General features: G+C 42.2%; 37 protein-coding genes and 2 pseudogenes. 18 read left to right on the forward strand and 21 right to left on the reverse strand.

Annotation, left to right across the window (positions count from 1 at the left end; translation table 11 throughout):
* Positions 1-336: 336 nt before the first annotated feature.
* From V7K30_RS11465 to V7K30_RS11510, 10 genes are all read right to left on the reverse strand, one after another.
* Positions 337-1,278: an extracellular catalytic domain type 1 short-chain-length polyhydroxyalkanoate depolymerase gene (locus tag V7K30_RS11465; RefSeq protein ID WP_334999157.1), complete on the reverse strand. Its 942-nt coding sequence runs from the start codon at positions 1,276-1,278 to the stop codon at positions 337-339.
* A gap of 124 nt (positions 1,279-1,402) precedes the next feature.
* Positions 1,403-1,645 carry a hypothetical protein gene (locus V7K30_RS11470; RefSeq protein WP_334999158.1) on the reverse strand — a complete coding sequence of 81 codons (243 nt, stop codon included), beginning with the start codon at positions 1,643-1,645 and terminating at the stop codon, positions 1,403-1,405.
* A 286-nt stretch (positions 1,646-1,931) separates the two neighbouring features.
* Entirely contained in the window at positions 1,932-2,204 is a 273-nt protein-coding gene (locus V7K30_RS11475; protein ID WP_334999219.1) for a hypothetical protein, read from the reverse strand.
* Positions 2,205-3,121: 917 nt separating this feature from the next.
* On the reverse strand, positions 3,122-3,580 hold the full coding sequence (locus tag V7K30_RS11480; protein ID WP_334999159.1) for a cupin domain-containing protein: 459 nt from the start codon (positions 3,578-3,580) through the stop codon (positions 3,122-3,124).
* 115 nt (positions 3,581-3,695) lie between these two features.
* Positions 3,696-4,298: a DUF4232 domain-containing protein gene (locus V7K30_RS11485; protein ID WP_334999160.1), complete on the reverse strand. Its 603-nt coding sequence runs from the start codon at positions 4,296-4,298 to the stop codon at positions 3,696-3,698.
* A gap of 103 nt (positions 4,299-4,401) precedes the next feature.
* Positions 4,402-4,584 carry a hypothetical protein gene (locus tag V7K30_RS11490; protein WP_334999161.1) on the reverse strand — a complete coding sequence of 61 codons (183 nt, stop codon included), beginning with the start codon at positions 4,582-4,584 and terminating at the stop codon, positions 4,402-4,404.
* Between the two features lie 78 nt (positions 4,585-4,662).
* Positions 4,663-6,798, reverse strand: coding sequence for a glycoside hydrolase family 15 protein (locus V7K30_RS11495; RefSeq protein WP_334999162.1), 2,136 nt, complete (start codon positions 6,796-6,798; stop codon positions 4,663-4,665).
* Positions 6,799-6,967: 169 nt separating this feature from the next.
* Positions 6,968-7,906: a cation diffusion facilitator family transporter gene (locus V7K30_RS11500; protein ID WP_334999163.1), complete on the reverse strand. Its 939-nt coding sequence runs from the start codon at positions 7,904-7,906 to the stop codon at positions 6,968-6,970.
* A 15-nt stretch (positions 7,907-7,921) separates the two neighbouring features.
* Positions 7,922-10,042 carry an amylo-alpha-1,6-glucosidase gene (locus V7K30_RS11505; protein WP_334999164.1) on the reverse strand — a complete coding sequence of 707 codons (2,121 nt, stop codon included), beginning with the start codon at positions 10,040-10,042 and terminating at the stop codon, positions 7,922-7,924.
* 203 nt (positions 10,043-10,245) lie between these two features.
* Positions 10,246-11,058, reverse strand: a complete 813-nt coding sequence (locus tag V7K30_RS11510; protein ID WP_334999165.1) for an SDR family oxidoreductase — start codon at positions 11,056-11,058, stop codon at positions 10,246-10,248.
* Positions 11,059-11,836: 778 nt separating this feature from the next.
* Between V7K30_RS11510 and V7K30_RS11515 the strand changes: the two genes are divergently transcribed.
* The 8 genes from V7K30_RS11515 (at position 11,837) to V7K30_RS11550 (ending at position 19,204) form a co-directional block, all read left to right on the forward strand.
* On the forward strand, positions 11,837-12,331 hold the full coding sequence (locus tag V7K30_RS11515; RefSeq protein ID WP_334999166.1) for a DUF2231 domain-containing protein: 495 nt from the start codon (positions 11,837-11,839) through the stop codon (positions 12,329-12,331).
* On the forward strand, positions 12,328-12,933 hold the full coding sequence (locus tag V7K30_RS11520; protein ID WP_334999168.1) for a DUF2231 domain-containing protein: 606 nt from the start codon (positions 12,328-12,330) through the stop codon (positions 12,931-12,933). Before V7K30_RS11515 ends, V7K30_RS11520 begins: the two co-directional genes overlap by 4 nt.
* Positions 12,934-12,965: 32 nt before the next feature.
* Positions 12,966-13,889 (forward strand): cytochrome c oxidase subunit II, encoded by a 924-nt coding sequence (locus tag V7K30_RS11525; protein ID WP_334999170.1) that lies wholly within the window; start codon positions 12,966-12,968, stop codon positions 13,887-13,889.
* A complete protein-coding gene (locus tag V7K30_RS11530; protein WP_334999172.1) occupies positions 13,879-15,534 on the forward strand; it encodes a cytochrome c oxidase subunit I in 1,656 nt (551 codons plus the stop codon). The genes V7K30_RS11525 and V7K30_RS11530 overlap by 11 nt, the downstream gene beginning before the upstream one ends.
* 174 nt (positions 15,535-15,708) lie before the next feature.
* Entirely contained in the window at positions 15,709-16,374 is a 666-nt protein-coding gene (locus tag V7K30_RS11535; protein ID WP_334999174.1) for a cytochrome c oxidase subunit 3, read from the forward strand.
* A gap of 39 nt (positions 16,375-16,413) precedes the next feature.
* The gene (locus V7K30_RS11540; RefSeq protein ID WP_334999176.1) at positions 16,414-16,659 is read left to right on the forward strand and encodes a hypothetical protein; all 246 of its coding nucleotides are present in this window, start codon (positions 16,414-16,416) and stop codon (positions 16,657-16,659) included.
* Between the two features lie 53 nt (positions 16,660-16,712).
* A complete protein-coding gene (locus tag V7K30_RS11545; protein ID WP_334999178.1) occupies positions 16,713-18,080 on the forward strand; it encodes an NAD(P)/FAD-dependent oxidoreductase in 1,368 nt (455 codons plus the stop codon).
* Between the two features lie 137 nt (positions 18,081-18,217).
* A complete protein-coding gene (locus tag V7K30_RS11550; protein WP_334999180.1) occupies positions 18,218-19,204 on the forward strand; it encodes a VOC family protein in 987 nt (328 codons plus the stop codon).
* A 43-nt stretch (positions 19,205-19,247) separates the two neighbouring features.
* Here V7K30_RS11550 and V7K30_RS11555 read toward each other — a convergent pair whose 3' ends face one another.
* On the reverse strand, positions 19,248-19,643 hold the full coding sequence (locus V7K30_RS11555; protein ID WP_334999181.1) for a hypothetical protein: 396 nt from the start codon (positions 19,641-19,643) through the stop codon (positions 19,248-19,250).
* A 1,043-nt stretch (positions 19,644-20,686) separates the two neighbouring features.
* On the opposite strand from V7K30_RS11555, the gene V7K30_RS11560 reads away from it, so the two are divergent.
* Complete coding sequence (locus tag V7K30_RS11560) at positions 20,687-21,085, forward strand: peptidoglycan-binding domain-containing protein (RefSeq protein WP_334999183.1); 399 nt, start codon at positions 20,687-20,689, stop codon at positions 21,083-21,085.
* 481 nt (positions 21,086-21,566) lie between these two features.
* Here V7K30_RS11560 and V7K30_RS11565 read toward each other — a convergent pair whose 3' ends face one another.
* The 3 genes from V7K30_RS11565 to V7K30_RS11575 form a co-directional block, all read right to left on the reverse strand.
* The gene (locus V7K30_RS11565; protein ID WP_334999185.1) at positions 21,567-23,852 is read right to left on the reverse strand and encodes an FUSC family protein; all 2,286 of its coding nucleotides are present in this window, start codon (positions 23,850-23,852) and stop codon (positions 21,567-21,569) included.
* Positions 23,853-23,972: 120 nt separating this feature from the next.
* The gene (locus tag V7K30_RS11570; protein WP_334999187.1) at positions 23,973-24,515 is read right to left on the reverse strand and encodes a DoxX family protein; all 543 of its coding nucleotides are present in this window, start codon (positions 24,513-24,515) and stop codon (positions 23,973-23,975) included.
* Positions 24,512-25,417, reverse strand: coding sequence for an SMP-30/gluconolactonase/LRE family protein (locus tag V7K30_RS11575; protein ID WP_334999189.1), 906 nt, complete (start codon positions 25,415-25,417; stop codon positions 24,512-24,514). The genes V7K30_RS11570 and V7K30_RS11575 overlap by 4 nt, the downstream gene beginning before the upstream one ends.
* Before the next feature lie 483 nt (positions 25,418-25,900).
* On the opposite strand from V7K30_RS11575, the gene V7K30_RS11580 reads away from it, so the two are divergent.
* From V7K30_RS11580 to V7K30_RS11600, 5 genes are all read left to right on the forward strand, one after another.
* Positions 25,901-26,698 (forward strand): SDR family NAD(P)-dependent oxidoreductase, encoded by a 798-nt coding sequence (locus tag V7K30_RS11580; protein WP_334999191.1) that lies wholly within the window; start codon positions 25,901-25,903, stop codon positions 26,696-26,698.
* A gap of 194 nt (positions 26,699-26,892) precedes the next feature.
* A complete protein-coding gene (locus tag V7K30_RS11585) occupies positions 26,893-28,512 on the forward strand; it encodes an FAD-dependent oxidoreductase (protein ID WP_334999193.1) in 1,620 nt (539 codons plus the stop codon).
* A gap of 36 nt (positions 28,513-28,548) precedes the next feature.
* Complete coding sequence (locus V7K30_RS11590) at positions 28,549-30,123, forward strand: GMC family oxidoreductase (protein ID WP_334999195.1); 1,575 nt, start codon at positions 28,549-28,551, stop codon at positions 30,121-30,123.
* Between the two features lie 50 nt (positions 30,124-30,173).
* The gene (locus tag V7K30_RS11595) at positions 30,174-30,560 is read left to right on the forward strand and encodes a hypothetical protein (protein WP_334999197.1); all 387 of its coding nucleotides are present in this window, start codon (positions 30,174-30,176) and stop codon (positions 30,558-30,560) included.
* A gap of 1,065 nt (positions 30,561-31,625) precedes the next feature.
* Positions 31,626-32,672: a methyltransferase gene (locus V7K30_RS11600; RefSeq protein WP_334999199.1), complete on the forward strand. Its 1,047-nt coding sequence runs from the start codon at positions 31,626-31,628 to the stop codon at positions 32,670-32,672.
* Between the two features lie 125 nt (positions 32,673-32,797).
* Here V7K30_RS11600 and V7K30_RS11605 read toward each other — a convergent pair whose 3' ends face one another.
* From V7K30_RS11605 to V7K30_RS11620, 4 genes and pseudogenes are all read right to left on the reverse strand, one after another.
* Positions 32,798-36,223, reverse strand: coding sequence for an amino acid adenylation domain-containing protein (locus V7K30_RS11605; protein ID WP_334999201.1), 3,426 nt, complete (start codon positions 36,221-36,223; stop codon positions 32,798-32,800).
* A 53-nt stretch (positions 36,224-36,276) separates the two neighbouring features.
* On the reverse strand, positions 36,277-37,374 hold the full coding sequence (locus tag V7K30_RS11610) for a TauD/TfdA family dioxygenase (RefSeq protein ID WP_334999203.1): 1,098 nt from the start codon (positions 37,372-37,374) through the stop codon (positions 36,277-36,279).
* Between the two features lie 83 nt (positions 37,375-37,457).
* Positions 37,458-38,447, reverse strand: a complete 990-nt coding sequence (locus V7K30_RS11615) for a DMT family transporter (protein WP_334999205.1) — start codon at positions 38,445-38,447, stop codon at positions 37,458-37,460.
* Positions 38,448-38,699: 252 nt separating this feature from the next.
* Positions 38,700-38,879: pseudogene (locus tag V7K30_RS11620) on the reverse strand (3-dehydroquinate synthase); the annotation flags it as partial.
* A 1,855-nt stretch (positions 38,880-40,734) separates the two neighbouring features.
* On the opposite strand from V7K30_RS11620, the gene V7K30_RS11625 reads away from it, so the two are divergent.
* The gene (locus V7K30_RS11625) at positions 40,735-40,908 is read left to right on the forward strand and encodes a hypothetical protein (protein WP_334999207.1); all 174 of its coding nucleotides are present in this window, start codon (positions 40,735-40,737) and stop codon (positions 40,906-40,908) included.
* Positions 40,909-40,961: 53 nt separating this feature from the next.
* Here V7K30_RS11625 and V7K30_RS11630 read toward each other — a convergent pair.
* Positions 40,962-43,319 (reverse strand): annotated as a pseudogene (locus V7K30_RS11630) (ATP-binding protein); the annotation flags it as partial.
* 48 nt (positions 43,320-43,367) lie between these two features.
* The gene (locus V7K30_RS11635; RefSeq protein WP_334999209.1) at positions 43,368-43,601 is read right to left on the reverse strand and encodes a helix-turn-helix domain-containing protein; all 234 of its coding nucleotides are present in this window, start codon (positions 43,599-43,601) and stop codon (positions 43,368-43,370) included.
* 176 nt (positions 43,602-43,777) lie between these two features.
* Here V7K30_RS11635 and V7K30_RS11640 point away from each other — a divergent pair, with 176 nt between their 5' ends.
* Positions 43,778-44,062 carry a hypothetical protein gene (locus tag V7K30_RS11640; protein WP_334999211.1) on the forward strand — a complete coding sequence of 95 codons (285 nt, stop codon included), beginning with the start codon at positions 43,778-43,780 and terminating at the stop codon, positions 44,060-44,062.
* 191 nt (positions 44,063-44,253) lie between these two features.
* Complete coding sequence (locus tag V7K30_RS11645; protein WP_334999213.1) at positions 44,254-46,452, forward strand: CHASE2 domain-containing protein; 2,199 nt, start codon at positions 44,254-44,256, stop codon at positions 46,450-46,452.
* Here V7K30_RS11645 and V7K30_RS11650 read toward each other — a convergent pair.
* Entirely contained in the window at positions 46,397-46,681 is a 285-nt protein-coding gene (locus V7K30_RS11650; RefSeq protein WP_334999215.1) for a hypothetical protein, read from the reverse strand. The genes V7K30_RS11645 and V7K30_RS11650 overlap by 56 nt on opposite strands.
* 192 nt (positions 46,682-46,873) lie before the next feature.
* Here V7K30_RS11650 and V7K30_RS11655 point away from each other — a divergent pair.
* Positions 46,874-48,517, forward strand: a 1,644-nt coding sequence (locus tag V7K30_RS11655) for a tetratricopeptide repeat protein (protein ID WP_334999217.1), incomplete at its 3' end; no start/stop codon positions are given.

The following is a 48,517-nucleotide window of genomic DNA, read 5'->3' on the forward strand; positions in this document are numbered from 1 at the left end:
ACTCTACTTCCCCTCAAAACTATACCTATCAACCGTTTCGCTTTAATTTTAAGTATTTTATCTGTTTGTTAAGAAAGATCCGGGTAATGGATAGCGAAGAGCGGGGAGGGGTTAGGGGTGGGGTTCTTTTATTATGGGTAATTTGGCTGAGATGATATGAGAGTTGCTAGCTGGTTTGACTTGAGCGCAGAATCCTCGATACTGGTACAAACTGCAAGTCCCGTTACTCACAGTATTTCAGCTAGGGCTTGCCTGTTGCAGGTGTAAAGTCCTATTTCTTCAGGCAGCGGGGACAGGTTTTATGAGCGCGATCGCCTTCGTTGAAAATTTTTCGGTCTACTGACTGTGACGTTGAAAAAAGTTCCAAATTGTTTCACTGGCATTCAGCCCCAGTTTAGCATTGAATTTATTTAGGCTCTCGTCAGTTGAAGAACCACCAGGCCAGAAATGTCCGCCGTTTACTACCGCTAGCTGCCAGACTTCTGAGTTGCCACTACAAGCTGTGTAGAGAGAGGTTTTCACTTGAGCTTTAGAAAACTGCAAAGATTCCTTCGATGAGGTACATTGATCGTGCGATCGCCAAAAATCTACCATGTCTGAGATAGAAACCAGCGCTCGGAGTTGAGTGTGCTCATCACCTTCATAAAGTACATCGCGATCGTTTGTACCGTTGATCATTAACATCGATATGGGAGTTTGAGGCTGGCAATTAGGTTTGAGTCTAACTGGCAGCGAACCAGCTACTGATGCAAAACCAGCAATTTTATCAGGTAACTTACAAGCCAGTGCTTGGGTAAGTATTGCACCTCTAGAAAAACCGGTGGCATAAACTTTATGACTATCAATATTGATTTGTTCTTGAAGATGATCAATCAAAGCACTGACAAACAAAACATCATCTACCTTTCCTTGGGCGTTACCTCTAAGGCTCCATTTTTGGTCAATTCCATTTGGATAAACTACAATAAATCCTTTTTGCTCTGCTAATTCATTGAAGCGAGTTACATTACTTATAGACTTACCACTACCATCATCCCCATGAAACACTAAAAGTAAGGGCATTGGGCGGTCGGGATTATAAGATTTTGGAGTGTAAAAATAGTAAGTACGTAACTTTCCTTGGTCATCTAGCTCTCCATAATTATCACCACTCACGATTTTTTCTTTAGCTGTATTTCTTTCTTCAGCCTGAATGGAATTGCAGGCTGTTACTAAAGTAATTGTCAGGAGAAATATAATAAGTTTTTTAAATAATTGATGATTTAGATATATATTCATGTTATTTAAATTGATTCGCTTAAGATACTTTCATTCACTTTATAAATCTTATTTATTTTCCAGCCAAGTTTTACTTAATAGAGACTAACAACTCAAGTAGGGTTGTTAGTCTCTATTAGAGATATTAAACTCTTACTTTTACAAAATGAGCAGGAACTCGAACCTTAACCAACCTGCCATGACGTCGTACTGTTTCCCAATGGGCAGGAATTAACTTCTGGTGATATCGGGCAATAAGAGGTTTACGCACAACAGCAACTTCATGGCCGTTGGGTCTGACAATGATTTCTGCTGCCGATGCCTGTGATGGTAAGGAAGAAATTGCAAATGGGAGAGCAAGTAATGTACCTAAAAGAAGACGTTTCATGTTCAAATCTCTATCAATTAATTTGCTTGATTTTTATACAGCATTTCTCAATAATTTGTGAACATATCTTCTTACCTAACCTTTAGGATTATAATAAGCTTTAGTTGTTACACGACTTGATTGATTTGCTGTATTGTTCTAAGTTTAAAACATTAAATAAGAAGACACAGTGGAATAAAGTCATAATTCCAGTATGACTTTAGTCATATTTTGAACTTTGGACAAAAAAGAGGTGTTCGCCAACATCTATTGTATTTTGTATTATTTGTTACTGACTTTTCTGTAATTACTGAATTTTTGAGGCGATAATACCAATAAATACGGCAAGACCTAGCGCTCTCCGAAAATAATTAACGCCTTGAAATAATTCCAGCCACGCCCAAGTAAACAAGGAGCCATTTGCCAGTATGTCTAACACTATATTGATTTTACCGCTTGTAAAAATAAGAGATAGTAAACTAGCCACTACCCAAAAAATGAGCGGTAGGTTTGGCATCTGAGCTAAAACAATTTTGCCATTGCTATCACGGAAGGTTTTATCAACTAATGTATTTTCCATCATTTGAAATTGCCACTGGGCTAAAATTTATTAACTTACAAAAATTATCGAGTAACCTATTGAGAATAGGCTGAGATTTAATTGCAAATTATTTAATAACATTAAAACATTCAGGCAAATCTATTTTCAAGCATCTAATTGCTGAGATAAGAGCGGTAAAGCATATTCATATATGACTATATTGATAGGCATAGTCACACGAAATCCGCCAATATATCTGTCATCGGATGAATGCAATTTGGAGCGATTGTGAGCATATTTCATCACTGTATTAACCCAAGTTGCTAGTTACTCATCTTAGAGTTTGAAAAGTGTTTAGCTGTGATTTTAGGCACTTATAGATCCCCCCTAACCCCCCTTTTTAAGGGGGGAACTGGAATCAAAGTCCCTCTTTTGAAGGGGAGCCACTGCGGTCTTCTCCCTACAGCCCTTCGGGCATCCTACGGCGGGCGCTAGCCTCTCCCTTTGGGCTACGGTATACACACAAGTCGAAAAAAGCTCGATTTCTCATTTCTCCTTGTTCTCTCGTTCCCATGCAAAGCTAGGAATGGTTGATTAGAGGCTGCTGCCTCCAGTCAGATATTGAGTCAGAGACTCAATGAATGCATTCCTCATGCAGAGCATGGGAACGAGTCAAGCCTAATCAAGCTAGGTTTTTAGGACTTGTGTGTACACCGTAGCCCTTTGGGAGAAGGAGAGACGCTAAAAGCGGTAGCGAGTCAGACGCTCCTACGTCGCTAACGCAATGCTTACGAGCGTCTGGGGTCTCCCCAAGTGAAGCAAGTGGCGTGGATTTAGAGGGATCTAGAACGTTTTGATACCGACAAGGGGACTTTTAAAACATCCTCTTAAGTGGTAATAGATATGCTATCTGGCATTTGGACAGTAGAATAAACCCTGGTCGTTTTGAGCAAACCTTACTTAAAGCGACAGGATTGCTCTATAGTCGGAGTCTCTTCAAGTTGCACCATTATCAAAACAGCTGGCGCATCGCCTACTGTTCCAGATAAGTGACCTTTATTACCTTGCGCGTCCGCTTTTGTACCTTGGTCTTCTCCAAATGAAATTTCGCCAGGGCCCATCTCGACTCGCTGGCCGTCCATAGTCTCCACAAACCAGCGTCCCGACAGAGGGATGACCCACTGGGGCTTCGGGTTCTCATGCCAGTTGCCAACCCATCCCACGGGTAGCACAGTAAAGGTGATTGTGGCACCAGACTGCTTCAAATTAGAAAGCCACTGCGGCGAGGTATCTGGGGCTATGCCTTTTTCGATGAAATCCTCAATTTGGCAACGGGACTGGTGACTTATACCGTCGTGGTCAGTCCAGACGTGCCAGTAGTCAATTGTCGGCTTGGGTGAGGAATTATTCTGCATAAAAATGGCTCTCCTTAATTGTGCGGTTATCTTACAAAAATCTCCAATAAGTCAATCGAAACAGAGTCATGGTGCATGAGTTTCTCTGTGTCGGAGGCGATCGCAGCGATCGCTACTATTGGATAATGCCTGCTTGTACTGGCGTAACTCTGACTTGACCTGTGCAAGCGTTAATTTTTTCAGGGAGGGTGAAGTGGTGGTAGGCATTTGGGGGCGTAATTTGAACCTTCACAGATGTCGGGCACGACTGACCAACATCTCTGGTGTGGTTGTAAGCAATCTCAAATGAGGCTTGCCCACCTGGGGCTAGAGTCACCTTTTGTGGAGACTGCTTAGTTAAGAAGTATGTGCCTTGAGAACGGATGACCCTAACCCCCTTTAGAGGCTGATTTTTGGAGTTTAGCAACGCGAATCCAGGATATCCATAAAGATTACAGGGCGATGAGCCGTTATTAGTGAAAGCATAAATAATTGCGACATTTCCCACACCTGCATCTCCAGACACCTTACGTACTGATAATTGTTCAGTTTGGCAACGTGCAGGATTAGAGGCGACATTGGTTTGTGGGCTAGAACGCTCTCTAGTTGCTGGATTTGGTTGTTGCTGTCTCGTGGCTAAAGAGGAATTTGCACAGCCAATGGTCAGTGCGATGAGAATCAGGAATGTACTGGCACTACAAGTAGCTAATAATCTGTGAACTTTGGAGAAAGATTTCATTTTATGCCTCAAAAATTAGATCGCTCGTTTCATGTTATTAACTACCGGATAAACTGTACCAATTCCTAATTGTCTTTAATGAAAAGATGAAAGCTAATTACTGCTACTCAACTACAACCGTATAATTGCGCTGTTCCCATTTACTACTTTCAATCCAGAAAAAAGTAAAGCTGATTGGCTGTTGCTGGTGATCAGAAACAGAGATATCTACAAAATTGACTCCTAACTTGGTGGAAGTAGAAGGCGTATCTTCTCCGGTTTGCCAATTATCATCTGACCAGTGCAACTGAAAAGATGCTAAAGCGTGAATTCGCAGTGTATAACCTTTTTTAACTTTGTCTACTTGCCGGTTAAACTTCCAAATTTACAATGATTTACATTCTTGTCTTTCGCCTAGATATCGATTCGCCACCTCTGGAATCAAATCAAATACCTGATCGTCATGATTTGACCGTAGCAGCTTAATATATTCCGAGTGGGCCCACATTAAAGGCATCGCAGAACCTGTTGGTTTTCCTAAACACATATGGATATCCGGTCTATCTGCTTCATCCCAAACCTGTTCTGGTAGCAAACAAGTGTTTGAAGCAAATTCTTCCATTGCCTTAATATATGTTTTGACATCACCGCCAACAGCTAATTCATAATGTCCTCGTTCTCCTGTTAAGAGAGGCCAAACCCGTCCTTTACCCCAAGCCGTGTACGCATTGCCATCTTCTTGCTGACCGTAGCCGTCATGGTTGTAACGATGCCAACAAGGCCCAACGGGTGTATCTACTTTCAAGACTGCATCAATTACTTTGACAGAATCAACAATAATCGGGTCATCAGCTTTACGAATTCCATAGCGCACCAATTGCAGAAACCCGCCATCGACAATTTCTTTGGCTGGAAATTCTGCCGGTTCACCAGGAGGTTGGCTGCTGATCAAAAGAGTTCCTTGGTTAGGATTTTCGTTAGGTTGAGGATTATTAATATCTGAAGGAGTAATTCGGATATAATGCCGTTTGATGCCAGGAACTAAAGTTCCTTCAGTAGTAACAGTCCAAGCTTCGATGTGAGATTCTAAAAAATCCGCGTATTCTTCTATAAAGTTTGCTGTTGCTTCATCCCCACGTTCACGAGCAAATTGAGCAGCACAGATTAAGGCGGCAATATTGGATGCTAGTGTTGATGGTGAATAACCGCTATTTTCTTCCCAGCGTTCTTGTTGGGTAGCCGGGCCGCGACGAATTAAATAACCCGCCGCCCGCAGAACCATCGGATAGATATCGAAGTTTAAGCAAGTATTCTGCTGGTGCAGTAGCCATGCTAACAGTATAGGAAATGCCACCTCATCAAGCTGGATACCTTTCCAGTAAGGTTTACCATCAACCCAGAAATTTTGGGCAAAACCGCCATCTTCCTGCTGACTAGTGGCGAGATAAATGAGCGATCGCACTGCTGTTTGAGTTTCACCAGCAGCCACCAAACCTGCTACACTGCTAACCATATCCCGCGTCCAGACTAGATGATATCCTCCTTGCTCTTGGTCGTCTTTAGCTTCACCCCAAGGGATGGCAAGGGAGGCGATTAAAGCACCTGGATAAGCTTTGTCTTCATGTGCTAAAAGCAAACTAATGCTGCTGTGATACAACTTACCTTCGTCATAAGAAACATCTTCTAGGGGTCGGATATTGCGGCGCGATCGCTTCCACTGTTCGTTGTATTGTTGCTTCTGCTGTTCAAAAGGAATATTCAGCGACTGAAATAGTGTAGAAACCGCATTGTGCAGATTGCTGCCAAATGCCAGTCCTAAAGTAAACTCGTCACCACCATCCAAATTTATTTCTCCTGTCAGACTAATATTGCCATTCACAGCCTGACCAAATTCCCAATCCATCTGGAAATTATCAGCTAAATCTGTCCAGCCATCACTTTCACCGACGTAGCCACAGGAAAGACGGCTAAAAGGAACTGTTGCACCCAGCGCTAGCCATGTTCCATCTTTCTCGGCCGTTAGAATGTGATGCCCAGCAACTTCTATAACGTAACCATTGTTACCTCTACCTCCAACTTCCAGATGCGGCGCACATAAAGCATATAGCTGGAGTTGAGAGATAAAATCGCGCTTTCCTGTGATTTTTGTGTGCTGTAAGATACAGGAGAAATGCGGGTCAGCAATAACTTCCTTGATGATTGTATAGCGCCCTTCGGGATCGGAATTAGTAATGCGGTATCCCAAACCGTAAGTCCACATCGGTTCAATTTTTGATTCGAGATGGCGTTTCTCTTCGTGAAAAAAGCTTTTTCCATCAGAAATTAGATACTGTAAATCCCGAACTTGGGGTTTATCTACTGTAGGATGGTAGATTTCAGTGACAATACCGCTCCAGATAGTAAACCAAATCTTACTGGAGGTAGAGTAAGCTGTTCCAACTCCATCTTTATTGGCATGAGTCCATCGAGGTTCGATACCTGGTGAGCCAAAAGCTTGTCCTTGAGCAATAATCTCTACCATAATTTATTGTGCTGATCAGCTTTAAGTACTATTTGAAAATGCTGTAGTTGATATTTCAGGACTTACGCAAATAATAGCCGAAAAGAAATATTTTCTTCTTAGGGCAATTCTTGAATTGCCCCTACAGCGTGTGGTTTTGCGTAAGTCCTATATTTATCTGATTAAAAAATTATTGCGAAGCTTGAGAAGATTTGCGAGCGGCAGTTAAGGATTTCGCTTCAATAAAAATTTGTTTTATTTCAGGATGTTTTTGGCTAATTTTTACTTCTAAGCTTTCTACAGTTAAAGCTATTTCCTCACCTGTAAGATTTTGAGAAAATTGAATTTCTAAGTTGAGTAATACTTCCTGTGGAGCAAGCTGCATTGTTAGCACACGGATAACTTCTTTGACTCCTGGTTCTGTTTTTGATAAATAACGGATATTAGCTATAGTTTGAGGGTTAGCACTTTCACCAAGTAATAATCCTTTACTTTCTCTTGCTAATATCACTGCTACTATAGCCAAGATAATGCCAATAATAATCGAGGCAATGCCATCAAAATAAACATTATTAAATAAATGTCCTAAGAAGATTCCTATTAAGGCAACAAGTAAACCTAAAATTGCAGCAGAATCTTCACATAATATTGTAAATACTGTGGGATCTTTACTGTTTTTAATTGCTTGCCAGAAATTTTGTTTACCCTTGGTCGGCAAAAACTCTCTTAAAGCTACAGTCCAAGAAAAACCCTCCAATAATATTGCCATACCTAACACAATATAATTCCATTTTGGATCTTCTAAAGGGCTGGGATTAATTAAATGAGTGATTCCTTCATAAATTGACATACCGCCACCAATGGCAAAGATGAGGATAGCAACGATGAAAGTCCAGAAATAAAGTTCTTGACCGTAACCAAAAGGATGGCTATCATCTGCTGGCTTTTGACTCCGGCGAATTCCCAGCAAAAGTACCAGTTGATCGCCAGTATCTACCACCGAATGAATACCTTCAGATATCATGGCGGAACTGCCAGTAATGGAGGCGGCGATAAATTTAGTAATAGCGATCGCTAAGTTAGCCCCCATCGCCGCAAATATAGTTTTATTAGATGAATCAGATGCCATAAGAGTAAATAACAATTATCCAGAAACTTCTAATTCACCATCCAGATGGGTAACTTCCCATTGGGTTTGTTCGCGATCGCGCCAAAAGCGTAATCCAACCGTAGCGTCTCCCACGGACAAATTTGTGAGTTCTAAATCTGGCAAGCAATCTGGGAGTGAGGGCTGTACTTTTAACTGTTGTTTTGAGGCATCGGCTTTAAGTCCTAAAATGGTACGAATAAGTAAGAAAATTGAACCAGCAGCCCAAGCTTGGGGTATATTAGCGTCTGGGTAGGGGACTGGAAAGTTATCATTTTGACGTTCAATTCCGGCAAACAATTCTGGCATTCGTCCAGATTGAAAATAATTAGCAGCAGCAAAAATACCCTCAGCGATGCGGTTTGCTTCTTCGTGGTAGCCGTAACGCTTTAAGCCAGCGGCAATAATAGAATTGTCGTGCGGCCAAACACTTCCCCGTTGATAACTAATCGGGTTATAAGCTGGATTTTGGGCTGAAAGAGTCCGCACACCCCAACCACACCACATATCTGGTTGAAAAAGTCGCTTAACCAGCTTTTTCGCTCGTTCTTTAGGGACGATACCAGACCATAATAGATGCCCAGGATTTGAGGTAATCGATTGGATTTGCTGTTTGTTGTTATCTAAACCAAGACAGTAAAAGCCTTCTGATTCCATCCAGAATTGTTCATTGAATCGTTGATAAAGTGACTCTGCTTTTTCACGTAGCTTTTGCGATCGCTCTTTTTCTCCCCAGACTTCGTAAATTAAAGCTGCTTTTAGCCAAGCATCGTAGACGTAGCCTTGTACCTCACATAGGGCAATTGGCGGCTCAACTAACTGGCCATTTGGATAAACCATTGAGTCACCTGAATCTTTCCAAGCTTGATTGCGTAAACCTTTTGACGAATGAGTTAAGTACTCAACAAACCCATCCCCATCAAAATCGCCGTATTCATCAATCCACTTTAGTGCCTTATCTAATGGCGATCGACACTCATCCAACATAGTGAGGTCAGCGTTCCAAGAATAGGTTTCAGCTAAAGTAATAATCCAGAGAATAGTGGTATCTACTGTGCCGTAGTAGGGATTGTATGGAAGTTGCTTGATTTTAGTTAACTCGTCATCACGCAATTCATGCAGCATTTTGCCTGGTTGAGCATCATGCCAGTCATCTAACTCAGTTGCCTGTAGTTGAGCCAATCTTATAAGCGTACCACGGGCAAAATCGTGGTAAACTGCCATCGTTTGCAAGCTGGCAATAATTGAGTCCCGGCCAAAGACAGCCATAAACCAGGGAATACCAGCAGCAGGCATCCAAAACTGATGCCCGTTATCATCTACCTCAATCCGCAACGCTCCCATATCAACGATCGCTTGCTGATAAAATCCTTGAATCTCAGCATTAGACGATCGCAACTTTGTGGCATTAGTCAGAAATTCATCGCTGATCTTTCCAGCTTTTGTATTGTGAGACAGAGTACAAGTTTGTTGAGGTTTGAGGATATTTTCGTTGGCTCTGGCTGTAAAATTGATACAGGTATGCCATGTTTCACCAGGAGCGATCGCTACATCAAACATCAAACGACCGTTTGCATATCTTGCTGTTGAACTTGCACAAACTGTCTCAGTTACAATGCCTCGGACAAAAGAACCGTTACGGTACTCGGTAGAAAGTATTCCATCTTTCCATATTGTTGCTGTCTCTCCCCGTGCCAGAATATTCTTTGCTTTCACCTCAAAGATATCCGCAAAATCCGAACGAATCGCCAGCATTAATTGAAATTCAACTGCTTCTAAGTGATGGTTGGTGATATCGATATCTTCGTGCATCCCTCCTACAATGTCGCGCCTGATGGTTACAAGCAAACTACCATCAGGTAAAATGCCCTTGACTGTACGAAGTTGCGGGTTTGTAAATTGGTAAAGCGCACTATGATGCGTGATGTTACTAGAAGCTAGTAATAAAAGTTGATAACGATTCAGAGAAATTTCGTAATAAGAAATTAAGCGTGTATCACGAACAAAAAAACCTTGGGCTTGATTATCGTCGATGGAACCATCGCTAGCTGTGACTAAAAAGGAGGAACCATCGTTAATTGTGATCAGATTAGGATTGACAATAACTTTTGTGAGCATAGAAGTCATACTAATTCGTAATTCGTAATTAATACACACTTTGAAAAGCTTATCAAAGAGTGTTTTTAAGATTTTCCTTTTTCCTCAAACAATAGTGCCTTTGCCAATTTTGTGTCATACTAATTTTCCGAAATGAGACTACAAATATAAATCTAAAAACCCAGACTAAATGTGACTTTATTAATTACGAATTACGAATTATTTTAACCATTACCCTCAAACCCTGGATATAAGGTCATACCACCATCTACAAACAGTGTTGTACCGTTGACATAATCAGAGTCATCAGAAGCTAGCCAAACCGCTGCTTTGGCTATATCTTCAACATCACCCACCCGCTTTGCCGGAATTAGTTTTAGTAATTTTGCTTCTGCTTCTGGTGTGTCCCAAGCTGATTTATTGATTGGGGTTTTGATAGCACCGGGGGCAATACTATTGACGCGAATTTTGTGGGGAGCAAGTTCTTGAGCAATACTTTGCATCATCATATTAATACCACCTTTACTAGTAGCATAATTAACATGACCTGCCCAAGGTATGACTTGATGCACGGAACTCATGCAAATAATCTTACCTGCCGCAGATGAAATATCAGGCTTCACACCTCGACGCAGGAACTCCTTTGCAGCTTCTCGCGCACACAAGAATTGCCCTGTCAGGTTTATTCCAATGACCATGTTCCAATGGTCGAGGGTCATATCTATAAATGCTGAGTCTTTTTGAATGCCCGCATTACTTACTAAAATATCAATAGTGCCAAATTCTTGGAGCGTTTTGCTGAACATTGTCTTTACTTGGTCTTCTTTGCTGACATCGGCTTGAATGGCAAATGCTTCACCGTTAGTCGCCTTGATATCATCGACAACTTTTTGGGCTTCTTCAGCTTCAGAATGATAGTTGACAGCTACTGCTGCGCCTGATAAAGCTAAATAGCGAGCGATCGCTTCACCAATGCCAGAACTAGCACCCGTCACAAGTGCTTTTTGACCTTTGAGCAGGTTAGGGGAATAGCTCATAATGGTTTCGATACTTTTAAAACTTGCATTTGTTGCAAGAATCTGAAGACTTGCATGATATTTTTGCTTTCTGGGCGTAGTATTACTTGATAATTTAGATTGTCAAATCGGTAAATTTTCAATTAAAAAAGCAAAACTTTTTCTTATTTTAAGAACTCTCTAGTCTTTTCCTAATCTATCCAGAGAAAGATAAACAGTATATTTTTTTACTGACTAATATTTCAATTATTTGTCATTTATGTGACAACAGCATGTCTTTATTTTTAAGATTTGTAAAGTTGTAATTTTAAAGCTCATATCAATTTCAAGAAAGATTTATGGTATATTCAGAGCAACTTGGGTTATTAGTTAAAGTAAAATTCTTAGTTAAATCAATCTAAATGACCTAAAGAAGAGAACCATGTAAAGGTTAAGGCATTTTTAGCCGCCTCGAAAGTATCTGATTAAATTGGCTATTGTCAAATAGCCAATTTAATCAACAATAACCGACTATTTTGTACAAATGTAAATTTGAATATAATATAAATTAAAATTGTGGTTAGTTTAGCAAGTTTTGATATAGCGAAAAAATAGTTACTAAAAACTTGTATGTAAATGAAAAAGTTTTTTATTTGAAAAGTTACTTTCAAAATTTAAGTCCATCGCAAATTTTCAATGTTTTTTAAGAGGTTTAGCTGTGGCGTTATTAGCAGTATTCTTGACAATATGAATGGTGCATTAGGTGAATGGCAATTCCATACAACGCATCTACATACTTAGACCCATGAAGGAGAAAGCGATGCCTGGTCTATCTCTGAATAACCAAAATTTACCATACCCTGACCCTCTACACCCGATCATTGTCCACTTCGTAATCGCGATGGTGCTTTTTTCTTTCGTGTGCGATGTCCTGGGCTATTTCACCCGCAACGTGCGTTTGTTTGAGGTGAGTTTTTGGAATATGTTTGTTGCCTCAGCAGCCATCTTTTTAGCGGTGATTTTTGGTCAGTTTGAAGCAGGTCTGGCGAACATCTACCCAGCAGTTCAACCAACACTGAATTTTCATACGGTTATGGGTTGGTCACTGGCGGCTATTGTCGTCGCCATTACAGCTTGGCGTTTCGTGATTCGCGATCGCAGTCCCCGAAAAATACCGCCTGTTTACCTGGGTGCTGCAACCTTTTTAGTCTGCTTAGTGTGCTTGCAAGTCTATCTAGGGAGTAAGCTAGTTTGGGTGTACGGGTTACACATCGAGCCAGTTGTGCAAGCGATGAAGCAGGGAGTTTCGCCATGAACTGGCAACTAATTGACCAGTTGAGATTGAGGCTAAGTGCTAACGGATTACCTTACGAGATTCCGATACATCCGCAACTAGTGCATCTAACATTGGGTTTGTTCATTCTTGCGATCATTTTTGATATTGCAGGAGCGCTTTTTGCTTTAGAAAAACCAATCTTCAAATTTTTAGGTCTGCCTGCCCTCCGTTCTGGTTTTTTTGATGTCGGCTGGTACAATCTCATAGGAGCAGCTTTTATCACCTTTTTCACAGTTGCAGCTGGTTTTTTTGAGCTACTGCTAGCAAATCCACCAGTTGATCAAAAGAGCGTTTGGGGGTTAACTGCTGGTTGGACGATGCTTTTGCATGGTTTGGGTGGCGTTTTGCTATTGGGGGCGATCGCAGCCATGACTGTATGGAGAGGTTTGCAACGCTATCGCTGGCGCAAGGATGCTTCCAGGCAGGTGCAGTGGAGTTACTTGTTAGCAGGCATGGCGATACTGGCAATATTATTCGTTCACGGAACTTTGGGGGCGCAATTGGGAGAGGAGTTTGGAATTCACGTTACTGCTGCGAAGTTACTCCAAGAAGGTAAAAATCCAAATTTACTACTCAAATAATCAAGCGGGAAGTACTCTTACATGAGATTGTGATGTTTAGTGTTTTTGAATATGTACTAATAGCGGTTTATGTAGCAGTGCTGCTTATTGTCAGTCGGTGGATTGGGCAGCAGGCGTTTTCTTGGATGCCTCCCCAGGCTACAGCAGAAGCACAACGAGTAGATGATTTATTTAGCTTTTTAGTCTCAATTGGAGCATTCATCTTGCTTGGGCTGGTTGGCGTTATCGTGTATGCCATAGTATTCCATCGCGCCCGCCCGGAAGACTACAGCGAGGGACACCCTTCTAGAGGTGATGGGAGGCTAGAAATATTGTGGACAGCCACCCCGACTCTGCTAGTAGTATGGATTGCCTTTCAAAGCTTCAATATTTATCAGCAATTAAATATTCTCGGTCTAAACCAAATTGTGCATTTGCACACACCCCTAGAATCTGCACCCGCCTACGCCGCGATCGTCAGCGATGTTCCCAAACCTGCGTCTGAAACAATTGATGTTTTCGTTAAGCAGTGGGATTGGTCTTTCCGCTATCCAAATAATGTTACCAGTAAGGAATTACACTTGCCGATCAATCGCAGCACTCGTTTAAAGATGCAAGCCCAGGATGTAATCCACGGTTTCTACGTTCCTGAGTTTCGCTTAAAGCAAGATATTATTCCAGGGCGCAAGATTGACATTGTACTAACACCTATTCGCCCAGGTAAATATCGACTGAAAGATTCTCAATTCAGTGGTACTTACTTTGCCTTGATGGAGGCAGATGTATACGTTGAATCCCTTGATAAGTATAATCAGTGGCTGACGCAAACAGTCTCTAGCGAAACTGAAATCCCTAAAAATCAGGCAGTTGCCGAATATATCCAACCACCAAAGACATTATTCAAAAGCGGCTGGTACACTGTTGCACCTGCTCAACCTGCTGTAGCGAATCAAAGGAAGATAAATAATGACACATGATTTAAGTGAAGCTACAGCCAAAGATAGAGAACCTCAGAATAATTGGCGGGAATATTTCAGCTTCAGCACTGACCATAAGGTGATCGGTGTTCAGTACATGGTGATGACCTTTATTTTCTTTCTTCTCGGCGGGCTGTTGGCGATGATCATCCGGGCTGAGTTGCTCACCCCGGAATCAAATTTAGTTGACCGCCCCCTCTACAATGGTTTGTTCACCATGCACGGGACAATTATGATTTTCCTGTGGATTATTCCCTTCAATGCAGGTCTTTCTAACTACCTAGTGCCACTGATGATTGGAGCGCGGGACATGGCTTTTCCCCTGCTCAACGCCATCTCTTTTTGGATTCTGCCACCAGCCGGTCTTCTACTACTGTCTAGCTTCTTACTACCTAACGGGACTGCACAAGCTGGCTGGTGGTCTTATCCACCAGTTAGTCTGCAAGTTCCAGGCGATCAGTTCATTAACGGTGAATTCATTTGGATAATTAGCCTAGTCCTAATAGGTATCTCTTCAATTATGGGGGCTGTCAACTTTGTCACCACTATCTTTTGGATGCGGGCACCAGGGATGACATTTTTCCGAATGCCCGTCTTTGTGTGGTCAGTTTTTAGCGCCCAGTTGTTGCAGCTGATTAATTTGCCTTCCTTGACGGCTGCATTGATCCTGCTATTGCTTGACCTCTCCTTCGGGACACAATTTTTTAAACCTGAGGGAAATGGTGATCCGATCATTTACCAGCATTTATTCTGGTTTTACTCTCACCCCGCAGTTTATATCATGGCACTACCAGCCTTCGGTATTATTGCGGAGGTTTTGCCCGCCTTTTCTCGCAATCCCCTATTTGGCTATCGGTCAGTTGCGATCGCCTCTTTCGGTATTGCTGTAGTCAGCATTTTCGTCTGGGTGCATCACATGTTCACCAGTGCTACCCCCGGCTGGATGCGGATGACCTTCATGGCCACCTCAATGTTAGTTGCCATACCCACTGGTGTTAAAGCATTCGCTTGGACTGCCACAATCTGGAGGAGCAAGTTGCACCTAGAGACACCAATGCTATTTGCGATGGGAGGTGCAGCGATGTTTATTTTTGGCGGTGTCACTGGTGTGATGCTTGCTGCCACGCCATTTGATATCCACGTCAATAATACTTACTTTGTAGTGGGTCACTTCCATTACATCGTTTTTAATACCATCACGATGGCAATCTTTGCAGCTATTTACTTCTGGTTTCCCAAGATAACTGGAAGGATGTACGCCGAAGGTTGGGGTAAGCTGCATTTCTGGTTGACCTTTATTCCTGCCAATATCACCTTCTTCTCCATGCACCCATTAGGTTTACAAGGGATGCTACGCCGAATTTCCTCCTACGATCCCCAGTATCAGGGTTGGAACGTCATCGCTAGCCTTGGGTCATTCTTGCTGGGAGCATCCACCCTGCCATTTATTGCTAATATTGTCGGTTCCTGGCTATATGGAGCGAGGGCAGTTGATAATCCCTGGCACGCGACAGGATTGGAATGGACAACTTCTTCACCACCTCCGCGAGATAACTTTGAAGAGATTCCTGTTGTCAACAGACCTCCTTACGACTATGGCGATCCAAAATACTCATTCGTGGAAAATTCTGATAATGATGAGTAATGAGTTAAACCAATTTAAATTAAGTAAGTTTGTAGGTTGGGTTGAGGCTTTGCGAAACCCAACAAAACCAGGGATTCTTGGTGTTGGGTTTCGTTCCTCAACCCAACCTACACCTAATATGGTTCTATGCAACCTCACAGATAATCGGTATTAGACGAATTTTAATTACGAATTATGCAACGTCGCATCATCCATATAGATGAAAGTCCGATCCGTTTTGAGGGGTGGCGGCGACGCTTACCAAATTGGTTACAGCGTTTCTTGCCAAGTGGTGGCGGGAGTCATGAAGATCATCATGGCAAAGGAATGTTCGGGTTTACTGTGTTCCTGTTGTCGGAAAGCATCATTTTTTTGAGTTTTATCTTTACTTATGTTGCTCTGCGACTGAATACTAGCAACTGGCTACCACCCGGTATTTCTGGGCCAGAATTGTCTAAACTTGTGATTATTAATACAGTAGTATTGCTTTCTAGCAGCTTTGTTATTCAACCAGCAGAAAATGCTCTCAAGCGGAATCAACTCAGGAAATTTCGCTGGCTATGGCTGATAACGATCGCAATGGGAACCTACTTTTTAATTGGTCTATTAATTGAGTGGAAAAATCTGGATTTCAAGCTCACTACAGGATTAGTTGGTTCCACATTCTACTTGCTGACAGGTTTCCACGGTTTACACGTTTTGGCTGGTGTTGTGCTTCAGATAATTATGCTGATTCGCTCATTCATTCCAGGCAATTATAATAAGACTCACTTCGGTACAAGTGCGACTACTCTATTTTGGCACTTTGTTGATGTAGTTTGGGTCTTCCTTTTCTCGCTTATCTACCTTTGGCGGGCATAAAAATGTTTAGAAATTCCAAGTGTTTTAAGGAGTAATTTTATGAATTTATTCTTGCAAGAAATACCAGCTTCAGAACGCGCCCCAAAAACAGTTCAAGAAACTCCAGCACCAGGTAAAGACCCACTAATTGCACATGGTTTACAAAAAGAGCAATACATTGGCATTGTTGGGCTAGCGATTGCCCTAATTGCTGCGGTGGGATTTTTTAGTCGCAGAGTCGAATATGCTATTGGGTTCGCTTTTTTCCTCAGCGTTATTTTGATTGCTTTCTTTTTATTCATCTAGGAAAGCCCTAATTAATTGAACATCCTGATTTCAGAAGATTTGGAAGAGATTATATGAACAGCCCAGTTGATCAAACTGTGATTGTCGGCGGTGGTTTTACAGGACTATTTACAGCCTTACACCTAGCTCATAAACATTATCCTCGCTCTGTTATCTTGATTGATAAAAACGAGCGCTTTTGCTTTAAGCCATTACTGTATGAGTATTTCGATGGTGAGATGGATACCTTTCAAGTAGTCCCGCGCTTTTCGGAACTACTTAAAGGTAGTGGTGTCATCTTTGTTCAAGATGCAGTGCAATCGATAGACTTGCATCAACGGGAAGTCAAATTAGCTTCAGGAAACTCCTACAATTACAGCAACTTAGTATTAGCTTTGGGTAGCGTTACTACTTATCATCAAGTTGAGGGTGCTAAAGAAAATGCCTTTCCTTTCTGGACGCAAGCAGATGCGATCGCTCTGGAACGTCATTTACGCGACTGTTTTCAACGAGCAGTGCAAACAGAAGATTCAGAAGAACGCCGGAAACTGCTCACAGTAGGAGTGGTTGGTGGTGGTTCTAGTGGTGTAGAAATGGCAGCAACTTTAGCTGATTTTCTGCCACATTGGTATGAGGTTTTGGGAGGTAATTCTGGTGAAATCCGGATAGTATTGCTCAATCATGGCAAAGAAATCCTGAATGACGATATTAACAATCCGCTGCGCCCAATTGCTGAGAAAGAATTACAAAAACGCCGGATACCAATTGAAATACTCACGGGAGCAAAAGTCACTACTATTCATCCTAACGCTATTGAATATAAGCACAATGAGCAAATTAAGACATTAGCAACACATACCGCAATCTGGACAGCTGGTACTTCTGTCCATCCACTGATTAAGGATTTAGCAATTTCCCAAGAGCATCGGGATCATCAAGGTCGCCCACTAGTCACTTCCACCATGCAACTGCTGGACTTTCCAGAAGTTTTTGCAGGCGGTGATTGTGCAGGACTTCCGGATAATTCCCTACCGCCTACCGCCCAAGTAGCTTATCAGCAAGGAGCTAATATTGCCCATAATTTGAAAGCGATCGCTCTAGGGGAAGAACTTAAACCTGTTAAAGTTAATATCCGTGGAACCCTTTTGAAATTAGGGGTAAATCATGCTGCTGCTAACCTTCTCAATGTTTTTGAAGTTGCAGGCGAACCCGCACATTTAATCCGTCAAGCCACTTATTTAACGCTATTGCCAACACCAATTCATGATTTTAAAGCTACAACCGAATGGGTAGATGAAGAGATTTTTCATCACCACATCGACGCTCAAAATGTAGGGAAAAAAGTGGTGCAAGCAGTGGAAATACTCGGTGCAGGAGTTGTGGGTATTCTAGCTGCGAGAAAATTACTGAAAATGTTGGGAGATGAGGATAAAAGCGATTAGGGGGAGCAAGAATTTTAGATTTTAGATTTTGGATTTTAGATTGAAATTTAATCCAAAATTTAAAATCCAAAATTGAAGTGCCCAATTACCAATACCCTTTAACAGAAAGTTTATTGTAAGTAGAGAGGCTGTAGAATATGCCTAGTCAAACCAATGTACAGGTACAACGAATTCGAGCTATTGGATTAACGGTGACAAACTGCGATCGCTCTTTAAATTTCTATAAAGAAGCGCTTGGTTTTGAACTCATTGGCGACATCACTGTTGAAGGACAGGATTACAGCGACCTGGAAGGCGTAACTGAGGCAAAAATTCGCATTGTCACCTTGCAACTAGGTGATGAACTTATCGAGTTGATGGAGTATCTCAATATTCAGGGTAAACCCATCCCAAAAGATTCTCAAAGTAATGATTTATGGTTTCAACATCTGGCGATTGTGGTGAGTGATATGGATCGCGCTTATGCTCACTTGCGTTCATTTCCTATTGAACCCATTTCAGTTGCACCGCAGACAATCCTACCTGATAATGAAACATCTAGTGGTGTCCGCGCCTTCAAGTTTAAAGACCCTGACGGTCATGATTTAGAGCTAATTTGGTTTCCTGCCGAGAAAGGACAAGATAAATGGCATCAGAAAAGCGTAGACGCGCAGCAGCTTGTCGTTAGACATCGTTTGTTTTTGGGAATTGATCATAGTGCCATCGCTATTTCTAACACTGAGCAGAGTCTACACTTTTACCGCGACCTCCTGGGAATGCAAGTTGATAGCCGCAGTCTCAACTGGCGTGCAACCCAAACTCGCTTGGATAACTTGCCTGGAGCCGAAGTCAGAATTACATCATTGCGACCTGCTCAAGGCGGCTTAGGGATTGAATTGCTAGACTACCTTGTGCCTGGAAAAGGTCGTCCTATACCCAGTGACTGGAAAAGTTGCGATATTGCACACATGCAAATTGAGCTTGTTGTCAATGACATTGAGCAGGCAGTAGAGATACTACGGCAAAATGGGATTCAATTTGTATCGTCGCGGCTTGTGCAGTTTACTGATAGTGCAAGTCCTTACAGCCAGGGTTGTTTAGTTAAAGACCCTGATGGACATGCAATATTGCTAATTGCAGAATAATGGCTAAATTCCTCGGCTAAGATAATCACAAAAGCACATTAGATTAAGAATTTTCAATGCTGTACCTTTCAATTTTTAAAATTACTTGATCGATTTCATTAATCTTTTCATCAACAGCATTTTTTTGCTGCTCTAACGGTGCAAGCTGTTGTGCCAAAGCACGGCGATCAGCATCACTCTTCGATGTTTGCAAGGTTCGTGCAAGGCGACCCATAATACTACTACCTCTGGTTTTAGAGCCTCTTTGACGAACGTTATCAGTATATTCTGCACGAATGGTCTTCTGCTGTTGAGATATTTCTCTTTTTCTCAAAGAATACTCTTTCTTTTTTAATTTCAATTCTTTGATCGCTATTTTAGCTTCTGCTAATGATTGGACTGAAATATGTAATTTACCGTCACTATTAGTCGTCACAAAGCTGCTTTGATCGGGCAACATACTTTTGTTTTCAGTAAGAAAATGTTTTAAAAGTCCCCTTGTCGGTATCAAAACGTTCTAGATCCCTCTAAATCCCCCTTAACAAAGGGGGACTTTGATTCCGGTTCCCCCCTTTTTCAGGCTACTGTGTACACACAAGTCTTAAAAACCTAGCTTGATTAGGCTTGACTCGTTCCCATGCTCTGCATGAGGAATGCATTCATTGAGTCTCTGACTCAATATCTGACTGGAGGCAGCAGCCTCTAATCAACTATTCCCATGCTCTGCATGGGAACGAGAGAACAAGGAGAAATGAAAAATCGAGCTTTTTTCGACTTGTGTGTACACCGTAGCCTTTTTAATGGGGGTTAGGGGGGATCTATAAGTGCCTAAAATCACAGCTAAACACTTTTCAAACAACCTCTAAGTTTATGATATTCAATATAAATTATTTTTTAGTATTTTAACAACTGCAAAGTCTAATTTCACTAAGGAAGGTGAAGTGATTTAGCTACAAGTTTTAATATTGATTTTCCTATAATTGCTTTTTCAAGTAACTCGGTCATCACTAACCTACTCCCGTAGAAGAGATACTTTCAATTATCTCTCACTAAATTGCCCATCTGGTGCAGTGCAGTGTTAACGATAATTCATCGTCCAAAAATGAGAGCATTCAGTGAATATACACCAGGAACTAAAACCGCGATCGCTTCTCTTCTCTACGGGACACTTTGCGATCGCAATCAACAGTTAAGCAGTAAATAAAATAGACTGTGAATAGGCTAAGGGTTATTAGATAAATTCTCTGAAATCAAGGTATGGGCTTGTGCGACATAATCCTTAATAAATTAGTCATGCCCTTGTCACACTTTTATCACATTTTTGTAATAACTCTCTCAATATAACGTGTGATGCTATAGCTTTGGGGTAGGGAATAGGCTAGCTCTATACCAAATCCCCACACCAGAGTTGATCGAGGAGAATCACTATCAGGTACAAGTCCTTGTAGTGTGACTCTTCAAATCAAAATTGCAAAATCTCTCATAATTGGAAGGAACAAGAAAATGAATTGGAAAGTGCTTGCTTTGATTCCTGCTTTGACTCTAGCTACTGCTTTGCCTGGTTACTCTTTAACCAATAATAAAAGCCATAATCCGACTACTTCTACCCACATCGCACAAAATACTCAGCAAGGCAACATGATGAGAAAGCCTAATGCTGTCCACAATGCCAAGCACAGGTCTAATACTATGGCCAACCATAGTAACGCACTCACAGTAGGCAGCAGGGGAGAAGCAGTCAAAACTGCTCAGAATGCTTTAAAGCAGCAAGGATTCTATACCGCAAATGCGGATGGTGTTTTTGATAACAAGACACGTTCAGCGGTGATGAAATTTCAAAGGTCTAAAGGATTAAGAGCAGACGGAATAATTGGACACCGGACTTTAGCAGCTCTAAGATAAGATGATTTACTTAACTTTTTCATTAAAGTTCAAGTAAACCTACAAAAAAGCGGCGACTTTGATAGAGATAAGGCCAGAATGGGCAAGAACGATGAAGAAACGGAAAAGCACCTGCTTAACTCCACATCCTGATTGCTGAAATGCCTTAAATACAAAAGGCTAGAAAGTAAATTCTAGCCTTCAAATATTAAGCCAATCTTTTCTATCTGGATATTGCTTGCGACTATCTCGCAGGCATTTAAATATTGTTGTAATATCATGTCCGCATAATTAGTTATGATTCCCACAGTCATTTCACCCCACCCCTTAATCCCCTCCCCGCTCTTCGGGAGGGGAGACGAAGCGTAGCTTTGGCGGGGTGGGGTTCTTCGGGTTTAATAAGTAATTAAGCGGACATGATATAAAATAGCGATCGCTGACCGATTTTAAATTTTGGATTGAAGGATTCCAAATTTAAAACTACTTTCGGCAGTCAAGAAAATTATTCTTGCAGACGAGCAATTACACAATGCATAACTTTAATTTCATTAACAATTCGATCCAGTTCTGTGGATAAAGGAGTTTGTTCTCGAACGGCTTGTAATGTGGGAGTTAAAGTATGAGAATTTGTGGCAATCTCTGATAACCGAGCAGTATGTAGCTGTTCAATTTGGTTGTGAATTACTTCGAGATAGCTATCCAGCGCTGGTAACGGTTGGGTTGGCTGTCCTTGCTGAAGGGCATCTGCTAAGTTTTCCAAAACTTGGACAATGTTATCAGTCAGCCGCTTGAGTTCAAGAAATTGGTACTCGCCGCTAAATTCCCGCCTATGTTCTGCCAGAGTTGTAACCGAACTGAAAAAGCCACGAATGTATACCATCAGCGTCATTACAGGTTCAATTTCTCCCTGAAGGTGACGAGGTTCGCTGAACAATCGTTGAGCGGCAGCGTTAGCGTTGGCGTTCTCTAGTGCTGCTTGATGGCGTAGCATATTGATAGAATCAGCAGATGCATTCTGTTCTGGATGGAGATAGTTAGCTATGACTTGCTGAAAGTAGGCAAGATTGACTCTAATTGTCTTTTCCAGTTGTGCAGGAAGTTGCTGTCGTTCCCAACGGGGAAAAAGCAAATAGCTGCCAAGCAGTGCTAAGACACCCCCAGCGAAGCTATCGAAGATCCGCAATACTCCAACTTTCCAGCCACCTGCACTAATAATGTTGAGTAGTAAGATGATGGCGGGAGTCAGCAGTATAATGAATATGCTATAGCTTAACGATCGCACCGACATCGCAACAAATACCAGCAGCAAGAAACAGACTGTGATCGCCAATTGATTCTTAACTAGTAAAATCAAAGTAATACCAATAATTCCACCCAAAATAGTACCGATGACTCTTTGTACTGTTGTCTCGGACGTTCCACCAAAGTTGGGTTTAAGGGCAACTAGAGCTGTGAGCGTTATCCAGTAGCCTCTAGGGAGTTGCAATACTGAGGCAAGTAATTCCGCAAGCGTTGTAATCAGTGCTAGACGCAACGCATGACGAAAGAGAACTGAGTCAAAAGTGAAATTATTCCGCAGTGGATCAATAATTGCAAAACGCTCTGACTGGGCTGGGGGGGAAATGTCTCGCTGGGCAATGCTGTGCTGTTTTCCCTGGATTAAATCTGTAACAATATCTGCATCAGTATGAATTTGCTGTGCCAGCTTTGTAAGACTGACTGTAATTTTCCCAAGGTTAAGTAGATCGGAATATTCATCTTTCTGAGCATTTATCGCTTGATTGAGAACTTGAGAGCGTAGAACTTGCCGCTGGTGTTCCAGTGCTTCAACCATTCGATCCAGATCGCCCAGGTGAGGTGGGTTTTTTCCTTTGACGATCGCTTCTGACAACATTTGCAGAGCAATTGCCAACTGTTCTATTACTTGCTGAATTTCTTTCTGTAATCGAGAAAATAGTTGATGTTCGGATGCGATCGCTAACAGTTCGCTCAGTGCTACAACAGAATTGACAATTTGATTTACATCCTCGATTAACACCAGTAAGTAATTTCCCCGTAGGTTAGCTCCTTTTTGCCTAGTCCAGATAGTTGTCCAGACGCTACGAGCAGATGTCAAGTCTTGAATGACGGTATCCTGAGCTTGCAAAAATTGCTGTGCCCACTCTTGACGAGCCTTTGGATTTAATGTTCTCTGGCTTGCCAAGTCTACAAATTTGCTCAACGAGAGATAACAGTTAGCGACTATCTGCATTGCAGGTACATCAGGACGCACCACCCACAGCCCTAATGAGAGCGCAGTTGTCCATGTTCCACCTGCCAGACATAGCGCACATTGCTGGATAAGAGTAGACCAATTGGAAAATGAAGCGAATCTAGCAAGCGAAATCACAAACATGATCGAAGTAACTAAGCTGACAGATGCAGCCACGTTGCCATAGAGACTTGCTAAACCTGCTATAAATATTACCAAGAACGTTGTCGGGACAGCTAACCAGAGATGACTGCTAACCAGACTGGCGATCAGGAACATCAAAGTTATCCCAATCGTAGCTGCTATCATAGCAGTCGCTCTCTGGCGATAGGCTCCGTCAACATTTACCATGCCAACGAACCAAGCCGCCATAGTGGCGATCGCACTTGCGGCACCATGACCAGTAATGATTCCAACTCCAATGGGGACACCCAGTATAAAAAGGCTACGCAATCCTGATAAAAAGGCGGGTTTACCTGGTTTGAGTTGAAACTGCTGCAATAACCAACTGAGAGGACGTTTATCTGTAGATTGCATTATTAGGCTGGCGATTATTTTGACAAAGCAGATCGCCTCTTACAGCATTTGAACCACATATAATAAGTGGTTGGAGGATGACTGTAATATACCTTTTGAGGTAGTTGAGTCGGCTAATTTTCACCGGACAAAAATCAAAGCATCTAGCGAATATGCACCAGGGCCTAAAACCGCGATCGCAATCAGCATAACGCAATACATAAATGCTTTTTCCCAACTTGGTGGTTCACCTTTTCCTAAAGGGCCTTTATACTGGTCTTCTGGAATTAAGTATGGATCTTGGGCTACAAAAGGTTTGCTTCCAGAGATATCTAAATATATCGCAAAAATCATTGAGCCGAGAATGGGCAATGTCGCTAAGAGTGTCAGGAATCCCCCAATCAGAAAAATTCCGCCACCTAACATAGACGCTGCTGATAAAAAGCAAAGAGAAACAGGCATTTTTAGAGACTCACCCCACTGTCGAAGATGCGTTAACTTTGGATAGCCGTGTAGGAGAAACAATCCGCCAAGGCTAACTCTGAGCAGTAAAAGTGCTAATCCTGGGAATCCATCAGGATACACATGAGCAAGTGAACTTAATAGGTATGGCCCTAGCTGTGGGAAATTAAATGCACCTAGAAAAAAGGCGATCGCTACACCCAGCCCAAATTGATAAATCATAGTTGTACACCACGGGTATTAAGGTCAATAGCATATAAGGAATGACCGGCTGTGATAAATAGGCGATCGCGTTCCTTGCCGCCGAAAGTTAGGTTAGTGCTTGTCTGCGGTACGAGAATTTTTCCCAACTGCGTCCCATCGGGCGCGTATACCTGCACGCTGTCTTGAGAAGTAGTAAAAATGTTGCCATGTTCGTCAACCCGAAATCCATCAGGTTGTCCTGGATCGATGACTGCGAACACGCGACCATTTTTTACATGGCGATCTTGCATAACCTCGTACACACGAATATGATGAGGCCCGCCAGGAATATTAAACGCAGCTGTATCTGAGACATACAAAAGGCTTTCATCTGGATTGAAAGCCAGCCCATTCGGGCGCACCATGTCTGTTACTACAGGATAAATTTCACCAGTTGCCGGATCGAAGCGATACACGTAACTTCCAGGTTGTTCTTGTTCGCCGCCGTAACCTTGGTTCGGCTCAGTGATACCATAGGGCGGATCGGTGAACCAAATTGTGCCGTCGCTTTTCACTACCAAATCATTTGGACTGTTCAGGCGTTTGCCTTGGTAGCGATCGACTAAAACCTTCCATTCACCATCGTGTTCGCGTCGGATAATGGCCCGCAGACCGGAGGAACACGCAACCAGACGGCCCTCTAAGTCGCGGTAATTACCGCTTTGGTAATCAGATGGATCTCGCAGAACACTCACGTTATCGGTAGGACTCCAGTGCAACACGCGGTTGCCATGAGCGTCACTCCATATAACACTATCATCTTCGTGGAAGTAAACAGGCCCCTCGCTATGGACTGCACCGTTGGCTAGCTCCTGGAGTGAAGCACCTGGGCGGACAATAGCAAGTAGGCGATCGTCAGAAATCTCAATAGCTTCAGGCATAGTAATCTCCTGTTATTTAACTTGGTGACTGGCGATAAATGGCAGGTTCAAGTTAATACCAATTTAAAAAGTAATAGGTTATAAAATTTCTCCGTCCTCTTTTATAGATATCAAATATGCTTTATTTACATAAATAAACAAAAATAAAATCAAAATTAAATACTAGCATCTCTTTAGGCATAAATAAAAATTAAGTCATTGGGTATAATCTCAAATTTTAGATTGGGAATACATCTATCACTCTCGGTTATGCCAATCCATCTATCGCCAAATTTTTTCCCAATTCTCAGTTGAAACAATTTTTTCCCAAGTTTACCTATGTCTAAAGGCTGAATTTATCCTTTGAGATATATACCATTGATGAGTTTAAAAATTCAGACTTTGTGATATAAAGTAAAGCGTGTAAGCAAAAACTATCTGAATATTTCTCAATTAATCAGCTTGGCATAAATTTTTCCCAATTAAGAAATAGAGAAATAGCTTATGGATCTTGGTCTTAAAGGTAAAATCGCTGTAATTACTGGAGGTGATTCCGGCATTGGTAAAGCGACAGCGAAACTACTCGCTCTTGAGGGTGCAAAGGTTACTATTATCGATAAGACTTCAGAAAATCTTCAAATGGCAGCTGAGGAGTTGAGAAAGTCTGGAGAAATATTTACAGTTCAGGCAGACCTCACTCAGTCCAAAGAAGTTGAAGCTGCCAAAGAGCAAATTATTGAGCGCTTCGGAACAGTTCACATCCTTGTTCATGCGGCAGGAATCACAGGTGCTACGGGAGATTTCCTCGAACTGAGTGATGAGGAGTGGTACCAGACAATTGACGTTGACTTGATGGCGACGGTACGCACCTGTCGCGCTTTTATCGGGGCGATGCGTCAAACTGGTTGGGGAAGAGTCATCCTCGTCAGTTCTGAAGATGCACTACAGCCCTACCCAGAAGAGATACCTTACTGCGCTTGCAAAGCAGCGATACTGAATCTTGCTAAAAATTTATCTAAAGCTTATGCAAAAGATGGCGTGCTGGTGAATGCAGTTTCTCCTGCTTATATCGCCACCCCGATGACTGACGCAATGATGGAAAAGCGCTCAAAACAACTGGGTGTCAGCTTTAATGAGGCAATTGATAGTTTCCTTGATGAACAGCGCCCTCACATCGAACTCAAACGACGTGGCAAACCAGAAGAAGTAGCGGCTGTGATTGCATTCCTTTGTTCTGAGCAATCAAGCTTTGTGGTTGGTTCTAACTATCGGGTAGATGGTGGCTCGGTTGCAAGTTTGTGAGCGAAGCAGGTCTAGCGGAAACTAGCCCCAAACACAGTATGCAAGTTCTTTGTTTTATATCAATTCGTAATTAGTAATCAATGGGTGTAAGAGCTTGCACTCATATTCAGATTGCATCTGGTTTTTCGGGTTTGAATCTGTTGCCGGATTTTAAAGAATTGGTATAACTCCTATTCTTAATTTAAGAGTTGATTATGAAACAGATAGAAGCAGTTGTTGCCAATATCAACGATCTAAATGATGGGGAAATGCGACAGGTGTCTGTCGGCGAGACAGAGGTTTTACTGAGTCGGATAGATGGAAAGTTTTATGCCGTCGGCGCACACTGCTCTCATTATAAAGCGCCACTGGCAGATGGGGTGCTGAGTGGACATCATGTTATTTGCCCCTGGCACAATGCCTATTTTGACGTGACGAATGGCGACCAACTAGAGCCACCTGGCTTGGATGGTTTAGCTTGCTATCAAGTCCGCATTGAAGGTGAAAACGTCATTGTCAGCGTACCAGAGGAAACAACGGGATTGCGTAGCTTGCCGCCGCAGGCATCGCCCGCAATAACGCAATTTAACCGCAACGCTGATGGCCGCACATTTGTGATCTTAGGAGCAGGAGCGGCGGGTGTCCATGCGGCAGAAGCTTTGCGAGGATCTGGATATCAAGGGCGAATCGTCATGATCACTCAGGAAGATAAGCTGCCCTACGATCGCACCAAGCTGAGTAAAGACTACTTCATTGGTAAAACATCCTCCGAGGAAATGCCCCTGCGATCGGCCGATTTCTTCAAAGAACACGCCATTGAAGTGCTGTTGAATAAGCGAGTTGAACAGGTGCAAACAACGGCAAAAGCGATCACCTTTAGCGGTGGTGATTCGTTAAGCTATGATGCCCTGCTGGTAGCAACAGGAGGAAAACCACGCCAGCTAGATATTCCCGGTGCGGACTTGCAAAACATTTTGACATTACGCAGTTTTGATGATGCCGATCGCATTTTGACAGCCATCAAGCAAAAAGGACATGCGGTAGTCATCGGCTCCAGTTTTATCGGTATGGAAACAGCATCTGGGCTGAGTCAGCATGGCTTACAAGTAACCGTTATCTCGCCAGATTCTGTCCCTTTTAAGAAAACTCTGGGCGAGGAAATCGGCAAAATCTTTCAGCAAGTCCATGAGGAAAACGGCGTTTCCTTTAAGTTGGGTAGAAAAGCGGTAGAGTTTGAAGGTAGTGACAAGGTAGAAACTGTAATTTTAGATAATGGCGATCGCTTGCAAGCAGATATAGTAATTGTCGGAATTGGCGTACAGCCGGCAACAGACTTTCTTAAGGGTGTTGATTTGCATCCTAAAGATGGCAGTGTTGTTGTTGATGAATACTTACGTGCAGCTGATGGCATCTACGCCGCAGGCGATATTGCTCGTTATCCCGATTGGCGGACAAACGAATCGATTCGCGTTGAACATTGGCGAGTCGCAGCACAGCAGGGGCGAATTGCAGCTAATAATATGGCAGGGAAAGCAGTCAAATTTAGAGGGCTTCCTTTGTTCTGGACAATGCAATTCAAGTTTCCGTTGCGCTACCTTGGACACGCCCAAAGTTGGGATGAAATAATTGTCGATGGGGATTTGCAAAAACAGGAATTCATTGCTTTTTACATCAAAAACAATCAAGTCTTGGCAGTTGCAACCAGCCATCGGGATACAGAAACAGCAGCTATCTCAGAATTGATGCGCTTGAACCAGATGCTAACTGTTGAGGAATTACGGCGTGGTACAGTTGATTTGATTCAAAAACAGCCTCAAGTTAGTAGCAAGCAATAAGTTTGAGACAAGAGTAATTCGCCACCTCCTGCATATATGACAAACATCACTGAGCGCTACGACATCATCATTATCGGTACGGGAGCAGGTGGAGGTACACTGGCTCATCGTCTCGCACCCACAGGTAAAAAAATTCTCGTGCTGGAACGAGGCGACTTTTTGCCGAGAGAAAAAGCCAACTGGAATCCACAAGAAGTTTATCAAAAACATCGCTACCACACCGATGAGCAATGGTATGACAAAGAAGGCAAAGCCTTTAAGCCTCAAACAGGTTACTGGGTTGGTGGCAATACTAAACTCTACGGTGCAGCCCTAATTCGATTCCGCGAGCGAGATTTTGAAAGGGTAATTCACAAGGGAGGAATTTCTCCAGAATGGCCACTTAAGTACTCAGATTTTGAGCCGTACTACACCCAAGCAGAAAAGCTGTATGACGTGCATGGTCAGGAAGGAGAAGACCCAACCGAACCACCTCGTAGTGAGCCATATCCTTATCCGCCAGTGAGTCATGAGCCGGATATGCAGTCCCTCGCTGATGGCATCCGTGAACTGGGTTATTACCCATTCCATCTGCCACTAGGATTAAAACTCAATGAAAGCGATCGCACCAAGAGTCCCTGTATTCGCTGCGATACTTTTGATGGATACCCCTGTCTAGTACAGGCAAAAGCCGATGCCGATGTCAACGCCATTCGTCCTACCCGTGAAATGTATGCCAATTTCACCCTTTTAACCAATGCCAAAGTCTTGCGGCTGCATACCAGTGAGTCGGGGCGAGAAGTTACGAAGGTAGAAACTGAAATTGCTGGGGAAAAACATTGGTTTGCAGGTGATATTGTGGTTCTTGCCTGTGGCTCTATTAACTCGGCTGTCTTGCTATTACAGTCTGCTAACGATAAGCATCCCAAGGGATTGGCAAACAGTTCCGATCAGGTAGGGCGAAATTTCATGAAACAGTTGGAAACCGCTATAGTTTCCATACATGTAGAGGTAAATCACGCCAACTTTCAAAAAACGATCGCCGTCAACGATTTTTATTGGGGAGAGCCAGATTTTCCTTATCCGATGGGCATGGTGCAGAATACGGGCAATGTGTTAGCGGATATGATTCCCGGAGAGGCTCCGCCACTCATGGCTCCATTTATCAAGCTGATTCCTCACTATGAGCTAAATTTGGTTGCCGAGCGTTCGGTTGGCTGGTGGCTGCAAACAGAAGACTTACCAGACCCAAATAATCGGATTCGTGTGGTGGGTGACAAGATTCACATTGACTATACACTGAACAATACCGAAGCAAGCGATCGCCTGATCCATCGTTGGACATCTGTACTCAAGTCAATCCCTCACTGCGCTAAACACGTTCTACCATTTAGCATTTATCCCCGGACTCATATACCAGAACAAGCAGTTGCTCATCAATGTGGTAGTTGTCGATTTGGCACAGACCTCAAAACCTCAGTCCTTGACCTCAATTGCCGTACCCATGATGTCGATAATCTTTACGTGGTAGATAGTAGTTTTTTCCCATCAAATTCGGGTGCTAACCCGACATTAACGATTATGGCGAATGCTTTGCGTGTTGGCGACCTGCTTGCAGCAACGCTTCGCTAACCCATAGCTGAACGATTGAATAGTTATTTGTAAAGACAAAAAGGGCAAATATGATGACGAACGAGGAACAGCAAATTACACCACAACAGCAACCACAGATTCAATCTCAACAGAACGATTTAGAAGCGACAGATTCTCCTCATTCCCTAGCTAAAAGTCTAGGTGCTGTGGGAGGTGGCGTTGCCGGAGCCGCACTCGGTCGCTCAATTGCTGGTAAAGTTGGTGCTGCAATTGGTGGGGTTGCAGGGGCAATTACAGGTGGCCTTGCAGCCAATAAACTGGTAGGGTACGCTGAAGAATTCCTTGAAGAACTCCAGCCGACAATTGGATTAGGATTAGGAGCCAATCACAAACCAATTGAACTACCCCTTCACTATTCTTGGGAAGAATTACAAGCATTATCAAAACCACAAGGTGGACAAATTCAAGTCACTTAAATCAAAGATTTAAGTTATTGTCCTTGCGGGGTGGCGAAATGGTTTGAAGAAATAGACTTGGGGACTTGGGGAGAAATCTGATGGGGATTCACAGAAGTGTGGTCTTGAGGGTTTCTCCATGAACAACTTCACCTCACCTGAAACACCGAGCCACCAAAAAGTGGTGCGGTATTAAACCCTTGGGCGCTGCCGCCCTACAAGGAAACTCTTAGACTTCCCCTTGTCTTCTTGATAAAATGCAGACTTTGGAAACCTCATCGCTCTTTCTACCTATTGATAATACTTGCACTTATTAGGACTTAATCTCAATAATTTCCTGACTAAGTAGGTAGGCATGAAAAAACCAAACTATGTAAAGTTAAATAAATACGGAGAATGCATCTACCGAGGTGACTGAGATATGGACTCGTTAAAAATGATATTAAAGCGACTCTGAAGAACTCGATGGCAGCAATGCTCCAAAATTAGATGACTCCAAAGGTCTGCGATCGCGAATCACTCTTCTCCGTACAATAAAATATTTCTTGCATATTCAGTAGACCGAAAAGTTATGCGATGCCTTCTTTACGAGAGGCTGCGCCAACGCGAGCGGCGGGCGTAGCCATCGCCAAAAAATAGTAAGTTAAATGATGAGTTTTACTTATGTTATAAGCCCAAGTAAGTTATTCAAAAAATGTATTATAGAATACGGTTTTTTAGACAACAATTAAATACAGCAGATATCTACCCCAGAGCATCGCAGAACTTTTCGGTCTACTGACAATCTTATTAACATGATGTGGCCGGACTGCAATTTTTGGTGTTGTTACCTTTATCTTGCAGTTTCCCCTTCTTTTTTGCTACCCCAACTCACATAAGCCGTATACTAAATTAAGAATGCATATTTGATTTTCTGAAAGTCTCTAATATGTAGCTGTTCTTATCCAAATGAAGTACAAATTTTTCTGCATTCATCGCGGTTCATTAATGATATATTCATCCATTTGAAAACTGCTGAACTTAGAGCTTTGTAATTCTGGATTAGATAGAAAGTAGCGTAAAGTTTTTAAAACGGAGAAATAGAATTTGTTAGGAACAACTTCGGCATCCAAGAAGCTTGCTCAGATGATCTATGGCTACTGGCAAAGTCAGTGCCTTTATATAGCAACAAACTTAGGTATACCCAACCTTTTACAGTCAGAACCAATGACTGTAGAAACAATCGCAAAAGCAACCTCTACAAAAGTAGAAACATTGTATGTTGTTCTGCGTGCTTTAGCTCATTTAGGTGTGTTTGTAGAAAAGCCCGGACGTGTATTTGCAGCAACAGAACTCTCAGAACAACTGATTACAAATGCAGAGCCTTCTCTGGGACATTTTCTACTGCATATTACAGAACCCCCGATGTGGGATGCTTGGAGGGAACTAGGGAGTTCCTTGAAAACAGGGGAAGTAGCTTTTGAAAGGGCACATGGCAAGAAATTCTACGACTTCTTCATGACGGAAAACCCCGATAGTAGAAATCTGTTCAACAATGCCATGAGCTTTTTAACGAATCAGGCTGTTGATTCACTGTTTGAGGTGTATGACTTTAGTCAGTTTGATACAGTTATGGACATTGGAGGCAATCAAGGGGCACTGATTGCCCATATTGTCAAAAAATTTGGCTGTAAAGGCATATTGTTTGACCTACCACATGAGGTTAAGACAGCTCCTACTTTCTTAGCTACGCAGGGACTTGATGAAGATGCAGTGCAAGTCATTGGTGGTAATGCCTTGGAGGAGATACCAAAGGGTGCAGATGCGATCGTTATGAAGTATTTCCTCTCCGTATTCGGTGTTGAAGACGCGATCAAGGTACTAACTCAATGCAGAGAGGCTCTCCCGAAACAAGGTAAGGTAGTACTTCTACAAACACTCGTTCCGCCTCGTGGTGCGCCAGTAGAATATCCAGATGGGACGATCCCAGCTCTTGCTGCGGTTCAGATGATGGTAACTAATCCAGGGGGTTACTGGCGCACGGAAGAAGAATATAAAAATCTGTTTGAAGCTAGTGGCTTTCAACTGGAAAAAATCATTTACACAGGAACTAGCCTAACGGTGATGGAATTTCAAAAGTCTTCGAGCGACTGATTAACAAATAAATAAAGTCAACTTTAAAGAGTTGGTAGTGAGGACTTTAATCCTCACTACCAACAAATCATCAACCAACAATCGCAAAGTTGGCTGGACATAGTATTAGAACTATTAGAAAGATATTAGAATCTCTCCAGACATGATTTCAAACATTCTGCTAAGACTTGTAAATGAGGTTCCAAAATTAATGTGTAGTGATTACCAGAAACATCAACAATTTTTATATCTTCCGCATCCATTATAGAAAATAATTCCACCCACACGAGGGTTGAATCGGGAGCCATGAGATGCTTTTCTTTAGCTCTGAACACGGTGACTTTTCCTGGATATGGCTGTTTTGCATAAGAATAAGTTGCCTTTAGCGTTCCAACTAACACATCAAGAATGCGTCGATTTTGATTTGATGGCGGTAATATTTTGACTTTTATTGCCTTGTCAAGGATGTAGTTGATTTGTTCATCAACACTCAAGTGCTTGATTTCATCAGTCGTTACCAGATTATCCTGACCTAACATTCCGCCCAAATACCTGGAAAGAGCGCCAACCAAATATGGAGCGTCAATTTTCTTGTTTTTATCCAACAGAATTGGAACATAGGAATCCAGTATTGCTAACAAGGAGACTTCATGTCCCTGTTTGTGCAGTTGTTGTGCCATTTCATACGCCACAACTCCCCCAAATGACCAGCCACCAATCTGATAAGGGCCTTGAGGCTGAAACTTCTGAATTGCTTCGATATACAGGCTTGCCATATCCTCGACTCGCGTTAAGGGTTCTTCTCCATAAAACCCTTGCGCTTGCAAGCCATAAAACGGTTGGTCGGGACTTAGATACTGCGCTAGTTTGAAGTAGGACATAACATGCCCTCCCGCAGGATGTACGCAGAAAAATGGTTGCTTGTTACCTTTTGGCTGGATGGGAATCAGGAGGGATTTATCAAAAGTATCTGAACTGGTATTAAGAAGGTTTGCAAACTTTTCAATGGTAGGATTAGTCAGGACTGCTGATAAGGGTAATTCTTTACCAAACTGCTGCTCGATTGAAGCTATTAAATGGATTGCTGAGAGAGAATTTCCACCGATTTCAAAGAAGTTGTCTTTAATACCTATTGGCTGAATGTTTAAAATCTCTGACCAGATTTTTGCTAATCCCCGTTCGGTATCATTGCGCGGTGTAATAAATTCATTGTGTTGGCTGAAGCTAGAAACTAGTGGTTTTGGCAAAGCGCGACGGTTTACTTTGCCACTGGGAGTCAAGGGTAATACATCTAATATCACAAAAGCTATTGGAACCATGTAATCGGGTAGCTTCTGTCTGAGGAAATCACGCAGGTTTTCAGGGGTTGCTTGTTCCTGTTGAGCAGTAAAATAAGCTACTATTTGTTTTTCTTCTGATTGATCAGAACGGGTAATCACAACCGCTTCTCGCACTTGTGGATGAGCAGATAGAATGTTTTCTATTTCCCCAAGTTCAATCCGAAACCCCCGAATTTTGACTTGATGGTCTATTCGACTAACGTATTCAATATTGCCATCATGCAGGTAACGAGCTAAATCTCCTGTTTTGTAAAGGCAGTAACCAACTGAGAAGGGATTAGCCACAAACCGTTCAGCAGTTAGTTCGGGACGGTTGAGATAACCGCGTGCAACTCCAACACCACCTATATACAATTCGCCAAGAACTCCCACTGGAACTGGTTGGAGATAGGAATCTAATATGTAAATTTGTGTGTTAGCAATGGGACGACCGATGGGAACTAAAGCATGAGATAGTTGGGCAGCTTCTACTTTAGAGAGAGTTGACCAAATGGTAGTTTCAGTCGGCCCGTAAAGATTCCATACAACGGCACTTTTTTCTAATAAATGCTGTGCCAAGCCGCTGGTTAATCCTTCGCCACCGCAGAGAATTTTCAATTGAGGAGAAGCACTCCAGCCAGCTGCTAGCAACATCTGCCAACTAGCTGGAGTAGCTTGCATAACCGTAGTCCCAGCAGTATCAATTAGCTCTTTCAGTAACTTGCCATTACTAGCTACTTCTCGGCTAGCTAATACCACCTGAGCGCCCGTAATTAAGGGCAGATATAGTTCCAGAGCAGCAATATCAAATGATACTGTAGTAACTGCCAAAAGCACATCTGACTCTGTGATACCGGGTTCAGACTGCATGGATTTTAAAAAATTGACCACAGCGCTGTGAGGAATTTCCACTCCTTTCGGCTTACCAGTTGAGCCAGAGGTATAAATAACGTAAGCAAGATTTTTGGCCGTGGCCCGTGGTGCAGGATTGTCTTTGCTATGGGTAGCAATATTTTCCTGGTTTGTATGTAAACAGACTACTTTCCTATGTTCTTCATTAGCAAATAAGCTTTGATTATCAGTCAACAACACTGGCACCTGAGAATCAGATAAGATCAATTCCAAGCGTTCTTGTGGATAAGCTGGATCTAAGGGTAGATAAGCTGCGCCAGCCTTCAGAATACCCAAAAGTCCCACTAGCATCTCTAAAGAACGCTCAATGCAAATACCCACTAATACCTCTGGTTTAACTTCCAGTGTTGATAAGTAGTGGGCTAGTTGATTTGCCCGCTGATTCAGTTGACGATAGGTAAGCTGTTCACCTGCAAAAGAGACTGCGATCGCATCTGGTTTTCGCTCTACCTGTGCTTCAATTAATTGGTGGAGACATGGAGTCAGGTCATAATCGGTCTGAGTAGCATTCCACTCTACCAATATTTTCTCTCGTTCCCTCTCACTCAGCAATGGTAACTGAGCTACTGGCTGTTCTGGATTTGATACAATACTTTCCAGTAAATTCTGAAAATGTCTGCTTATCTGAGCAACTGTCGTTTCATCTAACAGATTGCTGTTGTACTCAAAACAACTCTGCAATGATTCAGAAAGCTGGATGACTTCCAAGCTTAAATCAAATTCTAGTTCGATTTGGTCACAGTTTTTCGGCTGTTTTTTGACTACTGACTCGAATAAATTTGATATTTCCTGTTGATTTTCATTCTTGAAAGTAAATGAAGCTTGACAAATAGGTGAATCGCTTGAATTAAACTTTGATTGAAATTCATTTACCAATAAAGCAAATGGATAGTCTTGATAATCCCTTATCTCTAAAACAGTATGACTAACTTGATTCAGAAACTTTTTAAAGGAAATACTTTCTGAAATAAAATCTCGTGATACTACTATGTTAGTTAAGTCACTAGCAACTTTTTCCAATTCGGGACTATCTTGCTGGTTTAGTAGCAAAGCAACAAGAATATCTGTTTCATTTGTATAACGGTAAAGTAAAACTTTAAATGCTGCCAAAAAAAGGTTCTCAAGGCTGATACTTTCACTATTTGCCAGGTCTTTCAGTAACCCAGTCAGTCTATTTTTGATTATAAAACTATAGGACGAACAATCATAACTTTTTATGGGAGAACGCGGTAAATTAGTGGGTAAATTAAGTAAAGGCAATTCTCCTGCTAATAGTTTATCCCAATATTCTCTAGGTTCAGAGGAAGAAAATGATGCTTTCATATTGATTGATTTATTCATAATTAATTATCCATGAAATGATTCTACTTATATTTATTTAAACCACTTATTAATCAAGCTGGTTTCATATCGCGAATATTGCACATATTTCCGAAAGCGGTGAGTATTTTTCGCTTAAATTTAGTATTTAGTCTACTATGAGCAACCTGTAGATTATCCATCACGAGAATATCGCCTTGCTTCCACTGAAAAATGGCTGCATTTTTCCATTCAGCTTTGCCCAATTCTTTCGCTTCTGCTGCCGTCATCGTCGTATATTGATTATGGTCATTCAAAAAATATGTATTAAGGGTACTGGTTCGTTTTTGCGAACCATCGACAACAGTCGCTGCTGTTGTTAATCCTTGCTGAATTCTTTTGTACAATTTTGCTGGTAGCCAATTGTAATAGAGCCTTTGCCCAAATGAATACCGTTGCCCGATCTTTCGATACCATTCTCTACTTACTAAACAATCAACGATGCTAAGGCAAAAGCAGAGCTTATTCGTTCTTGGGTGACTGAATAAGGGAATATAAGAACACTCAAAATTAATAGAGCCATCCTCTTCCCATGTAAAATCAAATTCTTGTTCCTGGAGAAGTTTGGTAATCTCCTCTATCGAGAGTTCCTCGAAGACAATCTCCAATAGATGGTTGGGAACATATCGCACAAACCGCTGAGGAAAGTTGCTAATTTTGTGCTGTAAGCTAGGAGATAGGCTATAAAATAGCTTTTCCGTATTTATGATGGGAGTTTCACCATATAGATCGGGCTGATGTTGGCAAAAGAAAGCAAGTACGCTGGGTCGGATCGGTACCATGTTGAGTTCATTGTGGGGAGCAATAATCGTATCTGGTGGAGCTTCAGAAGAGGTGAAAACTTTATCCGTTATTCGTACACGATGCGCGCTGCCAAAGTTATAAAATGGCTCCAGTTTGATATTCAGTAACTCTAAAACTTTTTGAAATTGCTCTGCACCCTCAACTTCAAAATCCCGAAATAAAATGGCTCCGTATGTATCTAGCTGTTCATTGAACCAGTCGCAACTTTCGTTTAGTAGTGCTTTTAGAACTGTGAAAGATTTTTCCTTGACTGGCTCTATAACTAGAGGTAGTTCTGTTTCAGCATTCAAAAAGGTTTTTTCGTCATCTTGCAAAAACCGTAATCTCATGTTTCTTGAAATAGAAATTGGAAGATTTTGCATCTTATTCATAAGAGTGAAAAATTGCTCCAGTTAACAATTGACCAATAAGCTTAAGAGTCGCCAATCCCTAATCCCTCTACCGATTCAACCTCTGACTTGATAGCAGATTGGCTAGATGAAGTTACATATACCCCTAATACAATCACAATAAAACTTATCAAAGTAGCACCGTTAATCCTTTCCGAAAATATAACCCAAGCTCCCTGAGTGCTAAGGACGGGAACAAACAGATCGCACAAGGAAACAAACCCTGAAGATAACTTGTTGAGGCAATAAGCATAAAGTCCCAGTCCTAGTATTTGGCATACCAGAGCTAGGGAAATTACGGTCAACCATCCACTCAAAGAACAAGGAAAAATTCTATCTTCAGTGAGCAGAACAATGGGCAAAAGCAAAAGGGTGCCGATCGCAGAACACCAAGTCATGATCACTATCGGACTCAATTGAGTTCGTAGTTCTTCGACGATGAGTGGGTATAGACCAAGAAAACCGGCTGATAGTAATGCCAGTATATCTCCTTGGAATTTGTCAGCAGCGGATGAGAAGTCATGGTAGGCTAGGATGCAAGCTCCTAGCATCGCTACAAACATACCCATAAGGAATCTACTGTCAAAGCGCTTCCCCCAGATCAGCCACCCCGCTAAGACGGTGAACAGTGGAGCCAAATTGTGCATGAGCGTGGAGCTAGCGACGCTAGTCTGATTTAGTGACCAAGCCCAGAGAATAAGAGTAGCAAACATTACAAACCCAACTCCAAGCAAGAGCAAAAGTAGCCGGATTGTATAAACTTGCGGTTTTGATTCGCTATGAGACAGTCGCTTTTGCGCTGATGTGACTCCATTCCACAGCGCAAAGGCGACAGTAGAGATCCAGAAGCGATTAAAGATAGTGGCATTTGGGCCGAGTTCGACTTCGCTCAAGCGGATCAGAATTGGCGAGAAAGATAGGGCTACTAAGCCGGCTACCAATGAAATGAGTGCTACCGTAGTTGGTGTTAGGAATAACTGTTCTTGTGGGAATTTCAGTTTAGTCTTGATCATCAATATTTCCCAATAGGGTTACTAAATCTATTTGTCTTTCTAGCTAATTTGTTGCCTTTCGGGGTTTAGTAATATTAATGTACTATTCAGATATTCTTGTTGTTATGACCGAGGCAACACGGAAAACAACGTATTAATATTTTAAGAAAAGTGAGTAACTATATGTATACTATTAGCCCACTCAGTCACCCCCTATCTCTACGAGTTTGCCAATATTAAAATCTATCCTTATCCAGCCTAATACTTTTAAGGATAGGCATTAGCATCAATTACAGTCAGACAGCGACCAAATGTCGCATAGCTATCTGCAATTTCTCTGTTTTTAATATCAAATACACCGTTCACATAGACAAGACTAAAATCGATTTTTTTGTAACCTTGTACATGAAACGCAGCTTCCGTAGCTTCAAACAATGCTTGAACTTTATTCATATCTATTGATCTTTATTGCGACTAAAAAATTGTGAGATTTCGGTAATAATTCCGATTTACCCTAATGCACGTCAGCAACCAATGATGCACTTTATCGTTTGAAATTAAAGTTACCACAAAACAAGCTTTTTTATTGAAAGCTTATTTTTATTTTATTACTAACTGGCAATGTTATTAAACAACACCATTCATTTGAGTAAATTCTGTAGGTGGGCTAACCTTTAATTCGGCATAACCTCAAACTAGTCAAATAGTCCCACCAGCAATATATTGGTATAATACTTGCCTGTTTATTCTGGGATTGTTGACTTTAAATTTGGGAAATTCATCTTAATTGAGATTTATTCCACTATATTTAACTCTAGTGGCTTTCCAACTCTACGATTATGCAAAACTTCTAGTCTAGAAAACTGCTCGTATCGTTGATATCCAAGCTTAAATTTGAGATTATAACCCTGATTAATCGTTAGTTCGCTGTTTTTTAGGATTAGTATTAAACCTTATATCACTAAACTCACTACATTCTATTTGGTTCAAAATGACAGTGGAGTTTTTAGGAAGTTTATCTGAATTTTTATTCACTCCACTATGTTTGTCTCTAACAATTTTCCAAAACTCCTATCTTAAGAAACTACTCATATTGTCTATCTCCAGGCTTAACATTTGAGATTACAGTCATGATTAATCATTAGTTCGCTTTTTTTAGTATTTAGTCTCAAACCAGAAAATGGCTAAAAACGAAGATGACTCACTACACTCTGTTGAGAATGACAGTAGAATCACTATTTACATGAAGTCAAGTTAATGGTCAGTATTCCACATACTTGCTTTCTTTTTGGACTTTTTAAAATTCAGAATTTTAGATATATCTGAGTTTATAGTAACAAAAATTTACTTTTTTTAAGGAACGGTTGTGTGTTAAAAAAACTTTAAGTTTGCTTTAATTGGCTTTATAGTCCTAAATTAACATCTTTTACGAGCAAATAGTTTACTGGTTGGTAACTTAAAAGCACAATACAAATCATAACATTAGAACAATACAAATCATAACATATGTAAATTTATAGCGGTTCTCACTTGAGTGAGGGACAAGAACCCCACCCCCAACCCCCTCCCCGCTCTTCGATAGGGGGCTATCATGTACTTCATGTCATTAGGAAACGCTATATTTAAGTCAATCCACCATGCGAAGTGTACTAGGCAACTAGGTATTTTTCAAAAAGTACGTCTAAAGATAGATATTTTATACAGCACTATATCTAAAAAAGCATTCGGGGACTTCCAAAAATAAAATCACCAGTGAATAGTAATAATAAGTATTAGACCTCTTGCATAATTATTTTATGGTATAATTAGAGATTTTATAAAAAATGCATATCAAAATCTATACGGAGAACCTATGTTACCTCATATTCTTTATGTCTCATTTGGTTAGCCCTCTTTAGGGACTTCCAAGAAATAAAATATCCAATCTTGTGGGGTGGACATCTTGTCCGCCCTTCTCTACGGGCGGGCGAGACGCCATTGGTGTCAACTTAACGTGAAAACCTGCCTAGAACCAGCTTTTAGATTGTCTCGTTCCCAGTCTGAGACTGGGAATGCCGTTCTAGAGGCTCCGCCTCCCTTGCTGGCGGCAGAGCCGCAATTGAGCTGCATTTCCAGCCTCTTGCTGGAAACGAGATTTGAAAAGACTTTTAGCTTAAGTTGACACCAATGGCGAGACGCCCACCCCACAAGAAGTAGTTGAGTATTTTTTTATTTGGAAGTCTCTTAAGCGTTGTTTGCGTGGATCTAAATTGACTGAGGCATAAAATGACTTTAATTCGGAATAACTTCCAAGAAATATCCCATCAATATGAAACTGCCAATGGGTGTAGTATGCGAATTAGGGAGCAATGCGATTTTGTTAGATGATCCAAAGAAAGTGCGATCGCGGATTATTCTTCTCAGTAAAATGAATATATCTGTTGCAGTTTTAGCAGTACTAATACTTAAAAAGCGATTTAATTTTGAGAAAGATCGTCTGTAACAAGTTGACAGAGTGCTGTATTTTTGTGGTCAGAAAACAAGGTAGAGGCAGGTTTATTCAGCTATTAAGTTGGCGATCGCTTCTACTAACTCGGCTGGCTCTACTGGTTTGGCAAGATGCTTGTCAAATCCGGCTCTTAGTACCTGCTTGGCGTTCATTTCTCCAGCATAGGCGGTAAGTGCGTAGTTTACCGCCGTAGGCATCGCCCGAATTTGCCCTCCTTGCTCTGGTGGCAGCATTCTCAACTGTCGCATGAACATGCATCCATCCACTTCTGGCATCCCAATGTCGCTTAAAAGTATATCTGGCAAGGATTGGGTTAAAGCGGCTAGTGCTTCATCTGCTGATGTTACTGCTGTCACATTTGCCCCATACTGCTCTAGTAAGAAGACAATAAATTCTCGCGTATCTACATCATCATCCACTACTAAAATTTTGACACCATTCAAATTTGAGGATGGCTCCGAGTCGTTAGTGTCCTGTTTAATCTCTGATTGATTTTGGATCAGCGGCAGTCTCACGGTAAAAGTTGCCCCCTGATCTTCGCCCCCGCTTTCAACCTGGACTGTCCCGCCATGCAGTTCGACTAAGTGGCGGACGATCGCTAACCCTAACCCTAGTCCACCAAATTTTCTAGTGGTGCTGCTGTTCTCTTGGCGAAAATATTCAAACACGTAAGGCAGGAAATCAGGATCGATGCCTTTCCCTGTGTCGCTGACTGTGATCTGAGCATAAAATACAGGATTTAGCATGGGACTATTTTCTGCTCCCTGTACCCTTTTGAGTCTGATGTCTACCCGTCCTTCCACAGGTGTAAACTTAACCGCATTTGAAAGCAGGTTCCAAACGATTTGCTGCAATCGGTTGGAGTCACCCAAAACTTGCCCCAAATTTGGTTCCAGGCTGATGTGCATCTCAATTGACTTAGCTTCTGCTGATAGCCGCACTGTCTCCATTGCTGCCGAAATCACAGATATCAGATCAACTGGGTAGATATTCAAGCTGAGTTTACCTTGTAAAATCCGGGAGATATCTAGCAAGTCTTCAATCAGTTGCGCCTGTAACTTAGCATTTCGCTCAATAGTCTTCAGCGCTTGAGGGATTGTCTTTTCATCAAGTTTTTTGGTTTGGAGTAGCTTTGACCATCCTAAAATTGGGTTGAGTGGCGATCGCAATTCATGAGAAAGGACTGCCAGAAACTCGTCTTTAATTCGGTTGGCGTTTTCTGCTGCTGACCTTGCGGTTTGCTCTGCCTCGTATAAGCGGGCCCGTTCCATCGCTTGAGCGCACTGCTGTGCGAGTGCCAAGATGAAAGCTTGATCATCCTGGTTAAACTCCTGAATTTCAGCAAAAGCTAGAGATATTCCACCGATGGATCGGGCCTCAATGATCAATGGAATCGAAATCCAAGCTCCGTAGTTGTACTGAGTATACTCCTGAGCCAGATGTGAGTAACGAGCAATCCTTGTTGTTGTTGGCTCTTGCCAGATCGGCTTTTTGGTTCGGACTGCTTCTGCCAGTGGCGCGGATGTATGAATAGAGAATCGCCGCCATAAATCTACCGTTTCTTGTTGATAACCTACTGCCCGGACAATTTCTAGTTCAGTGCCGCTTTTAGTAAGTAGTGCGACTAAAACAGAACTAGCTCCCAAAGCTGCCATACCTTGCTCTACAATTACTTCAGCGACTTGTGTCGGAGTTAGAGATTCAGAAAGTGCAGCGGTAATGGTTTGCAGACGGGCAGTGCGAGATGCTGCCCGTAAAGCCGTCTGTTGGGATTGCTGTGCTTCTTTGTAGAGTCGGGCATTATCAACAGCGATCGCCGCCCGACAAGCCAACTCCTCAGCTAACATCAGGCTTTTGGTGTCGTAGCGACGATCTGAAGAAGATACCAAAGTCATAGCTCCCAGCACCCGTCCCCGAACTATCAGCGGTACACTCATGCCAGATGTCGGATTTAGTTCTTGCAAGATTTTTAGGTGATCGGTGTTGTGGGTTGGCCATTGCATCTGTTCATTAGAAATAAAATGAGTAATTTGTGACTTACCTGTTCGTATTACCTCAGCAACACCTTCTGTTTGTGTCAAATCAGGCGGATAATTTTGTAACTGTTCGACCAAAATTAAGATTGATACGCCAGTTTCGGAGGGATAGACGCGATTTTCCAACCAGCGATGCCATTTTGGATAGAAATACTCAAAATTTACTGTAACTTGTTCGGCAACAGCGCGGTGCAGTTCTGTGTAGAGTCGGCTATTAACTGTGTCAGGAAACTCCCAAATACTCTTACCTAAGAAGTCTTCCTTATTCATCCCAGCTATTTCAGCTACCTTGTCATTAACGTAGGTGTAGCGCCATTCATGATCCAATCTGATAAAAGCATCGCTGATCCTAGCTAAGACCTGTTCAACGTCTTGGGTGATAGTTGCTGGAACTTCAGCAGTCACAGTCTCTGCTACTCATTTTTGAAAGTATTTGGCTAAAAGCGCCTCACCGGGTTCTGCCATCTGGTATAATAGCACTTCAATTTGTTTCATAGCCAGTGGCGAAGGTCGTGTCCGTGCGTTTTCCCATCGGTTTATAGTGTGGAACGAAACGCCTAACATCGTTGCCAGTTTTAGCTGTGTAAGTTTGAGGCACTGCCGAGTCTCACGAACCAACTGTGCAATCCTTGGCTGTTCGATTGCAGGCATAAGCTAAATATATTTTTATTTTTCTACTAGATATTGCAATCTAGCATCTGCTATAACTCTGACTGCATCTATCTAGGGCTATAGAGATTGTAAGTTGGTGATTATGTATTACATCAACTCTTATGCAAGCTATTTAAACTAGGATATAGAGTTGTTTCAATCCAGAGAATGAAAATATGAAGGTTTGGCTTGCCTGCTTTTTGGTGCTGTTTGCCTTGGCGGAACTGTTTGATTGGTTGCAAGAATTTAATCTGCCATTACCTATCTATATTTTGGGTGGCGCTTTTTTAGCTGTTGCTTCTAACTATGATAAAATCGTTGGCTCCTATTTTGATGACTCAAGCATCGAAGCATCACTCGAACAACCCCAATTAGATTCGCTAACCCCATCTACTAATCCTATTTCTTTCCCAATTGCCAGTCCTGTTGAAGATGCTCAAACATCTCAAACAAATGATTAGCCGCATACATCTACGCATTGGGCTTTGCCGTTCCCGCAGGGTAGCGTCGAGTCAAGAGACATCGCCTCCAACCAGCAAGTAAATTGCTACATTAAATAGGAGCTTCTGGTTAATTAGCTTTTAACCTAAAGTCAGAAAACTAACTTCTGCGCCCGCAACATCTACCCAATTCAGGCTACCGCCGCAACGCCGTGATTAGTGGATTATTAGAAAAACTGCGTCTTCCCTTTGGCAAAGTTCAGGATTCTCGTGAAACGTCCCAGAGCAAAAGCTGGTTGCAAATTATTTTAGTTACCAGTGTGGGAGTCACCGCCTTTATCTGGGGAGTTCGAGAACTCCAATGGTTGCAGCCTTGGGAGTTAAGAGTTTATGACCAGATGTTGCGTTCGCGTCCAGCACAAGCACCTGATAAGCGGATTTTACTAGTCAAAATCACTGACGACGATCTCAAACGAGAGAAATGGACTCTCTCAGATCGGAGAATCAATCAACTGTTAGAGAAAATAGAGTCTTATCAACCGCGGATTGTTGGTTTATATCTTTTCCAACCAGAAGACAACAATTTGGCAGCAAAGGAGCAAAATCAAGATAACATCATCAGCACCTGTTTATTTAGCAGCTTGGGTAGAGATGAAATTCCACCGCCACCCAATTTCCCTATAGATAATGTTGGGTTTAGCGATGTGGTTGCTGACAATGAAAACGACCAAATTCTCCGCCGCAGTTTATTATTTGCTAACTCTATAGACAAAAAATGTACAACATCATTTGCATTTGGGGCGCTAATAGCAATTAATTATCTGGAAAAACAAGGTATTGAATACAAGTTTACAAATAAAGGAGAATTACAGTTAGGTAAAACCCTCTTCCCGCGTTTACAACCTAATTCTGGTGGCTATCAACATCTGGATGCAGATGGCTATCAAATATTATTAAATTACCGTCACCCCAACAGCCTCGCCGACCAAGTAACCCTAAGAGATGTTCTTAGTGGCCGAGTCAACCCCAGTTTAGTCAAAGACCGTCTTGTAATTATTGGCACTACTGCGGCTAATCTCCCTCCAGGTGGCTTTTATACTCCCTACAGTACCTTGTCAGATCAACCAATCAGAATGCCTGCTCTGTTTATTCATGCACAGATAGCAAGTCAACTCATCAGCACAGTGTTGGATGGACGACCTTTAATTTGGTATTGGCCCGACTGGGCGGAATTTATTTGGGTGTGGGGCTGGTCGCTCTTAGGTGGAATCATCGCATGGCGGTGGCAAAATCCGTTGCTGTTGCTAGTTGTGGAAGGGACAACTTTACTTGGCTTAGTAGGAATCTGCGTTGCTTTGTTTTTGCAAGCCGGATGGGTGCCATTAGTTCCCTCTGCTCTGGCTTTGGTGATTAGTAGTATCAGCGTTATAGCTTATGCTAGCTACCAAAATCAGCGGCAAACTCAGGTGATTATTCTGCAAGTTGAAAAACAACAAGAAGCGATCGCTCAATTAAATGTCCTCTTAGAAGATAAAACAGTAGCTCCCGATTTTGATCTTGACTTTTCTCCCCCAGTTGATTCACCAGAAATAAAATCAGGTGATTTGCTTTTGAGTGGACGCTACAAAATCTCTAAAACTCTGGGTGCAGGTGGGTTTGGTCGCACTTATTTAGCACAGGATACTCAAAGACCGGGCAATCCGATTTGTGTCGTGAAAAAGTTAATGCCAGCCCGTCAAGATACACGCTTTTTGCAAATTGCTCGCAGGTTGTTTAATAGTGAAGCTGAAATATTAGAATCTTTGGGTAAACATCATCAGATTCCCGAACTACTTGCTTATTTTGAAGATGACCACGAATTCTATTTAATTCAAGAATATATCGAGGGACATACCTTAAGTGAAGAATTACCACCTGTGCAGAATGTGCAGAACGAATCATTTGTGATGGAGATGTTCAAACAAGTTTTAGAAGTTCTAGAATTTGTTCACCAACATCGAGTGATTCATCGTGATCTCAAACCGACTAATATTATTAGATGCGCTCAAGATAATCGGCTAGTGTTGATTGACTTTGGTGCTGTCAAGTTGATCCAACCGCCAAGTAGTGAGCAAACAGAATTAGCAACAGTAGCCATCGGGACGCGCGGTTATGCACCTCCAGAACAATTTGCCGGTCATCCCCGCTTATGCAGTGATATTTACGCTTTAGGAATGATTGGCATTCAAGCCATAACTGGGATACCACCGCAAGAACTCCACCCAGATCCAGAAACGGGGAATGTGATGTGGCGGGAAACGGTGCAAGTGAGTGAAGAATTAGCAGTGATTTTAGATAAGATGGTTTGTTATCATTTTAGCGATCGCTATCAATCAGCCGCCGCAGTTTTACAAGATTTAAAACGGATGTAGCGTAGGCGATAATCGTCTGGTGCGATTTAAATGCAACCTTCTGCATTGTTATTGCATCGACTGACAATGCAATTGTATCGGTTAACAATGTGATTGTATCGGCTAACAATGGGATCGCATCGGCTGACAATGGGATTGTATCGGCTGACAATGCGATTGTATCGATTAACAATACCATTGCATAGGCTGACAATGGGATCGCATAGGCTGACAATGCGATGTGTGTCAAATTAGAGCCAGGGCGAATGGAATTCGCGGCTACACAGGCAAAGTGCGCCTCCGCAGACTAAGGAAAAATTGAGGGTTTGAAACCCACGGAAGTGAGTTTTGCTTGTTTGTGTAAAGGCGGTTTCTAACCGTTGATGTAACTTTCCGTAAAATTGCTAAAATACACTACAAAAGCAATACATGGTTGCAGCAAATGCTCAAGCGGCTTTGGCGGTGGCTCAAGAGGTCTTTTCAGCGCTTATTTGGCAACAACCAGACTCCTCCGTTAGAGAAACAGAGGAAAGTAGAACTACCAAAACAGCTAACAGATGCGGAGTATGAATCGTTATTTCTCCAGTTGTTGGCAGAAGTCAATGATGGCTTGAGTAGAGGAGGGGCAAAAGCTTTCTTGCCTGCAAACCGCATCAATGAGGTTTATTTGGTGGAGTGGTTGCGGGGTTTTGGCGAAAGATTATTAGCTTTACCTACACCGAATGATGAGTTAGCAAGGCGGATGGTGCGGCTTGGTGAGTTGAGTATTGGGGAAATTAGTGTTGTTGCTGATGATATTGGGAAGCGGTTGGGGGGAGGAGAAACGAACCGCCAAGACGCAGAGGACGCAAAGGAAAGGGGAAATGAAGAGGGGATTAAGCAAGTTGATGTTGTTGGTGAATCTACTACAGATGAAGCAGAAGCTTGGTTTAATCAAGGGGCGGTGCTGTATAGTTTAGGGCTATATGAACAAGCGCTCGCATTCTTCGACAATGCTATTGAAATTAAACCCGATTTCTATGATGTTTGGCAGAATCGCGGCGTGGCGTTGCGTCAGTTAGGGCGATATGAAGAAGCAAACGCATCTTTTAACACAGCCTTCACTCAAGCCTTAAAATTCCAAATCCAACCCGACGACAACTCAGCTTGGTTCTACCGGGGTTTAACCTTGGGTAATTTAGGGCAATGGGAAGAAGCGATCGCATCTTTTGACAGCGCCCTTAAAATCAAACCTGACTACTACGAAGCTTGGTACAAGCGGGGTATGGCACTGTTTAATTTAGGGCGATTTGAAGAGGCAATCGCATCTTATGACAGTGCCCTCAAAATCAAACTAGACGACTACGAAGCTTGGTTCAACCGGGGCTTTGCGCTGGATAGTTTAGGGCGATATGAAGAAGCGAGCGCATCTTATGACAGTGCCCTCAAATTTAAACCTGATATTGATTATGCTTGGTACAATCGAGGTTTAGCTCTGGGTAATTTAGGGCAATGGGAAGAGGCACTCGTATCATATAACAATGCCCTAAAATTCAAACCTGACGACTACGAAGCTTGGTTCAGAATGAGTTTGGTACTGGATGATTTAGAGCGATATGAAGAGGCGATCGCATCTTATGACAGTGCCATCAAATTCAAGCCTGACTACTACGAAGCTTGGTACAACCGAGGTTTGGTACTGTGTAATTTAGGGCAATGGGAAGAGGCGCTCGCATCTTATGACAGTGCCATCAAATTCAAGCCTGACTACCACAAAGCTTGGTACGATCGAGGTTTGGCTCTGGGTAATTTAGAACGATTTGAAGAAGCAATCACATCTTATGACAGTGCCCTCAAATTCAAACCCGACTTGTATGAAGCTTGGTTTAACCGAGGTGTGGTGCTGAAGAATTTAGGTCAATTGGAACAAGCGATCGCATCATATAACAGTGCCCTCAAATTCAAACCCGATGACCACGAAGCTTGGTACAATCGAGGTGTAGCGCAGCAGAATTTAGGGCAATCGGAAGAAGCAATCACATCTTTTGACAGTGCCCTCAAAATTAAACCTGACTTTCACGGAGCTTGGTTCAACCGAGGTAATGCA

This window comes from Nostoc sp. (assembly GCF_036917655.1).
Classification (GTDB): Bacteria; Cyanobacteriota; Cyanobacteriia; order Cyanobacteriales; family Nostocaceae; genus Nostoc.

Bases quoted from the DNA above. Each gene is read 5' to 3' on its own strand.
- V7K30_RS11575 (WP_334999189.1), bottom strand. From the start codon at position 25,417: ATGCCTGAAGCTATTGAGATTTCTGACGATCGCCTACTTGCTATTGTC.
- V7K30_RS11615 (WP_334999205.1), bottom strand. From the start codon at position 38,447: ATGATCAAGACTAAACTGAAATTCCCACAAGAACAGTTATTCCTAACA.
- V7K30_RS11530 (WP_334999172.1), top strand. From the start codon at position 13,879: ATGACACATGATTTAAGTGAAGCTACAGCCAAAGATAGAGAACCTCAG.
- V7K30_RS11510 (WP_334999165.1), bottom strand. From the start codon at position 11,058: ATGAGCTATTCCCCTAACCTGCTCAAAGGTCAAAAAGCACTTGTGACG.
- V7K30_RS11475 (WP_334999219.1), bottom strand. From the start codon at position 2,204: ATGGAAAATACATTAGTTGATAAAACCTTCCGTGATAGCAATGGCAAA.
- V7K30_RS11545 (WP_334999178.1), top strand. From the start codon at position 16,713: ATGAACAGCCCAGTTGATCAAACTGTGATTGTCGGCGGTGGTTTTACA.
- V7K30_RS11610 (WP_334999203.1), bottom strand. From the start codon at position 37,374: ATGAGATTACGGTTTTTGCAAGATGACGAAAAAACCTTTTTGAATGCT.
- V7K30_RS11535 (WP_334999174.1), top strand. From the start codon at position 15,709: ATGCAACGTCGCATCATCCATATAGATGAAAGTCCGATCCGTTTTGAG.
- V7K30_RS11555 (WP_334999181.1), bottom strand. From the start codon at position 19,643: ATGTTGCCCGATCAAAGCAGCTTTGTGACGACTAATAGTGACGGTAAA.
- V7K30_RS11500 (WP_334999163.1), bottom strand. From the start codon at position 7,906: ATGGCATCTGATTCATCTAATAAAACTATATTTGCGGCGATGGGGGCT.
- V7K30_RS11550 (WP_334999180.1), top strand. From the start codon at position 18,218: ATGCCTAGTCAAACCAATGTACAGGTACAACGAATTCGAGCTATTGGA.
- V7K30_RS11570 (WP_334999187.1), bottom strand. From the start codon at position 24,515: ATGATTTATCAATTTGGGCTGGGTGTAGCGATCGCCTTTTTTCTAGGT.
- V7K30_RS11640 (WP_334999211.1), top strand. From the start codon at position 43,778: ATGAAGGTTTGGCTTGCCTGCTTTTTGGTGCTGTTTGCCTTGGCGGAA.
- V7K30_RS11590 (WP_334999195.1), top strand. From the start codon at position 28,549: ATGACAAACATCACTGAGCGCTACGACATCATCATTATCGGTACGGGA.
- V7K30_RS11605 (WP_334999201.1), bottom strand. From the start codon at position 36,223: ATGAATAAATCAATCAATATGAAAGCATCATTTTCTTCCTCTGAACCT.
- V7K30_RS11585 (WP_334999193.1), top strand. From the start codon at position 26,893: ATGAAACAGATAGAAGCAGTTGTTGCCAATATCAACGATCTAAATGAT.
- V7K30_RS11495 (WP_334999162.1), bottom strand. From the start codon at position 6,798: ATGGTAGAGATTATTGCTCAAGGACAAGCTTTTGGCTCACCAGGTATC.
- V7K30_RS11595 (WP_334999197.1), top strand. From the start codon at position 30,174: ATGATGACGAACGAGGAACAGCAAATTACACCACAACAGCAACCACAG.
- V7K30_RS11560 (WP_334999183.1), top strand. From the start codon at position 20,687: ATGAATTGGAAAGTGCTTGCTTTGATTCCTGCTTTGACTCTAGCTACT.
- V7K30_RS11520 (WP_334999168.1), top strand. From the start codon at position 12,328: ATGAACTGGCAACTAATTGACCAGTTGAGATTGAGGCTAAGTGCTAAC.
- V7K30_RS11470 (WP_334999158.1), bottom strand. From the start codon at position 1,645: ATGAAACGTCTTCTTTTAGGTACATTACTTGCTCTCCCATTTGCAATT.
- V7K30_RS11525 (WP_334999170.1), top strand. From the start codon at position 12,966: ATGTTTAGTGTTTTTGAATATGTACTAATAGCGGTTTATGTAGCAGTG.
- V7K30_RS11635 (WP_334999209.1), bottom strand. From the start codon at position 43,601: ATGCCTGCAATCGAACAGCCAAGGATTGCACAGTTGGTTCGTGAGACT.
- V7K30_RS11465 (WP_334999157.1), bottom strand. From the start codon at position 1,278: ATGAATATATATCTAAATCATCAATTATTTAAAAAACTTATTATATTT.
- V7K30_RS11540 (WP_334999176.1), top strand. From the start codon at position 16,414: ATGAATTTATTCTTGCAAGAAATACCAGCTTCAGAACGCGCCCCAAAA.
- V7K30_RS11485 (WP_334999160.1), bottom strand. From the start codon at position 4,298: ATGAAATCTTTCTCCAAAGTTCACAGATTATTAGCTACTTGTAGTGCC.
- V7K30_RS11565 (WP_334999185.1), bottom strand. From the start codon at position 23,852: ATGCAATCTACAGATAAACGTCCTCTCAGTTGGTTATTGCAGCAGTTT.
- V7K30_RS11505 (WP_334999164.1), bottom strand. From the start codon at position 10,042: ATGCTCACAAAAGTTATTGTCAATCCTAATCTGATCACAATTAACGAT.
- V7K30_RS11480 (WP_334999159.1), bottom strand. From the start codon at position 3,580: ATGCAGAATAATTCCTCACCCAAGCCGACAATTGACTACTGGCACGTC.
- V7K30_RS11580 (WP_334999191.1), top strand. From the start codon at position 25,901: ATGGATCTTGGTCTTAAAGGTAAAATCGCTGTAATTACTGGAGGTGAT.
- V7K30_RS11625 (WP_334999207.1), top strand. From the start codon at position 40,735: ATGAAACTGCCAATGGGTGTAGTATGCGAATTAGGGAGCAATGCGATT.
- V7K30_RS11515 (WP_334999166.1), top strand. From the start codon at position 11,837: ATGCCTGGTCTATCTCTGAATAACCAAAATTTACCATACCCTGACCCT.